We start from the raw sequence: 50,574 nt of genomic DNA on the forward strand, positions 1-50,574 counted from the left end.
GCGACCCGACCGACAAAAAGAACCGGCCGAGCCGATAAAGGCACTGGCTTTTAACACGCTGTTGAGTTCTCAAGAAACGGACACCCACCGCGCCGAACCCCGCTCCCGCAGGCCCCGGCTCCGGGGCGACTCGGTCTTACTTTACCGGATCCGGGCCGAATGTCAATTTCGTGCCCTTTTCCGATAAATACCCTTCCGCTGCCGCTTGCGCGGCGCCTTCCGGGCGGTGAAGCTATTTCATCAGATCCGGCGCGATTGTCAAAATCGACCGTTTCCGACCCACCAGCGAACAGCGGACACGGTAGAACCGCGTCTGCTTGGTCGATGGTGGCTCCCCACGGGCCGGCCGCCTCTCGGCGTCCTGCTCCCCTGTGGGGCGGAGAGAACATTATGCCCCTGTGGACCCGACGTCAAACCGACACTCGCGCTTTTTTCCGGGCCATGTTCCGCGGGACGCGGAAAGATCCGTCAACGTCGCGTCCCACCTGCGGTTATGTGCGTCGCCGTCAGGCCGTCTGGGCTAGGTGGCCGCCTAGAAAGACGACCCCCTCGGCGAAGACCCAGAGGATCGCGGCGGCGGTGAGCATGCCGCTGAGCCGATCCGGATCCCGCCTCGAAGTGAACAACACGAGGGCAACCAGGATGATTCCCACCGCCGGGATCACCGCGGCGAGGGAGACGAGGACGGCATCGTGGACGCCGCCGATGCAGGCCTGGTCTGGGGTGCCGCCCGCACTGCAGAACGCTTGTTCGCCCCAGCCACCGAGGGCGGTGAACGTCCAGAGCGCGGCAAGGGTGAGGTTGGCCACCGCGGGGATCACGGGAGAGATCCGCCACTCCCCGGTACGTCTCGGAGCGACTTGCACGATTCACTACTTACCCCGGTCGTCCTCGCTCGAAAAGGGCCCCGACCCTGTGCGGTCGAGAGAGGTGCGCGTTGTCGCGTGCCGGCAGTCGGCGTTCATGGTGCAGGGCAGGTTCTTGGACGGCGCGGATCGCGAGCTGCGGACGCCGATCACCGTCATCCGCGGTCATCTGACATTGATGGGCGACGATCCGGCCGAGCGGGAGGAGACCCGGCGCTGCTGATGGAGGACCCTCGACCGGACGAACCGGATGGTCAACGACCTGATCATGCTGATCGAGGCAGATCGCCCGGCCGTCCCGACGGTCGAAGTCGTCGCCAAGTCGCGAGGGCTCGGGGACCGTCGCTAACGCGTGGACGTCTACATCCGCTACCTGCGGCGCAAGGCGGGGTTGCGCATCGCGACCGTCCGCGGGCGGCTACCGGCTGCGCCCGTGACCGCGGCCCGACCGGTCAGGTGATCTCCTTGGCCTCGTGGAGGTTCATGTCCATCACGATCGCCGTCATGACCGCCATGCTCCGCAGCGGTTCCGGGACGGGGTCGAAGATCTCGGCCTCGTACTTGTCAGCCGTCGTCAGCAGGTGCGTGGCGATGCCCGCCCACTTCTTGCGCACGTGCGCGACCTTGGTGCCGTCGGTGTCGTGCACGGCGAAGTTGTTGCGCGGCACGTCCACCTCGACCGCGCCGATCAGGGTGCCTTCGCCGTCGTAGAGGACGTAGCGGCGTCCGACCCGCTCGGTGACGAACGAGCCGACCGCGTCCTCTTTGGGGCCGAGGATCTCGGTGTAGTCCCGTCCCTGCTGTTTTTCCACGATGAACAGGGGATTTCCGTCGAGCGTCGTGAGCATGACGGCACGGGCATCAAGGTTCGACTTGCCGGGGACGATGCCCCGCATGGCCTCGGCGCGGCCCTGGCCTTCCGCCGGTGCCGCGATGGCGACGACGGTGCCGTCACCGTCCATCACCTTGTAGCGCGACTTGGCGAACGGTCCCCGGCGAGGCTGCTCAATCCTGAGCATGGAGGAACTGAACGGGTCGCTCATGCATTTCTCCCGGCTTCGTCGTAGGGCACGTCCTGCCGCGCCCTACGGTACGGGAAATCCCCCGGGCGAATGAGCTACCCGATGGGCCAGTCCTTGCCCTCGTACAGCATCAGGTCGATCGCGATGGGGGTGGCGACCACGAGGACGCGGAGCGGGTCGTGGAGAGGCTGGAAGATCTCGACCGAGTATTTGTCGGCGGTGGTCAGCAGTTCGGTGGCGACGCCCTTGAGCTTCTTGTCGACCTGTGCGACATGGTTGCCGTAGCCGTCGATCACCGGGAACTTGTAGCCGTAGCGGCTGCCGTTCAGCCGGCCGACGGGGAGTGCCGCCGAGTCCAGAAGCGTGTACTGGTGCCCGGCCTTCTCACCGACCTTCCGCAGTGCGCCGATCAGAGCGCCGTCGGCGGTGTGCACATGGGCACCACTGGCCGAGACTCCCGCCGTCACGGAGATCAGCGGCACGCCCTGCGTGTTCTCGACATGGACGGTACGGCCGCCGCCACCGCTGCCGAAGGCGGTCCTGCCCGCCCGGCGGAGCCGGGAGACATCACGTTCCCCGGCGGTCGCGAGCAGCGTGCCGTGGCCGTCGAGAATCCGGTACCGGGATTGGGCGCCCGGGGCGCCGCGCGGCTGGTCGACATGCAGTACCGGGGAGCCGAAGAGATCACTCATGCGTCCGCATAATGCCAGTGCCTCCGCCAGCGGGAACATGCCGGAGCTCATTGTGGACGCCGGGCACACAAAAGGGACGGCCCAGGGGCCGCCCCTTTCATGTCGCGTCGTTACGCGTCGCCGATCAGAAGTCCATGCCGCCGGCGTCGGGCATGCCGCCCGCCGGGGCCGGGTTCTTCTCGGGCTTCTCGGCGATGACGGCCTCGGTGGTGAGGAACAGCGCGGCGATCGACGAGGCGTTCTGCAGCGCGGACCGGGTCACCTTGGCCGGGTCGAGAATCCCCGACTCGAACATGTTGACATATTCGCCGGTGGCGGCGTCGAGTCCCTCACCCGGGGTGAGGTTGCGGACCCGCTCCACCACGACGCCGCCCTCGAGGCCGGCGTTGACGGCGATCTGCTTGAGCGGCTCCTCCAGAGCGCGCTTGACGATGTTGGCCCCGGTGGCCTCGTCGCCGGCGAGCTCCAGCTTGTCGAACGCCTTGGTGCCGGCCTGCAGCAGCGCCACGCCACCGCCGGGGACGATGCCCTCCTCGACCGCGGCCTTGGCGTTGCGGACGGCGTCCTCGATGCGGTGCTTGCGCTCCTTGAGCTCCACCTCGGTCGCGGCGCCGGCCTTGATGACCGCCACACCGCCCGCGAGCTTGGCCAGGCGCTCCTGGAGCTTCTCACGGTCGTAGTCGGAGTCGGTGTTGTCGATCTCGGTGCGGATCTGGTTGACCCGGCCCGCGATCTCGTTGGCGTCACCGGCGCCGTCCACGATCGTGGTCTCGTCCTTGGTGATGACGACCTTGCGGGCGCGGCCCAGCATGTCGGTCGTGGTGTTCTCAAGCTTGAGACCCACGTCCTCGCTGATGACCTGGCCGCCGGTCAGCGTGGCGATGTCGCCCAGCATGGCCTTGCGGCGGTCGCCGAAGCCCGGCGCCTTCACGGCCACGGACTTGAAGATCCCGCGGATCTTGTTGACGACCAGGGTGGCCAGGGCCTCGCCCTCGACGTCCTCCGCGATGATGAGCAGCGGCTTGCCGGACTGCATGACGCCCTCGAGGACGGGCAGCAGGTCCTTGTTCGCCGACGCCTTGCCCTGAACGATCAGGATGTACGGGTCCTCGAGGACCGCCTCCATCCGCTCGGGGTCGGTCACGAAGTAGTGCGAGATGTAGCCCTTGTCGAAGCGCATCCCCTCGGTCAGCTCGAGCTCCAGACCGAAGGTCTGGCTCTCCTCGACCGTGATGACGCCTTCCTTGCCCACCTTGTCCATCGCCTCGGCGATCATCTCGCCGATCTGCGGGTCGCCGGCGGAAATGGAGGCGGTGGAGGCGATCTGCTCCTTGGTCTCCACGTCCTTGGCGAGCTTGGACAGCTCCTCGCTGACCCGCTCGACCGCGGACTCGATGCCCCGCTTCAGCGACATCGGGTTCGCGCCGGCCGCCACGTTCCGCAGGCCCTCGCGCACCAGCGCCTGGGCCAGCACGGTGGCGGTGGTGGTCCCGTCACCCGCGACGTCGTCGGTCTTCTTCGCTACTTCCTTGACGAGCTCCGCGCCGATCTTCTCCCACGCGTCCTCGAGCTCGATCTCTTTCGCGATCGACACACCGTCGTTGGTGATCGTGGGGGCGCCCCACTTCTTCTCCAGCACGACGTTGCGGCCCTTGGGACCAAGGGTCACCTTGACGGCGTCGGCGAGCTGGTTCATGCCGCGCTCGAGGCCGCGCCTGGCATCCTCGTCGAACGCGATCATCTTTGCAGCCATAGGCTCCAGTCCTCCCGGAACAAGGTGGCTTAGACGGATCGAGCCGACGCCCGCGACGGACGGCCCCCGCCGACGACTGCCATTCCGTCGCCGGACTGAGGCCTCATCGCCCCGACCCAAACTGTGAAGTTGTCACTCTCCACAGCAGAGTGCCAACCGTTTTTTAGCACTCTACCCTGTCGAGTGCAAGCGCCGCGCACCCTGACCGGGGGAAGGTTCATCTGCGGGACCCGACCCGTTCTCACCTGGGCCGGAGTCCGGTCCGGGAGCTTCCCGGGTGTGTCGCCGTGATCCACCGTGTGGTCGTCCGCCGGTGTTCACGGAACACTGGCCCGATGGTGAGGCACCGGAGGGGCGGTCTGTTCCGCGCCCGGCGGTTGGAGTCTCCCGCGCTGCACCAATGCGCCGGTTCACGTTCTCCGATGCAGTGAGCATACGTGCTCTGAAGCGTGCCCACCGAGTGCCCGGCGCGAGCCGCCGTTGAACAGGTCAGGAATCGAGAAGCGACTACGGCCGGCCCGTGGCTAGCGTCAGCGGGCATGGACATCAAGCTGCAAGTGAGCGCCATCATGCTCGGCGTGAAGGACGTCGCACGCGCCAAGAAGTTCTATGTCGAGGGACTGGGCTGCGAGGTCGTCCAGGACTACGGCGGTTTCGTCAAGTGCGGCCTGGGCGAAGGATCATCGTCGCTGGCACTCTACGAATGGGACGCGGCGGCACAGGACGCCGGCGTCTCCGCCGAGGGGTCCGGGTTCCGCGGCTCCTCGTTCCACTTCATCACCGACTCCAGAGACGCGGTGGACGAGGTCGTGCGCGCCGCGGTGGCCGCCGGCGGCACCGTGGTCAGGGAGGCGGCCGCCACCGAGTGGGGCGGGTACTTCGGCTACTTCAGCGACCTCGACGGCTACCTGTGGAAGGTCACCACCGCCACTTGAGGGCCCGCCGCGCGGTCCTGGCGCACGGTGGTGCGCCAGGACCGAGCCCGGGCTCAGCCGCCGGCGACGGCGGGGATGATCGAGATCTGGGCGCCTTCGGGCGTGGCGGTGTCGAGGCCGTCGGCGAAGCGGACGTCCTCGTCTCCCACATAGACGTTCACGAACCGGCGGATCTTGCCGTTGTCGTCCAGGATGCGGGCGGAGATGCCGGAGTGGCCGGCCTCCAGGTGGGCGATGACGGCGCGCAGGGTGGCGCCCTCGGCCTTCACCTCCGCCTCGCCGCCGGTGTAGGTCCGCAGGATGGTCGGGATACGGACGGACACGCTGCTCATGGTGCTCCTCTCAGGCCAGGCCCGCGGCGCGGAACGCCTCCAGGGACGGGGCGATGTTCGCGGACGGGGCGACGACGGGCGCGACGGCGTCCAGGGTCTTCAGGCCGTCCCCGGAGTTGATGATGACGGTCTCGGCGGACGGGTCGAGGGTGCCGGCCTCGACGAGCTTGCGGAGGGTCGCGACGGTGACGCCGCCCGCGGTCTCGCCGAAGATGCCCTCGGTGCGGGCGAGCAGCCGGATGCCCTCGACGACCTGCTCGTCGGTGACGTCCTCGACGGCGCCGTTGGTGCGACGGGCGACGTCCAGGACGTACGGGCCGTCGGCGGGGTTGCCGATGGCGAGGGACTTGGCGATCGTGTCGGGCTTCACCGGGCGGACGACGTCGTGGCCGGCCTTGAACGCGGCGGCGACCGGGTCGCAGCCGGCGGCCTGGGCGCCGAAGACGCGGTACGGCCTGTCGTCCACGAGGCCGAGCTTGATCAGTTCCTGGAACGCCTTGTCGATCTTGGTGAGCTGGGAGCCGGACGCGACCGGGACGACGATCTGGTCGGGCAGCCGCCAGCCGAGCTGCTCGGCGATCTCGTAGCCGAGGGTCTTGGAGCCCTCGGCGTAGTACGGCCGGACGTTGACGTTCACGAACGCCCAGTCCTCCTGCTCGCCGGCGATCTCGGACGCGAGCCGGTTGACGTCGTCGTAGTTGCCGTCGACCGTCACGAACGTGCCGCCGTACACGGCCGTCGTGATGATCTTCTGGGATTCCAGGTCGGACGGGACGAACACGGCGCTGCGGATCCCGGCGCGGGCGGCGGCCGCGGCGACGGCGTTCGCGAGGTTGCCGGTGGACGGGCAGGCCAGCACCTTGAAGCCCAGTTCGCGGGCGGCGGCGAGGGCCACGGCGACGACGCGGTCCTTGAACGAGTGGGTCGGGTTGCCGCTGTCGTCCTTCACCCACAGGCTCCGCAGGCCGAGGCTCTCGGCGAGGTTGTCGGCGCGGACGAGGCGCGTCAGGCCGGGCTCGGTGTTGGGCGTGTCCGCCACGGCGGACGGGACGGGCAGCAGCCCGCGGTACCGCCAGATGTTGCGGGGCCCGGACTCGATGGCCGCGCGGGTGACGCCCCCGAAGTCGTAGGCGATCTCCAGGGGGCCGAAACACTCGTCGCACGCGTAGAACGGGCCGAGGTCGCGTGTGGAGCCGCATTCGCGGCAGACGAGGCCGGTAGCGGGTCCGAGGTCAGTGGCAGACGTGAGTGCCATGAAGCGAGGCCTTTCCCCCATCTTCCCTGCGCCACCTTGGTCGCAGGCCGGAGTTGGCACCATCTCCCGGCCGGCCTCGCAGGATCGCGAGCGCACCTGAGCCGGGTGGTTGCCGGGGCTTCGCAGGGCCGGTCCCTCCACCCCTCTGGATGAGCAATATTCAGTTGTGAGAACGAGCCGCGTTTTGAGCTCGTATGCGTCGACTTTACATGATCTGACCGGATGCCAGACGGCTGGGTCCACTGGCTGAGACGTTACCCGGATGCGTTCTTGATCACGCCGGTTCTTCGCGGCGGGCGGTGCGCTGGGTGGGGTCGAGGAACACGTGCCGGACGGTCGGCAGCCGCTCCCTGAGCCTGCGGTCGATCTCGCCGGCGACGTCCTCGGCCTGGTCGGCGCTGATGTCGTCGGAGAAGTTGACCTTGGCGGCGACGAGGATCTGCTCGGGACCGAACATCGCCGTGCTGTCCTCGAACAGCGCCGCCTTGAACGTCAGATCGGGTGACCTGCGGACGTGCTCGACGATGCCGCGGCCGTCCGCCCGGGTCTCCATGCGCGCCTGGTAGAGGGCGCGTATCCAGGACGTCCCCTCCAGCACGGCCGCGAGGCCGAGGACGGCGTAGGCCAGCCACACGCTCGTGCCGGTGCCGCCGCGGCCCATCATGGTCAGGATGCCGTAGAAGATGGAGAACCCGGCCCCGGCCACGAAGATCCCGAACGCGGCGAGCAGCGACCAGACGTACCGCTCGTTGCCGTACCCGAACGGATGACGCCGGTCGGGGGGACGTTCGCTGCGACCAAGGGACGCGAGGAGGAAACCCTGGTTGAGGGTGTCCCCCATCGAGTGCGCGCGCTCTCCGCGAGCATCGCGCTGGACCCGGCCAGGACGCCAGCGACCAGTTTCGCCATGGCGAGGATGAGGTTCGCCGCACCGGCGACGAGCACGGTCTTCGTCGTCTCGGCCCTGCTCATCCGGGTCGACTACCCGTCGCGTTTCGCCCTAATCCAGACGGATCCGGCAGTGGCGTGAACCACGTGGGGCACTTTGAAGCGCCCGGGTCCCAACTGAGACCCTGCCGGTATGAGCCAAGTGCTGGTGGCATCGAATCGGGGCCCGGTGTCGTTCTCGTCCTCGCAGGACGGTGCGCTCACCATGCGGCGCGGGGGCGGCGGGCTGGTGTCGGGCCTCGCCGCCGTCACGGGAGCCCCGCGCAACCCCGGGCCGTCCCACCCCACCGGGACGGCGTCCGAGGCGGCGGACGTGCTGTGGGTGTGCGCGAGCCTGGGCGAGGCCGACCGGACGGCCGCGCGCCGTTCACCCGACGGCCGCATCGACCTGGCCGGGTACGAGACCGGCGGCGCGGCCGTGCGGATGCTCGACATCCCGGAGGCCACGTTCCACCGCGCGTACAACGCGGTGGCCAACTCGACGCTGTGGTTCGTCCACCACCTTCTGTACGACACACCGCGCAGCCCGCATTTCGATGCCCGTGCCCGCCGCGACTGGCAGTCCTATGAGGCGTACAACGCGGCGTTCGCCGACGCCCTCGCACGGGACGCCGCGCAGGGCGCGAAGGCGGCGATCCAGGACTACCACCTGTCACTGGCTCCCCGGATGCTCCGCGACCGGCGCCCCGACCTGAAAATCGCCCACTTCTCGCACACGCCCTGGGCGCCGCCGGAGTACTACAGCCTGCTCCCGGACGACATCGGCAGACAGATCCTTCTGGGCATCCTCGGCGCCGACCACGCGGGGTTCCTCACCGAGCGGTGGGCTTCCGCCTTCCTCGACTGCTGCGAACTTCTGCCGGGAGCCCGCGTCGACCGTGTCGCCCGTACCGTCACCTGTTCGGGACATGTGACGCGTGTAGGCGTCCATGGCCTCGGCATCGATGGGACGGCTTTGCGCCGGCGCGCCGCCGAACAGGACGTCGTGGAACGGGCGCGCGCGCTGCGTGAACAGGTGGGCGACCGTCAGCTCATCGTGCGGATCGACCGGACGGAGCTGTCCAAGAACATCGTGCGTGGCCTCGCCGCCTACCGCGAGCTGCTCCTCAACCATCCCGAGTGGCGCGGACGCGTGGTGCACCTCGCGTTCGCCTACCCGTCCCGCTACGACCTCCCCGAGTACCGGGAGTACACCGCGGCCGTCCAGCGGACCGCCGAGCAGATCACCGACGAGTTCGGCACGGCGGACTGGGATCCGCTGATCCTGCAGGTGAACGACGACTATCCGCGTTCCCTCGCCGCCTACGGCATGGCCGACGTCCTCCTCGTCAACCCGATCAGGGACGGGATGAACCTCGTCGCGAAGGAGGGGCCCGTCCTGTCGGAGCGCGGTTGCGCGCTCGTGCTGTCCAGGGAGGCGGGCGCGGCGGCGGAGCTGTCCGAGGACGCGCTGATGGTCAACCCGTACGACGTGTCGCAGACCGCCGAGACCCTCCACAAGGCCCTGCTGATGCCGCGCGCCCAGCGCTCCGAACGCTGCGCCCGCCTCACCGCCGCCGCGACGGCCCTCCCCCCGCAACGCTGGTTCGCCGACCAGCTCGCCGCCCTCGACTGACGGCGCATGACCACCGGTCTCTGAGGCGTGGGCGGGGCGAGCCGGTGATGGCGCAGTGTCCAGGGGAATGGCCGGTGTGCCGCGGTGAGGGGCGGCCGGGCGCCGCCTCCACCCGAGCGGCCCCCGGCCGATGGCTCCCCGGTCACATGGTGGGCGTGACGGTGCTCTGCGCCGCCAAGAGGCACTCGACCGGGTTCGGTTCGTGGTGCTGTTTCCAGCGTTCGCGCAGGGCCGCCTTGCGCTGAGCCATGCGGCGGTGGGTGCTGGTCTTGGTGAACCGGGCGAGCTGGGACGCGGGCGGTTTCGGCAGTCCGCTGGGCTCGTAGCCGTACTCGGCGAGCCGTTCACCGAACGCGGCCTCCGCAAGGCTGATCTCCCAGGAGTCGAGGCGTTCCGCCCAGGACCCGATGCGGCTGGTCGTGACGGAGTCGTGCGTCCGTCCATGCCACTTCTTGCGCGGAGGGACGGTCCGCTTGGCCAGGCCCTCGGGGCGGGCCATCGCCGGGTCGAAGTCCTCGCCGAGGAACCCGCAGAGCCGGGTCAGCTCGTCGGCGGGGTCGGCGACGAGCCGCTCGTACTGCATCTCGTAGTAGGTGTCCGGGCCGAGGCGCTCGGCCAGCCGGCGTCCCCGGTCGATCGCCTCCCGCCACGCGGACACGGCGTGGTGGAGGTCCTTGTCGTACCAGGGCATCTCCATCAGCGAGGCGACACAGTCGCGCCCGTCCCGGACGAGGTGGACGAACTGCGCGTCCGGGAACAGCCGCAGCAGCGTGCCGACGTGCCGGAAGTAGCTCGGCCGCTTGTCGCCCCAGCGCGGCTTGCCGTGCCGGCGGGCGTACGCGCGGAACACGATGCCGATCGCCGAGCCGAGCGTCGGCGGCCCCGCGACGATCTCGTCGACGATCTCGCCGGCGTCCAGGCCGAGCGCGTGGAACTTGGTCGTCTTCCCGGCCGTGATCCACTCCGCCAGCGCGCGTCTGTTCTCCCTCTCCCGGAGGTCACCGAACTCGCACCGCCGCGAATAGGCGGGGATGAGGAACTTCGTCTCCGCCGGGATCGCGATCCGGGAGTGCGAGTGCAGCATCAGCTGCAGCAGCGTCGTCCCCGAGCGGGGACACCCCAGGACGAAGATCGGGCGGTCGTGGCGGGGGTCCGGGCCTGATGACATGCACGGCATGCTGTCCCAGGCACCAGGGTCGCGGCCCTGGTCATGAAGGCACCCTTGCCCGCCGATTACCGACGTTTGACGGTGTCGTCCCACGTGCCCGTGCCCGTGCCCGTGGCCGTGCCCGGTGCCGCCGGGCACCCGTCACGGGCCGCGCCCGGCGACGGTCAGGTGGACGATCAGGTGTAGGACTCGCCCAGCGTCTGCCTGACCTGCTTGCGCGCCTCGTGGATGCGGGACTTGACCGTGCCGAGCGGAAGGCCCAGCTGCTCGGCGATCTCCGCGTACTCCAGCTGGGAGACGTCCCGCAGGACGAGGGCCTGGATGAGGTCGGGCTTGCGGGCCTCCAGGTCCTCCATGGCGTCCAGGATGTCGACCCTGGAGCCCGCGATGACGCTGGTCCGGCGCGGGTCGGGGCGCTGCTGCGGCAGTTCCCCCGCCTGCTCCACCGAGCGCCGCTTCAGCGACCGGTAGGTGGAACGGGCGGAGTTGGAGACGACGACGTGCAGCCAGGTGCTGAACCTCGACCGCCCCTCGAAGCGGTGAATGTTCCGCGCCACCTGCAGCAGTGCGTCCTGGCAGGCCTCCTCGGCGTCCTGCCGGCAGGGCAGGAAGCGGGAACTGTGCCGCAGGACGTCCGGCTCGATCTTGCGGAGAAGCTCGTTGAGGGCGCTCTGGTCGCCCTGCGCGGCCTTGACCGCGAGCTCCTCGGTCTTCTCGTCGAATGCCATGCCGCCTCAATGCTCGTTCGCGCACTCACCCCGTTGTTGGGATGATACGGGAGTGTCTTTCCCACCATCAGTAGGCCGTTACCGGATCGATCGCGTCCTGGGTTCGGGGGCGTTCGCCTCTGTGTGGCTTGGGCAAGACGACGCCCTGGAGTCCCAGGTAGCGATAAAAGTCCTGTCTGGCAGCCTGATCGACGATCTGGACGTGCGCAACCGTTTCCTGGAGGAGGCCCGGATACTGCGCCGCGCCGACTCCGAGCGGCTCGTCCGCGTCCACGACATCGGCGAGCTTCCGGACGGGCGTCCCTACTTCGTCATGTCGTACGCGGACCGGGGAACGCTCGGCGACCGCATGCGCGAACGGCCACTTCCGGTCAGCGATGCGATCGCCCTCGCCGAGGAGATCGCGTACGGGGTCGAGGTGATCAACACGCTGGGCGTGATCCACCGCGACCTCAAGCCGTCCAACGTGCTGTTCCAGTCGACACCGGACGGCGGCGAGAAGCTGCTGATCGCCGACCTCGGGCTGGCCAAGGCCCTCGCGCACGCGTCCGGCGCGTTCACCCTGCCGGTCGGCACGCCGGGGTACATGTCGCCGGAGCAGGCGAGGTTCGGCGGCGGCCTGGACGTCCGCGCCGACGTGTACGGGCTCGGCGCTCTCACCTACCACATGATCACCGGACGGGCGCCCGGCCCTGCGCCGGTCAAGTCGCCGCCCAGCGAGCTGCGCGAGGGGATCACCCCGGCGTTCGACCAGGTGATCCTGCGTGCGCTGGAGGTCGAGCGGGAGAAGCGGTGGCCGACCGCCGAGGCGTTCGCCGAGGCGCTGTCGACGCTGCGCCCGACGTCGGCGCCGGGCGTGCCCACGCCTTCGTACGCGCCGCCTGCCCCGCAGATCAACGCGGACGCGACCGTCCAGGACTTCTACCAGGACGGCACCCAGGCCCGGCCGCCCGGCCCCCGCCCGAGTCCGGGTCCAGGTCCGGGCCCGGGTCAAGTCGTGACCCCGGTCCAGGGTCAGGCGCAGGGCCCTGCCCAGGGCCAAGGGCCGGTTCAGGGGCAGGCGCCCGTCCAAGGGCAACCCCAGGCCCAGGGGCAGCCTCCCGTGCCGGGGCCGCCGCCCGGCCCCGGTCAGGCCTTCCCGTCCGGCGAGCCCGGCCCGCAGGGCGGCGGCCCGCGAGAGATGCGGACGCGGCTCGACCAGTCGGCGGAGGACGACGTCCACACGTCCGAGATGCGCGTCCCGCCCGGGCCGCAGGCCGGCGAGCAGACGATCGTGGACGACCCGAGCGGGCGCGGCACGCCGTTCGGGCAGGGCGAGCCGCCAACGGCCCCCGACAATGACAACGACCGCACGGTGGCGATGCAGTCTCCGCCTCCCCCGCAGCAGCCGGGTGGCGACGACAAGACCGCCGTCTTCCCGACGCAGGCTCCGCAGAACGGCGCCCCGCCGCAGGGCGGCCCCATGCAGCCGATGGGCCCCCCGGGTCCCGGCGGCCCCGGTGGTCCTGGTGGCCCCGGTGGTCCTGGCGGCCCCGGGCCCGGCGGCCCGCAGCCCTACGGCCAGCCCGGCCAACCGGGGCAGCCGCCTCCCACTGGATTCCAGCCGCCGCCCCCCGGACCGGTTCAAGGCCAGGGCCAGGGGCCCGGTGGCGGCAAGGCCGGGCTGCTGAGCAAGCTCAGGGGCGGCGGCGCCGCGGGGCGGCCGGGCGGCGGTGGCGGCGCGGGGAAGAAGTTCGTCACGCCACTGATCATCACCGTGGCCGTGCTGGCGGTCGCGCTGATCGGCGGCCTGACCCTCGGCATGCTGTTCTCCGGCGGCGGCGAGGACGACAAGGACAAGGACGGCAAGGCCGAGATCCCGAAGGACTTCGTCGCGGTGTCCGACAACGCGGGCAAGATCAAGGCCGCGGTGCCGAAGGCGTGGCCCAAGGACCAGAGCGAGCAGACGTGGACGCCGTCCACCGTCCGGCTCGACGACGCCCAGCCGCGTCCGGTGCTGCGCGCGACACCGGACAAGGCCGCGTTCCTCGGCGACGGCAAGGGCCCCGGGGTCTTCATCGGCGTGACCACGGACGTGCGCGACGGCCGGCTGCCCCCGCCGAGCGCGGCCGTCCACTCGCAGTGCACGAAGGCCGAGCCGGAGAACTACACCACTCCGGACAAGGCCCTCAGCGGGACGATCACGCGCTTCACCAACTGCAAGACCGGTACGCCGTCCGTCACCGAGATCGGCCTCAAGGACAAGGCCGGCAAGTTCGGCCTGTGGATCCGGGTCAAGGAGACCGACAACCGCAACGCCGCCAAGGACATCCTGGACAGCCTGAAGGTCACCGGCCCCTGACCCCCCGCATGTCCCCGGCTTTGACCGCCCTTCACTGACGACCCAGTGCGTGGGTCCGATCCGGTCGCGGCCAGGCCCACGGCCGTGAACGCGTAGGCATGGCAGAGCGTGCGCTCGTGCCTCTTCGCACGCCCACGCACTGCCGCGAGGCCCCGTCTGGCGCCCACTGCACGGCGATACGTCCTCCCCGCGGCCCTCTTCTCGACGTGTGCCCGCGTGGCCGGCACACGCAGGTCCAAGGCCGAGTGTTGCATCGCGACCTATTCCGATATATCGTTAAGGCATCGCAACCGATCACAGCTAAAGGAGACTGCGATGCGTGACAACACGACGAGAGGGCGCGGAGGCCCCCGGGGCCCCCGGGAGCGCGGGCGCCGCGGAGACCAGTTCGGCCCGTGGGGGCCCGCCGGTCCGGGATTCGGTCCCGGGCCCGGCCATCGCGGACGCGGTGGACGCGGGCGGCGGACCCGGCGCGGCAACGTCAGGGCGGCGCTGCTCGCCCTGCTCGCCGAGCGGGCGATGCACGGCTACGAGATGATCCAGGAACTGGACGGCCGCACCGGCGGTGTCTGGCGGCCGAGCCCCGGCTCGGTCTACCCGACCCTCCAGATGCTGGAGGACGAGGACCTGGTCAGCAGCGAGGAGCAGGGCGGCAAGCGGCTGTTCTCCCTCACCGACGCGGGCCGCGAGGCCGCGTCGGCGCAGACCACGGCCCCCTGGGACGAGGTCACCGCGGCCGCCGGCGAGAACGCCCTGCGCGGGCGCGAGGCGGTCGGTCAGCTGATGGGCGCCCTCCACCAGGTCATGGCGGTCGGCAGCGAGACACAGAAGGCGCGTGCGCTGGACGTCGTCAACGACGCCCGCCGCCGCCTCTACGGGATCCTCGCCGATGACCCCGAGGCCGAGTGAACCGGCACCCGGTCCACACCACATCAACACGAAACGGCGACCAACCGAAACCGCCGCGGCCGGACGGGCCGCGGCGGTTTCGCGTGCACTCGGGACAGGGCGGCGGTCAGCCGGGGAAGGGAACCTGCCTGGCGCGCTGGTCGGCCATGTACAGCTGCTTCCACACGTACAGGCCCATGTCCCCGCGGGCGACGTCGTTCTGGACGGGGACGTCGACCGTGGCGCGCACCAGGTACGTCCCGCCCGGCGCCATGTACTTGTCGCCGCCCTCACCGGGGATCAGCTCGCCGCCGGCGAACCTCCGCACCACCTCGCTCTTCGTCGGCGGCGTGCACATGTCCTCCGGGACACCGGCCTGCGGCATGCACCGCCCGCGCGCCTCGGGCGTGACGAGCTCACGCTTGACGAAGACGTCGCCGGGGAAGTCGAGCAGCACCTTCTCGTTCGTCGGGTTGGTGAGCAGGTACTCGATGTAGGGGAACGACGTCCCGGACGGCGGCGACGACTGGAACGTCGTCACGGCGCCGTCGCTCACCCCGCTGGTCACCGTGGCGAGTTTGTACTTGGAGCCGTCGGCCGTGCCGACCTCGATGGGCGTCCCGGCGGCGGGCAGGCGGACGTCGGCGCCGCCCGGAGGCTGCGCACCGGCTGCCGGACCCGCATCGCCGTCCCCGGGTCCGCGCGTCAGGACGAGGCCGACCACGACCAGCCCGGCCAGGACGAGCACGCCCGCGGCGACGAGCCCGCTGCGGCGCCCGGCGCGCTGCCGCGCCCGGCGTTCCTGCTCGCGTTCACGCGACCCGAGCCGCACCTGCACGCCGCTCGTCTCCCGGACGCCCATCGGCCCGGTCGTGGACGACGCCTCGTCCCCCGCTTCCGAGTACACGTCCTGCTCGGAGTACGCGTCCTGCGCCTCAGAGACACCGGCCCATGACGCGCCGCCGCGCGGATCCGGCTCCGGCGCCGGTTGTTGCGGGGCCCGGCCGCGGTCCTGGACGTGCGGCTGGACGTGCGGCTGGACGTGCGGCTGGACGTGCGGCTGCGGCGACTCGGGCGGAGGGCCCCAGACCCGCGGCGGCTCCTGCGTACCGGGAGACGCGTGCACGATGGGACGCGTCGGGGCACCGGGCGGAACCGGGGCGCCCGGCGGTGTCCGCACGTCCGCCGGCGGGGACGGCTGCGGGGCCTGGCCAGGATGGACGGGCGTCCCCTGCACGGGCGTGGCCCTGGCCGGAATCCCATGGGGTGGAGTGCCTCTGACCTCGCCTGGACGGCGTGGGACTCCCGGTTCCGTGTTCACCGTCAAGCCTCCCCATGTCATCGTGCGGATCCCCCGTGAACCACACTTACCGCAACCCATCATATTTTGGCGCAATTAGACAGCCGGTCCATATGCGACATCAGAGTCTCGCGAGATCCGACAAACCAGCACACGACTCTTGTCACTCAGCCGACAACCGGCGAGTTCGGTAGCGGTCACATGTCAGTGGCACCTGTCAGGACGAGCTGAAACACGGTCCCGGGGAAGCCGAGCAAACCGCGACCGGCGCGCCTCACTCCGGGAAGGGGACCTGCTTGGCAGGGTTGTCGGCCATGTAGAGCTGCCTCCACACGTACAGCCCCATGTCCGCGCTGGTGATGTCGCGCTTGATGGGCGCCTCGACGGTGACGCGGACCAGGTACGTCGCTCCCGGCGGCATGTACCTGTCGCCGCCCGCGGCGGGGATCAGCTCACCGCCCGCGAGCCGCCGCACGACCTCGCTCTTCGTCGGCGGAGTGCACATGTCATCGGGGACGCCGGTCTTCGGCTCGCACCGGCTCCGCACGCCCGACGTGACGAACTCGCGCCTGAGGAACACGTCGCCCGGGAAGTTGAGCAGCACCTCGTCCTGTGTCGGATTGGTGAGGAGGTAATCGATGTAGGGGAACGACGTGCCGGCCGGCTGCGACGTCGCGGGGTCGGGCGGGCGGCCCCAGGCGCCCGCGGTCTCCGGCGCGCCGGGACGCGCCTGGACGATGGGGCGCGTCGGGGCGCCCGGCGGTATAGGGGCACCCGACGGCGGTGGCCGGGCACCTGGCGGCTCGGGCGTCGCGGGGTGAACCGGCAGCCCTTCCAGGGGGGTCGCCCGGGGCGACGGCTCGCCCTGGGGAGGGGCGTGCCGGGGGTCGCCCGGACGGCGTGGGTGTCCCGGTTCCGTGTCCACCGTCTGGCCTCGCCTTCCTGGCGCGGCCCCCGAGAACCGCACACTTACCGCAATTCGCCACATTTTGCCGTAAGCGGACGCGTCGCCCGCGGGCGGCTCCGGAAACTCGCGGGATCCGATGAAGCCCGGCCCGACTCTTGTCACCCGCCGACAGGCGGTGGCGGCCGGTACAGGTCAGGGAGACGAGTCGAGCAGCGTCCCGAGGAGGCCGACGACTCCGGACGGGCCGTCCACGACCACGTCCGCCCGCTCGGCCAGCGCCGTCACCTCGGTGGACCCGCTGCAGACCAGCACACCCGGCACCCCTTCGGCACGCAGCGAGTCCACGGCATCGAAGGCCGCCAGGTCACCGAGATCGTCTCCCGCGAACAGCACGGCCGACGGGCGCTCCCCGCGGTCGTCGATGAACGACCGCAGCGCCATCCCCTTGTCCATCCCGTGCGGTCGCAGCTCCAGGACGAGACGGCCGGGCTCCACCGTCAGCCCGGTACGTTCGGCGAGCGCGGCGAGAAGGCTCCGCAGCCGCTCAAGCGCGACCTCCGGCTCGGCGCACCGGCGAGTGTGCACCGCCAGCGCCTGCCCCTTGTCCTCGACGAAGGTCTCCGGCGGCGCACCCGCGGCCTCCAGAACGCCGGGCAGCTTGGCACGGGCCTCGGCGACCCCGGGCGGCGGCTCGGGCACGGTCAGAACGCCGGACTCCCAGCGTTCCAGCCCGTACTGCCCGAGCACGACCAGGCCGTCGATGCCGTCGAACCCGCCGTACTCGACGGCCACCGCCGCCGGACGCCCCGTGACGATCACCACGGCGCCCACCAGCGGAGCAAGGCGGGCCAGCGCAGGGGCCGCGCCCGGATGCGCCCGGGCCGAGCCCGGATCGTCGACGATCGGCGCGAGAGTGCCGTCGAAGTCGAAGCCGAGCACGGCCCCGGCCGGGGATTCACGGATCGCGTCGAGGCCGGCGGCACCGGCGGCCGTCACAGAGCGGGGAGAGTTCACCCGGCCAGTCAACCCTCTTCGTCCGGGGTGTCGCCAGGACCCGCGCGGCGCGAGTCCGCGGACGAGGACGGTGCGGCCGGTCAGGGTCCGGGCCGGATACCGAGGCGGCGGGCCGCGCGGCTGCGCTGCCGCTGCGACCGCATCCGGCGCAGGCGCTTGACGAGCATCGGGTCGCACTCGAGCGCCTCGGGTCGGTCGATCAGGATGTTGAGGAGCTGGTAGTACCGCGTCGCCGACATGTCGAACAGCTCGCGGATGGCCTGCTCCTTCGCTCCGGCGTACTTCCACCACTGCCGTTCGAAGGCGAGGATCTGGCGGTCGCGCTCGGAGAGCAGGTCGGCGGGGAAGGCGGCGTCGTCCGCCCCGCCTTCTTCGGTCACGGGTTGCGGAACTGGGCCATCGTCCATGCTTCCGTCCTGTGGGGGGACGTCACCGCGGGGATCACCGGGGGCGTTCGCCGCTCGCATCAGGTCCCCTCTGTGGTTACTGATCCCGGGTCGTCCGGGTTCGGGCGGGAGTCATGTTACGCGTCCGCGCCGACAAGTTCCGGCGGTTCGCGGGGAACGACGGTCGGCGGTTCAGTGCATCACATCCCCGTTCACCAGGGGATCTTCAACGCCGCGTGTCCCACCGGGACCGCCCGTCCCAGCAGCCCCCGAACGTGGGCGAACCGCGTTCGTTAGAGTCGGAAATCCGCAGCGTCCGGCGTGGCGTCCGAGCAGGCAGGCGATGACAGCACGGAACGGAGACCTTTGCATGGCGACGGACACCTCCGCCACGAAACGGCCCGCCGGACGTACCACGGCCGAACACGACCCGGCGGTGCACGACCCGGCCGACCACGACACCTCCGGACACGAACGGGCCACGCCGGAATCGCATGGCGAGCCCGCCCCCGACCCCGTCCTCACCGACATCAGCGTGGCGCTGCTCCAGCTCCGCCGGGCCTGGGCCAAACCCGACCTCATGAAGCGGATCCGCGCGCAGACACCGGCCGAAACCGGCGGGCGGCCGCTGCAGATCTCGAACCTGATGGTCGTGAACGCCGTCGCCGCCCTCACCGCCACCGGGGAGCGGGAGCCCGGTCCCGCGGACGAGCCGTCCTGCGAGGTCACCGTCGGCGCCGTCGCGGAACGGCTGGAGATCGACCCCTCCACCGCGAGCCGCCTCGTCGGGCACGCGATCGACGCGGGGCTGCTGTCGCGGCGCCCGTCCCCCGTCGACGCGCGCCGCGCCAACCTCGGGCTGACCGAGGCCGGACGGCGCGTCAAGCAGGTCGCCGACCGGTTCCGCCGCGCCTACTTCGACGAGCTCATGTCCGGCTGGTCGGCCAGGGAGCGGACCGAGTTCGCCCGGCTCCTCACCCGCTTCGTCGACGCGGCCGCCCGTGCCCCGCGCTACGCGGACGGCATCGACAAGATCTTCGAGGAGGCCCGCGCCGAGTAAGCGCGGACCCCCCTCCCCGGGCGGCGCGGGGTCCGGTCAGTTTCCGTTGCGGAGTGTCGAGCTGCGCATCAGGTACTCGTCCTCGTCGATCTCGCCGCGGGCGAACCGCTCGGCGAGCACCGACTGCGCCCTGGCCATCGGGTCGGCCGCCGCCGTGGCCGCCGTGGCGTCGTTGTTCATCCGGCGGCGGATCAGGTAGAACCCCGTCGCCAGCACGGCCAGCCAGAACAGGCCGAAGGTGATCGGGAAGATCGGCCAGAACGCGGGGGCGTCCCCGCCGTCGTGCCAGTTGCCCGGGCTCATCTGCGTCGCCAACGTCATCAACATGGTTCATCGACCCTTCCTGTTGTTCGGATACGTCGATGCTCGGCGACAGGTACGGGGGCCCACATCGTCTGGCCGGAGACTCTCGCGCTACGCCCGGCGGAGTACCGCGGGCGCGGCGTTCACCACCAGGGCGGCCGGTAGTCCTCGTCGTCGGAGGGCCGTGAGCGACGCGAATGCCGCCCGCGCGGCTCGTCGTCCGCCTGGTTCATCGGGGGGACGGGTCCGCGCGGCGGCTCGCGGTCGGCGGGGTCGGGCGGGATGGGCGGGACGGCGGGCAGCGCGCCGGTCGGCCACTCGTCCATGGGCGGTCCGGAGGATACGGGCGGGGGCGGCGGCTCCGCCGGCGGGTTCGGAGGCACGGCGGGCAGCGGGGCGGTCATGCCGCCGTCCCCGCCGTCCGGTGATCCGTGCTCGTCGAGGGCGTTCCGCCGGAACGCCTCCCAGTCGTCGTCGTCCAAGCCGGACGCGTCGTCTCCGGCCGGACCGCTGACCCCGGAGCCGTTGAGGTCGCCGCCGTCGGCGCCGTTCCCGTTGGCCTGGTGGCCGTTGGCGTGGTGGCCGTTACCGGGATCATGCCCGTTCGCCGGCTTGTGCCCGTTGGCGAGACCCTGCCCGTTGAGGTGGCCCTGCCCGTTCGTGTGGCCCTGCCCGTTGGCGAGGCCCAGCCCGTTGGTGTGGCCCCCGTTCCGGCTGTTCGCCGAGTACTCGCCGGGGACGAACGGACGCAGCTCGCTCGACATGACCGGCGGCAGGGGCGGCGGCGGGGGCGGGGGCTCGTCGAAATCGGGCGATGCCTCCGTGTCCCAGGACGCTCCCCAGGACGAGGTGTCGATGGGCGGCGGCTCCATGGGCGGCTCGTCCGTGGGCCCTCCGTCCCAAGGCGAGGGCTCTCCGCGTGGGACGTGCAAGGGCGGGACGTCCATGGGCGGAACGTTCCCCGGAGGGACGGGCGGCGCGGGCGGCCCCTGGTACACGTCGGTGCTCTGCCAGAGCGGCGCGTTGACCGGCGCGACCATGGGCGCCGCGGCGGAGCCCGGTGGCACGGCCGCCGCTGCCGCGGCGGCGGGCTGGCGCTGCGCGGCGGGCGGGGCGGACGGCAGGCCGTAGTCGGGCACGGCGTCGGTGTCGCCGCTGTCATCCTCCGGGCGGCGCCGCTGCCGCCAGCCGAGCACGACCCCCAGGATGACGAGGAGTCCGCCGCCGGCGAGGACCAGCGGGAGCAGCAGGTCCGAGCCCTCCACGGGGGCCTGCGCCACCGGCTCCGGCGTCGGCGACGGGGGCGGCGTCTCCACCGGGCCGCTGGACGTCTTGTTGATCTTGTGTGCGGCGAAGAGGGTCCGCAGCGCGTCGACCGTCCCGCGGCAGGTGGACGAGCCGGTCGGATTTCCGCGCCGCGCGGGCGACCCCTGGATCAGCGCCTGCCGGACCTCGGCCGGGGTCAGCCTCGGGTAGCGGGACCGGACGAGCGCGGCGACCCCGGCGACCATGGCCGACGAGGCGCTGGTGCCCGTCCCGACGACGTAGCCGTTCCTCGCGTCGGCGCTGACGATGTCCACGCCGGGTGCGCAGACGGCGGCGTGGGAGCGCCGGTTGCTGTCCTTCCAGAGGCGCAGCCGGCGGTCGAGCGCGCCGACGGCGATCACTCCGGGGTAGGCGGCGGGGAAGTTCTTGCGGTTGGCGCCCGAGCCGTCGTTGCCCGCGGAGGCGATCAGGACGACGCCCTTGCCGAGCGCGTACTTGATCGCGCTCTCCTGGGACTTGGTGCCGTTGTAGAACTGGCGTCCGCCGCCGAGGGACATGTTGATGATGTCGGCGCCGTGGTCGACGGCGTAGCGGATGCCCTGGGCGACGGCGTCGCGGTCACCGTTCCCGCCCTGCTGCCCGTTGTCGCGCCGCAGCGGGTCGTCGTTCTCGAGCGTGACGCGGACGGACAGGATGCGGCTCTGCGGCGCGACGCCCATCATTCCCTGCGACAGCCTGGGCCCGTGGCCGTGGCCGGAGATGATGCTCGCCATCGACGTCCCGTGCAGGCCCCAGTAGCGGGTGCCGGGGCGGCGCACTCCACCGGTGAGGTCGGGCCCGGTGATGACCTGCCCGGTGAGGTCGGGGTGGTTCTCGTCGACGCCGGTGTCGAGGACCGCGACCGTGACGCCGCGTCCCTTGGAGTACTTCCACGCCTTCTGGGTGCGGAGTGTTTCCAGGTGCCATTCGCGGGCGCGGATCTGGTCGGTCGGGGCGTTGACGAGCGCCCCGGCCGCGGCGCCGCGCACGGTCCGTTCTCGCCGCGGCGGGTCGCCGGTCGCGACGGCCACCGGTACGGCCACGGCCGCGCCGAGGGTGAGCACGGTGAGGGTCGCGGTCGTCCGGGCGCCGAGCCGGGTCGCCGGTCGGGCACGCACTGGACGGCGTCGACCGGCTTCGGACACGCCGCCGCACCTCCCTCCCGGCAGACCGCCGCGCTCCACGACGGGTTGACATTCTGCCACGCGAACCGGCCCTGGCCCGGGCACTCGGCACATTAGGGCACGTCCGGGACAGCGCGGTTCTTCTTCTCGGCAGCCTGCCCGACCTGCACTCCCATACCAGCCGGTAACAAGGGCGGGCACGAAATGTTAACCCTCCCACACCGGCACGTCACCGCCCGGTTGAACGCCGGCCGTTCGCGGAGGGACGTCAGTGTGAGCCCGCTCCCGTCAGCGCCCTGACCGACAGGTCGTCGTAGCGCTCCGGGTCGGGGTCTTCCCGTCCGAGGAGGGTTCCGGCGACCGCGCACGCGAACCCGATCGGGATCGAGACGATGCCGGGGTTCTCCAGCGGGAACAGGTGGAAGTCGACGCCCGCCGGGAACAGCGACAGGCTCTCGCCCGTCACCGGGTCGACCTTCCCCGACACGACCGGTGAGAACACCACCAGCACCAGCGAGCTGACCAGCCCGCCGTAGATGCCGGCGACCACCCCGACGGAGGTGAACCGCCGCCAGAACAGCGACAGCACGATCGCCGGGAGGTTGGCCGCGGCGGCCATCGCGAACGCCAGCGCCACCAGGAACGCCACGTTAAGGTTCCGGGCGACGACCGCGAGGACGATGGCCAGCGAGCCGACGAGGAACGCCGCGAACCGGGCCACCCCCACCTCCTGGGACTCGCGCGGACGGCCGAGCATCAGCACCTGGCCGAAGTAGTCGTGCGCCAGCGACGTGGACGAGGCCAGCACCACCCCCGACACGACGGCGAGGATCGTCGCGAACGCCACCGCGCCGATGAACGCCAGCATGACGTCACCGCCGAAGTGCCCTCCGACGTGCTCCCCGGCCGCCTGCGCGAGCAGCGGTACCGCCGTGTTTCCGGACGGGTCCTGCGCGACGATCGCCCGCCGCCCGACCAGGGCGGCCGCGCCGAAGCCCAGCGCCAGCGTCATCAGGTAGAAGACGCCGACGAGCCCGATCGCCCACGACACCGACGTGCGGGCGGCGCGCCCGTCCGGGACGGCGAAGAATCGGTTGACGATGTGCGGCAGGCCGGCCGTGCCGAGCACCAGCGCGACGGCGAGGCTGATGAAGTCCAGTTTGTTGACGATCGTGCGGTAGGCGTCGCCGGGGACGTCCTGCCCGTACCGCAGGCCCGGCCGCAGGAACGCCTCGCCCTTCCCGCTCGCGTCGGCGGCGGACCCGAGCATCGCGCTGACGTCGAAACCGAACCTGCCGAGCACCATCACGGCCAGCACGGCGGAGCCGGCCATCAGCAGGACGGACTTGATGATCTGCACCCAGGTGGTGGCCTTCATCCCGCCGAACGCCACGTAGCAGATCATGAGTGCGCCGACCACGACGATCGTCGCCGTCCTGGCGGTGCCCGCGGACATCCCGAGGAACCGTTCCCCGCTGTGGATGCCGAGCAGCAGCGACACGAGCGCCCCCGCCCCGACCATCTGCGCCAGCAGGTAGAACACCGACACGGTGACGGTCGAGACGACCGCCGCCCGGCGCACGGGGGCCTGCCGCCGGACGCGCCGCGACAGCACGTCCGCCATCGTGAACCGGCCCGCGTTGCGCATCATCTCGACCAGCAGCAGCGCGAGCAGCCACGCCACCAGGAAGCCGATCGAGTACAGGAACCCGTCGTATCCGGACAGCGCGATGATCCCCGCGATGCCGAGGAAGGACGCCGCCGACATGTAGTCGCCCGCCAGCGCCACGCCGTTCTGCGCGCCGGAGAACGTCCGCCCGCCCGCGTAGAAGTCGTCCGCGCCGCTGGTGTTCAGCCGCGCCCGGACCGTGATCCCGACAGTGATCAGGATGAACGCGACGAAGAGCACGAACGTCACCGCATGATGTTCGATCACCGCAGGTCACCGGCCAGCGGGTCCAGCCGCCGCCGCGCGTACGCCGCATACGCCCAGGCCAGCGCGAACGTCGAGACGAACTGCAGGACGCCGAGCAGGAGCGCGACGTTGACGTGCCCGGTCACCGGCCGCGCCATGAAGTCCCGGGCGAACGCGGACAGCCCGATATAGACGAAATACCACCCGAGAAACACCGTGCCGACGACCAGCGCGGCCCGCCGGGACCTCCCCCTGAGCAGCCGGAACCGCTCGTAACCCGCGATAGGCGCAAACTGCGCTGAAGGTCCCTGCTCGCTCCCCTGGCGATCCGTGACCTTCGAGCCCCCCACCATCTGGCCTCCCCTGGACCGGACGTGACTCTCCGCATCGATCTGATCGCTCTATGGGATCAAATTTTCACCGTCCGCAACCCCGGTTTGGCGAGATCCTCAACCGATGACGTCGCCGTCCGGGCACGTGACGGCCGCACCGGGGCGCTGCTCGTCGCCTCCGGCGCTCTCGCCCGGCCGGCCTTGACGATCGTGAAACCCGACGGGCGGGCCGCCGGCGGCGTCGATCAGAGGATCCCCGACCCGCAGCAGCGGCGCCACCGGCCCGAAGATCTCCTCGGCGACGGCCTCCTCGTCCGCGGCGACGTCGACGAGGACGGCCGGGGGCACGAAGGCCCCGTCCCGTTTCCCGCCGACCGCGAGGCGGGCGCCGTCCCTCACGGCGGCCTGGACGGCCTCGTCCACGGCGACGGCGGCCGGCTCGGTGATCAGCGGACCGACGTCGGTGGCCTCGTCGAGCTGGTCGCCGACGACCAGCTCGCGGGCCTGGGCCTCCAGGGCCTGCGCGAACGCGTCGTAGACGGCGTCCTCGACGTAGACCCGCTTGACGGCGCAGCAGATCTGGCCGTTGCCCCGGGCGAGCCGCCCGAGCACGACCGCCTCCGCGGCGCGTTCCAGGTCGGCGTCGGCGCACACGATCAGGGCGTCGTTGCCGCCCAGTTCCAGATGGGTCGGCTTCAGCGTCCCGGCGGCGAGCTCGGCCATCGCCCTGCCGGCCGCCGTGCTCCCGGTGAGACTGATCATCTGGACGCCGTCCGCGGACGCCGGGAAGCGCGCCAGCTCGGGGCCTCCCGGCACCACCTGGTGGGCGCCCTCCGGGAACCCGGCCCGTGCGACGATCCCGCCGATCTCCAGGAGCGTCAGCGGGCACTTCTCCGGTGGTTTCACCAGGACCGCGTTGCCCGCGGCCAGCGCCGCAGCGGCCTTGTGCGCGTACAGCTCGACGGGATAGTTGAACGGCACGATCGCGGCGACGACCCCGATCGGCTCGCGGACGGTCACGGCAAGGTGGTCCTCCAGCCCCGGCACCGCGTCCATCGGGATCTGCCGTCCGAAGATCCGGGTCGCCTCGCCCGCGAAGCCGCGGAAGATCCTGATCGCCGCGGCGACCTCCTCCCGGGTCTGCCGGATCGGCTTGCCGTTCTCCTCCGCGAGCCCCCGTGCCAGGTCCCCGGCGCGTTGCCCCAGCTCGTCCGCGACCACGTTCAGCAGCCGGCAGCTACCGCGCGGGCACCCGCATGCTCGCGCTGGCCGAGGAGGTCAAGGCCGAGGGCGCGGCCGGAATCGGCGACGTCCTGACCACCCTGTCCCGCGATGTCGGCCAGACCGTCCACCTGGCTCTGCGCAGCGGCGACCACGCCATCTACGTCCGCAAGGTCGAGGCCGACCAGCCTTACCGCATGGCGTCCCGCGTGGGCATGCGGCTACGCCTGCACTGCACGGCCATCGGCATGTGCGTCCTGTCCCACCTGCCGGAGGACGAACTGGACTCGGTGCTGGCCAGCGCCGGAATGCCCGCGATGACCCCGAACACCATCACGGACGCGGCGCGCCTGGCCGACGAACTGGCCCAGATCCGCGCCCGCGGCTACGCCGTCGACGACGAGGAGAACGAGAAGACCATCCGCTGCATCGGCGCCCCCGTCTTCGACCGCACCGGCGCGGTCCGCGGTGGCGTGAGCATCTCCACGGTGACCTTCCTCGTCCCGCGCGAAGACCTGCTCTCGTTCGTCCCCGCCCTCCAGTCGGCCGCCCGCTCCCTCGGCACGCTCCTCAAGTAAGGACCCGCCTCAAGGGGCAGCCGATTCCAGGCCGACCGGCCTCACGCCGACCCGGCCTCACGCCGACCCGGCCTCACGCCGACCCGGCCTCACGCCGACCCGGCCTCACGCCGACCCGGCCTCACGCCGACCCGGCCTCACGCCGACCCGGCCTCACGCGGGCCCGGCCTCACGCGGAGGGCGGGGCCCGCATCACCGGGCGCCGGTGTCGTGGCGGTGTTTGCGGCGCGCTCTGAGCGCGGCGACGATCGCGACGCCGAGCATGGCCAGGCCGACCTGGAACACCAGCTCGATCCAGTCGATCCCGGCGGTGGTGTCGACGCCGACCGTCTGCGCGATCGCCGTCCCGATGATCGCCGCCACGATGCCGACGAGCACGGTCATGATGACGCCGATCGGCTGCCGGCCCGGCAGGAGCAGCCGCCCCAGCGAGCCGATGATCGCTCCGATGACGATCGCGGTGATGATGCCTGTGATGTTCATGCCCTCCGTGTGCCCACTCTGGCCACGCAGTCACATCGGCGCAGGTCGGGCCGCGGAGGGCTACGGGACGGCGGTGTCCCGCCCGTCACCCATGGACCGCATGTCGGCGAACGTCAGAGCCGGGCCGCCGAGCGCTTCCGCCCGTCCGGCCGCCGCCCGTCCGGCCGCCGTGCGCAGGCCGTCGATGAGCACGTCGAGATGCCGGTGCGCCAGGTCCTCGGCGACCTCCCGGGGAAGCGGGCCGGGAAGCGGACGGGACAGTCGCACGAGCAGCATCCCGATGTCGCCGTGTGTGACGTCCGGGCGCAGGTCGCCCTCCCGCTGGGCTGAGGCGACCAGGCCCTGCATGATGCCGACGCCCTCGTGCCGGACGGCCGCGATCTCCTCGTCCTCGAACGGGATCTCCTCCAGCAGCACGGGGAACACCGCGCCGATCCGGATGTCCAGGACACGGTGCATGTAGTGGACCAGCGCGGCGAAGGCCGTCGGCTCCTCGTCCCGCGCCCGGGCGGCCTCGTCGGTCGTGCGCTGCAGGGCGTCCAGCGCGACCGCCCTGGTCAGCGCCTTGCGGTCGGGGAAACGCCGGTACAGCGTGGCGATCCCGGTGCCGGCCCGCTTGGAGATCTCCTCGAGCGGGGCACCCGGCCCCTGCTCGACGAACACCTCTCCGGCGGCGGCGAGGATCCGGTTGCGGTTGTCGCGCGCGTCCGCCCGCAGCGACCGCTGCCGCTGGGCGGCGTTCGGCTTCTGCCCCACGGCGTCAGCATAGCAATCATGTGGAGGAATCCCCTCCGATTGAGTCTCGCCATTCCCTTTTAGTCACGAATCTTGACTGTCGCTCCGTCGCCCGGCCCGATCGTCGGCGGCCTGATCATCTCGACCGCCGGCTGGCGCTGGATCTTCCTCGTCAACCTCCCGCCGGGCCTGATCGCCATCGTGGCGGCGCTGTTCCTGCTGCCGCGCTCCGCTACGCGTCCGACGCCGCTGGACGTCCGCGGCCTGTTCCTGCTGTGCGCCGGAGTGACGGTGTTCGTCTACGGCACCGCCGAAGCGGGACGTCCCGGCGCCCTGGACTCACCCCGCGTCTGGGCCGTCCTCGGTGCGGCCGCCGTGCCCATCGGCCTCTACGTCCTGCACGCCCGCACCCGCCCCGCCCTGATCGACATCTCCCTCTTCCGTAACCGCGGCTTCACCGCCGCCGTGCTCACCAACGTCGTCGTCGCCATCGCGCTGTTCGGCGTCCTCGTCCTCCTTCCGCTGTACTGGCAGATCGTCCGCGGCCACGGCCCGCTCGCCACCGGCCTCCTCCTCGCCCCCCAGGCGCTGGGTGCCGCGGTCGCCATGCCGCTGGCCGGACGCGTCACCGACCGGGTCGGCGCCGGCGTGGTCGTCCCCACCGGGATCGTCATGGGCCTCGCCGGCACCGCCGCCTACACCCAGATCCACGCCGCCACCTCACCCGTCCTGCTCGCCGCGGCCCTCTTCGTCATCGGCCTCGGCCTCGGCGCGACGATCATGCCCTCCATGGCCGCCGCCTACCAGGCGCTGCCGGGACATCTGATCCCGCAGGCGACCAGTGCGCTGAACACGCTCCAGCGCATGGGCGCCTCCCTCGGGACCACGGCCCTGGCCGTGACCCTGCAACACGAGATCACCGCCCGGTCGCCCGAGCTCGGTCACGCGGCGCTCGCCCCGCTGCCCGACGAGGCCCGCGTCCAGGTTGCGCCGCTCCTGGCCACGGCCTTCGGGCACGCTTTCTGGATCGCGCTGGCCATCGGCGCTCTCGCCCTCGTCCCCGCCTTGATGCTCCCCCGCGGGAAGGCGTGACGCCGCCCGCCGAGGCCCCGGGGCCCGCGACTCCGCGGCCCCGGGCAGGACTGTCACGCGGACCTATCTGCGTGACACCCGCATCGGGACGGGCCCGGCCGGCCGCAACGTGATCTCGGCCCGTCCGCGCACGGGCACCCCGGGGGCCAGGTCGAGCCGGTGAGTGCGGCTGACGGTCGCCAGGACGAGAATCGCCTCCAGCATCGCGAACCCGGCCCCGACACAGATGCGCCTGCCACCCCCGAACGGCAGATACGCGTAGCGGTGACGCTGCTGCTCACCCATGAACCGTTCTGGCTGAAAACCCTCCGGATTGGGCCAGATGTCCGTGTTCCGATGCAGCAGATACGGCGGGACGGCGATCGTCGACCCCGCCGGAACCCGCACCCCCGCGATGTCGTCGCCGTCAACGGCATCGCGCTCGATGGTCCATGCCGGCGGATAGATCCGCATCGCCTCGGAAAGGACGGCCCGCGTCCACGGCAGCCGGTCCACGTCGTCGGCCCGCGGATCCCTCCCGCCGAGCACCTCGTCGACCTCGCCCTCCAACCGCTCACGCGCCGCCGGATACCGGGAGAGCAGCACGAACGTCCACGCCAGCGATGCCGCCGTGGTCTCATGCCCGGCCAGCAGCAGGGTCAGCACCTCGTCGCGCAACTCGGCGTCGGAGAACTCGCCGCCCTCCCTGAGCAGATTCAACAGCTCCCCACCGGACGACCCCCTGATGACCCGCTGCACGAGGCCGTCCAGCTGGCCGATCGCCCCGCCCAACCCGGGCACACGCTGGTACAGCCCCCGTTTCGCGGTCGCCCCTGGCAGGAACGTCCCGATGACCGCGCCCCGCTGGAGGGTCTCCAGGGAGCGTCCCGTCCGTCCGGCCTCCCCCGCGAGTTCGCTGCCGAACAACGCCCGCCCCACCACGTCCAGCGTCAGCCGCCGCAGCTCACCCGCCGCGTCGAGCATCACCCCGTCGGGCCACCGCTCGACGGCCGCGACCGCCGTCTCGACGATCTGCGGCGCGAACCCGACGACGTGCCGCTGCGCGAACACCGGCCCCACCACGCGCCGATGCCGCCGCCATGTGTCTCCCTCGCTGGTCAGCAGCCCTTCCCCGATGACCGCCCGCAGCGGCCGGTACGTGAACGCCTTCACGTAGTTGTCCTGGTTCGCCACCAGCACGTGCTCGGCGTGCTCGGGCCGCGAAAGCACGTAGAGCGCCCGCCCCACACCGAACGGGACCCGCACCGTGTCCCCGTACCGCCGCCCGAGCGCCCCGTAGGTGGCCAGCGGATCCCTCATCATCCGCATCCACCACCGAGCGGCCTCCACAGCACCCGGCCCGGCGACACTTCCTCCCGTGACCAACGCCATGCATCCACCGTAAACCCGTCCCCATCCCGACGCGGGCCACGTCCGGCCAGGAGACCCGAGCCTTCGCCGCCGCGTCCTCCACCGACGAAGTGGTCCACTACGTAATTGACCTAATGGAACGAATATTGCCCACGACCGGCCGGGGGTGCCGCCGCATCTCCTTGCACCGTGACGTTCGAACGAGACGAGGACGCCAGCGCCTCCGTCTTCGATACCCGAATCGAACTGGTGTCGGCCACCAACGATTCCGTCGAACTCAAAGTCGCTGGAACCCCGTTCACCGTGGCCAAGGGTGAAACCGAGAGGCAAGAGGCCAACCTGAACATCACCATCAAGTCGATCACCACCCACAAGGTCGTGCTCAAGGTCGGCGATGTATCAGGTGTCTGACCACCCGAAGCTGCTGTCGGTCAACATCGGTGAGCCGCGCCGCAATCCTTGGAAAACCACCGCTCTCACGGGAATCGACAAGCAGCCGGTGGACGGCCCGGTAACGGTCACCGCTCCAGGCACCGGTGAGGTCGGCCTCGCAGGCGATCGCGTCTACAACACCAAGCACCACGGCGGACCAGACCAGGCCGTATACGCCTATGCCCGTGAGGACTTGGCCGCGTGGGAAGCCGACCTGAACATGCCACTGCGCAACGGCGGCTTCGGGGAGAATCTCACCACCCAGGGCCTGGAAGTCAACGATGCCCTGATCGGTGAACGCTGGCTCGTCGGCCAGAGAGAATGGCCCAAAAGCGACTCCACAAAGAACCGAGACACATCCCCCACAGGTGACGGACCTCGCCGCACTCCGTCACCGTCCAGCACGCAAACGGTCCTCAAGCCCACGCCGCGCGATCCATCGACTTTGCATACCGCTTGCGGAGGTCGGTCACCCTCCCGCACTCCCCACGCCCAATGAGATCACCCGGCATGGACCGACACAGTAAGCGCCGCGACGGCGAGTGCCGAACGCTTTCAACCCGCCCTCGAGACCAGACCGCTCCCAAGCGCCCGTCCGCTCTTCGGCTATAACAACCGCCCCACCTGGCGTGAGTCCGTCCAGGCGGCACGGCGGATGAGGTGTGCCGGTGGTCGGCCGGTTGCCGCCGTCACTCTCGGGAGCGCCGACTTCGGGCCTTCAACCGCCGTACACGCCGCTCGTGCCGTCCGGCTCGGCGTCGCTGGGCACGGTCGATGAGCAACGTCCGCGGATCGGCCGCCAGCTCGTACAACTCGACCTCGAACGGGTCGGCGTCGTACTCAATGAGACGGGCCAAGGCCTCCCGGTCTTGCTCGACGGTGCCTCGCCGGCGCACTCGGTCCCGCCAGACTCGCCCGCTCATCTCCGCCGCGTCCACGTCTCGACGTTAGCTCACGTCGGGCGCGCCAGCCTTATGGCCATCTTCGATCTGCATTCGGCGCAGACGGTTTCGCGGGCTGAAACACTGGAGATGTGAACGGTTCAGCGTGGGACGAGGTTCTTGCCGCCGTCCAGACAGCGCCCTATCCGGTCGAGATGCTCCCCCCTGACGCCGGTCGCGCAGAGGTCTGCTTGGCAGAGTTGGGAATTACGACGAGATCGTGGCTCGGGGCAGTCGTCGCCCATACCGGCGGGATCCGCGTAGATCACGGATGGCTGCGAGTGCTCGGCAGCGGCGGTGGCGACCTGCCCGACGTCATGGACCAGGCCGATCATGCGTCACGTTGGCTCGTGGTCGGTTACGACGTACTGGGCGGTCAGTACGCTTGGGCTCAAGCGCAGCCTGGGGCACCGCCCACAATCCACTACTTCGGTCCGGACGATCTAGGCTGGCTGGATCTGGAGCAGGGGTACGCCGATTGGCTGTACGCCGTGCTCGTCGGCTCGTTGACGCAGTTCTACGACACCTTGCGCTGGCCCGGTTGGAAGACCGAAGTGGCCACGCTCGGGCTGAGCGAAGGCATCCACGCTTGGCCGCCACCGTCGACTGTGGAGGGCAAGGACCTATCCAAGGTTTCACGAAAGGCCGTTCCCATGGCAGAGCTCGTCTCTTTCCACCATGAGCTAGCACGGCAACTGGGTTAGGCCCATCAGCGCCCACCCACGGGCTAAACCGGAGCTGTTTCTACAAGTCTCCCGAACAATATCCACCACCGTCCCCCACCTGCGCTAGCAAGATATCGACCTCGACGGCGCCTCCGTCCAAGTCAAGGCTCCACCTCATTCATTGCCGACAAGCACATCGAGGGCACGGCCAGGAACGGCAGGCCTCGGTCGCGAGCCTCGCCCCGCCTCAAGGTCCGCTGCTCCTGGCAGGCGGCCCCGCCCCCGTGGCGGCCGCCCGGCTCGGCAACCTGACCCGATCATCACGCTGCGGCTGCTATTGGCAAAGAGGCCTTGTCCGGACGCGGAGGGGGTTTGACGTGGGAGCCCGGCGAGGGGACTTGAACCCCTACCTTCCGTTACAGGAAGCCGGCCACCCCAAGATCGCCACCATCACCCCAGGTAAACCGGTGCGCACATAGTCGCCGATGCCAGCCGGCAGTCGTGAGCCTCTGTTGCGGTACTTTCGTGCTGTACTGCACCCGTCTCCTCACGGCCTCCGCTGTCTCTGACGACTTGAACCCGTGAGCGTCGTCGGGCGCGTCCCACACAGCCGGCAGACGGATTTACAGCCCGCCATGGATCTTGGTGCCACTCTCCCGCGGACCTCAAGAGCGGCCCCCCACTGGAACGGGAGGCCGCCTTACCGCTCCGCGCCCTTTCCCGGTGTGGTGTGCGGCCCGCGGTGCAGGCGAGCCGAATCAGGCGATGACCCCGAGCCTGTACCTGCTAGAGCCATTGTCGAAGTACTTGTCGGTGTTCCAATCACCGAGGATCGTGGCGATTCCCATGAAGTCGTCGGGATTGAGGGCGCCATCGTCATCCCAGAGCCTGAGCGTGGTGCCAACCGGAACACACTTGTCCACCTCGACCCGCCGGCCCTCGGCCATCGACACGTAGGGTGCGGTCGTCGGCCAGATCTTCGAGCCGTTCTGGTTCAGGATGTACACCTCGTCACGGTCGCCTTCTTCTAGGACGTCGAGGGCCCTGATACCGTCGAGCCACACCCCGCCACCACAGGCGAGAGGGGCAGCCTGGTCAGGGACCGTGTTCTCTTGGGCGACCGCCGTCGAGGCTCCGGTTACCGCAAGGCTTCCTACCGCCGCGACTACGACCGCGAGCCTCGGCAGTCTTATCCATGTGCGCATGTCGGTTCCTTTCGCCGTTGGGTGTAGCTCTAATAAAGAGTGCGGCCCGCGGTCAGGCCCTGTCTTACGGATGAGTGCACAGGTGTTTAGCCTTCGTGCACTCTCATTGGTGCCGCATTGCTCCCACCAATCGCCGCCAGAGTCCCCTGGGCCCGGTCCACCCCTAGTCTCCGGCGGGCATCTCAGAATGAAATTCGCGGCGAGCGATATCGCTAGTCGATCCACGGCCGGTTCATCTTCTCTTCTGGCCGCGATAGACCTGGGGAGAGAGGAGGTGCCTCAACTCCACCAGGCGTGCCTGATAGAGCCGAGCCACCGCAACCGACGAGCGAGGGCGTTCGGTTCCTACATCGTGCTTGCGACGGGCGATCGCCGCCCGCGCCTACGGGCCCACCAGATCGGCCCGGATCTCCTGAATGCCGGGTTGGCTTCCGAGTCCCGGGTCGCTCGTCCGGGAAACTTCCAGCGCACGTGACGGGCGCCACGGCTTGACCGGCATAGCGAAAAGGGCCCCCTCGTGTGGGCGCAGGACGTCCAACTTCTCTCCCCCGACGTCCGGAAAGATGCCGACCACTCCGAGTACGCCGAGCAAGCCGGTGTCAGCGAAGCGTCGTAGCAGGCGCAGCATGCTCTGAGACTCCTCAGTCGCCCGATCACAGCTGTCGCTTGACTCCGTAGCGACATCGGAGGTCTCATCCGACAGGCGGGTGTCCTGGCTGACCTGCTGTTCTTATCCGGATCGCGCCGACCGCGCAAAGGCGCTAGGCCGCGAGGCGCGCCGGCAGGCGCCTACGCCCTGGCCGCGGGTGCGCGTCACCGGGGTTGCCGCCGACGTTGGCGACGGCGCGGGCGTGCCAGGCGTTGGCAGGGCGGGTCTTGAGGGTGTCGGCTCCAGGGAAGAAGGCGGACAGGTCGAACGGGGGCCGTCGTGGGCGGAGTCGGGCCAAGGTGATGCGGGTTCACCTCACGCGGCACACGTGCGGGAAGCTCCTGGCAGCGTTGGACGTCCATCCGCGCGTGGCGATGCGGATTCTCCGGCACAGCAAGATCAGCCTGACCATGGAGATCTACACCGAGGTTCCGACCGAGCAGACCAGGGCGGGGCTCAAGCGGCTCGGGGATCATCTGCGGCAGGTTGGCGACGACAGTGGAGGGCCGTCCGCGTAGCCGTACTTCGCTGCTGTACCTGTTAGCAAGAAGGCCCTCTCCGGACTCGGAGGGGGCCTTTGAGCTGGGAGCCGGCGAGGGGACTTGAACCCCTAACCTTCTGTTTACAAGACAGATGCTCTGCCAATTGAGCTACGCCGGCGCGGGCTCGTCCCGCATCGTAGTCGACTTGGTGGGGGGCTCGCTCGGGGTGGCTGACGAAGTTTTCGGGTGGCGGTGTCGATGTGGGGGGAGGGCGTTCGTGTAGAGGGTGAGAGGCCGGCGGTGGGTCGGCCGTCGCTCTGGAGGGGAATTCCATGGGGAAGGTCGTTCTGGTCGATCATCTGACGCTTGACGGAGTCATGCAGGCGCCCGGGCGGCCCGAGGAGGATGCGCGGGACGGGTTCGCGCATGGGGGGTGGGCCGTTCCGGGGAACGACGAGGTCATGGGGTCCGTGCTGGCCGAGGGTATGGGGCAGGGCGGGGCGTTGCTGTTCGGGCGGCGGACGTACGAGGACTTCTACGGGTTCTGGCCCCATCAGGGCGGCAACCCGTTCACGGACGTGCTGGACCGGGCGCGCAAGTACGTGGTGTCGAGGACGCTGCGGGAGGCGCCGTGGGCGAACTCGGTTCTGGTGAGGGACGTCGGGGACGTTGAGGGGATCAAGAGGGACGAGGGGCTCACGGTGCTCGGGAGCGGGGTGCTCGCGCGGGAGCTGATGCGGCGGGGGCTCGTCGACGAGTGGCTGCTGATGATCCATCCGCTGGTGCTGGGGACGGGACGGCGGCTGTTCGACGGGGTCGAGGTGGGCATGCGGCTCGTGGATTCGGTGGTGACGACGACGGGGGTCGTGATCGCGACGTATCGGGGCAGGGAGGAAGCATGAAGCTGTACGCGCTGAACATGATCCAGCCGGTGGGGGAGAAGCCGCCGCCGGAGGTGCTGGAGAAGGTGATGGCGGACCTCGGGGAGATCCGGCGTGAGCTGGAGGCGCAGGAGGCCTGGGTGTTCGGGAAGCCGCTGCACGGGCCCGAGGCGAGCACGATGGTGCGGTTGAGGGATGACGAGGTGGTCGCGACGGACGGGCCGTGGACGGAGGGCAAGGAGTTCATCGGCGGGCTCATGATCATCGAGGTGGAGGATCTGGACGCGGCGTTGCAGGTGGCGGCCAGGTATGTGCGGGTGACGGGGCTGCCGATGGAGGTGCGGCCGTTTCAGGGCGAGGTTTGATCGAGCGGGTCTTCCGGGAGGAGCACGGCCGGGCCGTGGCCGTGCTGGTCCGGGTCTTCGGTGATGTCGATGTCGCCGAGGAGGCGGTGCAGGACGCGTTCACGGAGGCGGTGCGGAGGTGGCCGTCGGACGGGCCGCCGCCCAGCCCCGCGGGGTGGATCATCACGACGGCGCGGAACAAGGCGATCGACCGGGTGCGCCGGGAGTCGGCGCGGGAGGGCAAGCAGGCGCAGGCCCTGGTGGTGAGCGAGGTCGAGGCGGTTGAGGAGGGGCCCGTGCGGGACGAGCGGCTCCGGCTCATTTTCACGTGCTGTCATCCGGCGCTGGCGTTGCAGGCCCGGGTGGCTTTGACGTTGCGGCTGCTGGGCGGGCTGACGACGGCGGAGATCGCGCGGGCCTTCCTGGTGCCGGAGAAGACGATGGCGCAGCGGCTGGTGCGGGCGAAGGGGAAGATCCGGGACGCGGGGATTCCGTACCGGGTGCCGGAGGAGGCGGATCTTCCGGCGCGGCTTTCCGGGGTGCTCGCGGTCATCTACCTGGTGTTCAACCAGGGGTACGGCGGCCGGGACGATCTGGCGGCGGAGGCGATAAGGCTCGGGCGGGTTCTGGCGGAGTTGATGCCGGACGAGCCCGAGGTTCTGGGGCTGCTCGCGCTGATGCTGCTGATCGAGTCGCGGAAGCGTGCGCGGATGGTCGGCGGTGGGTTGGTGCTGCTGGCCGATCAGGATCGCGGGTCGTGGGACCGCGCGCTTGTGGAGGAGGGGCAGGCGCTCGTCCGGCGGTGTCTGAGGAGGAACCGGCCGGGGCCGTACCAGATCCAGGCGGCGATCAATGCGGTGCACAGTGACGCGGCACGGGCCGAGGACACGCGCTGGGATCAGATCCTGCGGTTGTACGACCAGTTGATGGCGGTGGCGCCGAGCCCGGTGGTGGCCTTGAACCGGGCCGTGGCGGTGGCCGAGGTCGAAGGCGTCGAGGCGGCGTTGGCGATTGTGGACGGGCTCGACCTCGGCCACTACTACCTGTTCCATGCGATCCGCGCCGATCTGCTGCGGAGGCTCGGAAGGGTGCGGGAGGCCGCGGCGGCTTACGACAGGGCCATCGAGCGGACGGAGAACGAGGCCGAGCTGGCCTTTCTCAAGGCCCGCAGGGTCAGGAGCGGAGGCGGCTGACCTCGTACAGGGCGATTCCGGCGGCGACTCCCGCGTTGAGGGACTCGGCCTTCCCCGGCATCGGGATCGTGACGAGCATGTCGCAGGTGTCGGCGACCAGCCGTCCGAGCCCCTTGCCTTCCGAGCCCACGACCAGCACGAACGGCCCGGACGCGATCTCCAGGTCGGCGACGGTGACGCCGCCGCCCGCGTCCAGCCCGGCGACGAAGCAGCCCGCCTTCTGGTACGCCTTGAGCTGCCGTGTGAGGTTCGTGGCCTGAGCGACGGGGACGGTGGCGAGGGTGCCGGCGGACGCCTTCCAGGCGCCCGCGTTGACCCCGGCGGCCCGGCGTTCCGGTACGACGACGCCGGCGGCGCCGAACGCGGCGGCGGACCGGACGATCGCGCCGAGGTTACGCGGGTCCGTGATCCCGTCCACGGCGACGATCAGCGGCGAGGTCCCGGCGAGCAGGTCGTCGGGATGCGTGTACCGGTACGGCTTCACCTGGAGCGCGATGCCCTGGTGGACGGCGCCGTCCGTCAGCCGGTCGAGTTCGTTCTTCCCGGTCTCCAGCAGCGGGACGCGCCGGTCGGCGGCGAGCTGGATCGACTCGCGGACGCGTTCGTCGGTGCTGGACATCACGTACAGCGCGGTGCCGGGAACGCCCGCGCGGAGCGCTTCGACGACCGGGTTGCGGCCGGTGACCAGCTCGGGGACTTCGCCGTTGGCGCGCCGCGCACCCGCGGGACGCCCCCCGGTACGGTCCCCGGAGTCGGCGGCCTTCGCGCGCGCGCCCGGCCCCAGCGTCTGGGTACCGGTGCGTTTGGCGCTCTTGACGGCGCGTGCCTTCTGGCGTTTGCCGTGCCAGTGCCGGTCCTCGGCCTTGGGAGTGGGTCCCTTGCCCTTGCGCTTGGCCATGTTCTCGGTACGCCCCTCGCGACGGTTGCGGCTCGCCCTCGTGGCTGTCGGGCGGGTCAGATTTCTGTGCGACGGCAGCGAACCCCCGCGAACGTCCAATTCTATCCGCCGTGCACAATGCACAATGCGCGTCCGGCGGTCTCGTGTCAGTCGTGCTTGAGTTCCCAGCGGGGGCCCTGCGGTGTGTCCTCGACGAGGATGCCCGCGTCCGACAGGCTGTCGCGGATGGCGTCGGCGGACGCATAGTCCTTGCGGGCGCGGGCCGCCTGGCGCTGCTCCAGAGCGACGGCGACGAGGGCGTCCACGACGGGACGCAGGTCCTCCTCACCGGCCTGGTTCCACTGGGGGGACAGCGGGTCGATGCCGAGCACGTCCGCCATCGCGCGGACGTCGGCGAGGTGGCCGCGCACCGCGTCGTGATCGCCGGACGCGAGGGCGCTGTTGCCTTCCCGGACGGTCTCGTGCAGAACGGCCAGCCCCTGCGGGACGCCGAGATCGTCGTCCATCGCTGCCGCGAACCCGTCGGGGACGGCGGCGGCGGGCTCGGCGGCGCCCACGACCTCGGAGGCGCGCGTCACGAAGCCTTCGATGCGCTGGTAGGCGGTGACGGCTTCGGCCAGGGAGGCGTCGGTGTAGTCCATCAGCGACCGGTAGTGCGCCGAGACCAGGTAGTACCGCACCTCGGCGGGACGGGCCCTGCCGAGCAGATCGGGCAGCAGCACGACGTTGCCGACGGACTTGCTCATCTTCTCGCCGTCCACCGTGAGCAGCCCGTTGTGCAGCCAGTAGCGGGCGAAGCCGTCACCGGCGGCGCGGGACTGGGCGATCTCGTTCTCGTGGTGCGGGAAGATCAGGTCGACGCCGCCGCCGTGGATGTCGAACGTGGCGCCGAGGTACTTGGTCGCCATGGCCGAGCATTCCAGGTGCCAGCCGGGCCGCCCGGGGCCCCACGGCGTCTCCCATGTGGGCTCGCCCGGCTTGGCGCCCTTCCACAGCGCGAAGTCGCGCGGGTCGCGTTTCACGTCCTCGTTGGGGGTGTCGCCGGCTGAGCGCATGTTGTCCAGCCGCTGGTTCGACAGCGCGCCGTACTCGTCGGCCCACGACTTGACGTCGAAGTACACGTCGCCGCCGGCCGCGTACGCGTGCCCCTTCTCGATGAGCCGGCGCATCAGCACGATCATCTCCGGGACGTGCCCGGTCGCGCGCGGCTCGATCGTCGGGGGCAGGCAGCCGAGCTGGTCGTAGCCCTGCGTGAAGACCCGCTGGTTGCCCTCGGCGATCGCGAACCACGGCACGTCCCGCTCCGCCGACACCGCGATGATCTTGTCGTCGATGTCGGTGACGTTGCGCGCGAACGTGACCTCGTAGCCGGAAGCGCGCAGCCAGCGCAGCAGCACGTCGTAGATGACACCGGAGCGCAGATGCCCGATGTGGGGTGAGGCCTGCGGGGTCGCACCGCACACGTACATCCCCACGCGGCCCTCCTCCAAGGGCTCGAACGTGCGGACGCTACGGGTACCGGTGTCGTAAAAGCGCAGACTCACAGGGCCAGGTTATTGGATCGGCGTACGGCCGCGTGTCCTCTCGGGCGGGAGGGCGGCGTGTCCGTTCAGGACGCCGTGAACGTCCCGTCCAGCCTGGCCGCGAACGCCTCCGCCTCCGCCCCGAAGCCACCGTGGTCGCCGGGGTAGGTCTCGGCCTTGATCCCGAGGCGCCCGGCCAGCGCGTGGGTGGCCCGGTACGGCGGTTCACCTGCGGACATCTCCCCCGCGACCAGGACGATCCGGGCGGACGACGCGCGGAGGGCGTCGAGGTCGGGCAGCCGGCGTCCGAACGCCGGAACCTCGTACCCGACGAAGAAGTCGGTGTTCTTCTCGAAGCGCGCGAACATCTCCAGCATCTCGGGATCGGGTGCGTCCCCGCCCCCGCCCGCGATCAGCGCGCGCACCTGCTCCGGATGCCGCGCCGCCAGCTCCAGCCCGATCTGCGCCCCGGAGCTGTTGCCGAACACTGACGCGGGCCGTCCGCGACCTCGCTGAGCAGGCGGGACGCGTCGTCGGCGTGGACGTCGACGCGCTGCTGCTCCGGCGGCCCGTCGAGGGGGCTGCGCGAGTTGCCGCGCCGGTCGTAGGTCACGACGGTGTACCGGTCGGCGAGCAGCCCGGCGAGCCCGGCGTAGCCGGCCGCGTCGTAGATCCCGCCGCAGATCAGCAGCAGGACGGGCCGGAGCCGCGCACCTCGTAGTGCAGGGTCGCGCCGGGGACGTCAAGGGTTCGCACGGTCGTTTCCATCGTGGCTTCCTTCGCTGGCGGGTCGTGCGTCGTGGAGCCGTGCGGCGCGGGATTCGAGGTAGCGCCGTTCGGGGATGCTGGTCGTGCTGCGGGCGGCCTGCCGGTACATCTCCCGTGCGCCGCCCGCATCGCCCGCCGTCTCCAGCAGATGGGCGCGGACGGCGGCAAGCCGGTGATGTCCGGACATGCGGTCGTCGTCGTCCAAGGAACGCAGGAGTTCGAGGCCCGCCGACGGGCCGTCCACCATCGCCAGGGCGACGGCCTCGTTCAGCGTGACCATCGGGTTCGGCGACACGTGCGACAGCAGCCGGTAGAGCGCGAGGACCTGCGGCCAGTCGGTGTCCTCGGGCCGCGGCGCCTCCGCGTGGACGGCGGCGATCGCGGCCTGGAGCTGGTACGGGCCGGGCGGCGACCAGGTGAGGGCCTCGGTGATCAGCGCCGTGCCCTCCCCGATCGCCTCCCGGTTCCACAGCGTCCGGTCCTGCTCGGTGAGCGGGATCAGCAGGCCGTCCGGTCCGCTCCTGGCCGGCAGGCGGGCATCGGTGAGCAGCATCAGCGCGAGCAGCCCCGCGACCTCGCCGTCGTCCGGCAGCAGCCGGCGCAGCGCCCGGGTGAGCCTGATCGCCTCGGCGGTGAGGTCGGCGCGCTGCAGGTCGGGGCCGCTGGACGCCGTGTACCCCTCGTTGAAGATCAGGTACAGGACGTGCAGGACGGCCCGCAGCCGCTCGTCCCGCTCGTCCGGCGGCGGCATGCCGAACCGCGCCCCCACCGCCTTGATCCGCTGCTTGGCGCGGCTGACCCGCTGCGCCATCGTCGCCTCCGGGACGAGGAACGCGCGGGCGATCTGCGCGGTGGTGAGCCCGCCGACCGCGCGCAGCGTCAGCGCGACCTGCGAGGGCGGCGACAGCGCCGGATGGCAGCACAGGAACAGCAGCGTCAGCGTGTCGTCGTGGTCGCCGGGACGGTCCTCGTCCGGCCCGGCCTCGTCCCGCCCGGACGGCTCCCGGGCGAACACGGCGGCCTCACGGTCGCGGCGGGCCCGCTCGCTGCGCCACTGGTCGGTGAGCCGCCGCGTCGCGACGGTCAGCAGCCACCCGCGCGGATTCTCCGGGACACCGCCCCCGGCGGCATCGTCCGGCGCGGTCTCCGTCCACTGGACGGCGGCGGCGAGCAGGGCCTCCTGGACGGCGTCCTCGCAGGCGTCGAACGCCCCGTGCCCGTGCCGCCGGATGAGCATGCCGAGCACCTGCGGCGCGAGGGTGCGCAGCAGATCCTCGACGTCAGGGGGCACGGGCACGGTCACCGTCACATCTCCGTCCCGGACTGGTCCATGATCGCCCTGACCTCCATGTACCCGCCGAACCGGACGTCCGGCCAGCGCGCGGCGATCTCCACGGCACGCTCGGCCGACTCGCAGTCGACCGTGATGTGCCCGGCGAAGTGCTCCTTGGCCTCCAGGAACGGCCCGTCGGTCACGGCCGGCTGCCCGTCCTTCTGCCGGACGGTCTTGGTCCTGGACGGGTCGGCCAGCGCGTCCCCGCCGACGAGTTCGCCCGACTCGGTCAGCTCCTTCATGATCGCGCCGACCTCGCCGAACAGCTCGTCGCGCTCCTGCTCGGTCAGCTCCTCCGCGAAGCCGGGACGGTTGTAGATCAGCAGCATGTACTTCACGTGTTCACTCCCATCGGCCGGGCGGCCCGGAAGGACCGCCGTCACAGCAGGATCGGAGCGGCGGACGCGTTCTCGACATCCCCCGCGAAAAAATCTTCAGGAAAGTTCTGTCAGGTCCCTGACCCGATGGCACAGCGCGGTGAACGCCAGCGCGTCCGGCATCTGCGCGACGACGGCCATCAGGTCCATCCGGCCGTCGCACGCGTACACGGTCACCATGCCGTTGTCGATCGCGACATCGTCCACGGCTTGCCATGGGAGCCGCTCCCCGTCCTTCTCGACGCCGTCCAGGTCCACGGTGAAAGGCCCGATCCGCACGGCGTCGCCCGCCTCCACCTCGGCCATGTGGCGCGGGACGAGCCGGGCCGTCACCTCCTTGGCGACGGCCACCCCGAGCGTCCGCACGTCCGGGAGATCATCGCCGAGCCGCAGGACGCTGCCGTCGTCGCCGACGATCGTGAAACGCCAGCGGGTGCGTCCGCCCGGACCGGTCCGCACCCCGGACACGGTGACGGAGACCAGCTCGTCCCACGCGTAGCCGGCCTCACCGCCCGCTCCGGTGACCGAGATGCCGCCCGTGTGGAGGCGGGCGACCCGGTTGCGGACGCGCGGACGGCCGCGCCCCACGATCCAGCCGGCGCCGCCCGCATACCCCATGGAGAGCAGCAGCGCCGGGACGCCCACCCACCACACGCGGTCATGCAGCATGAGAACGGCCACCGGTATGAGCGCCAGCGAGGCCAGGCCCAGCAGCAACAGCCAGGCCCACGTGCGGCGGTTGCCGGTCCGGCCGTCGAACGTCCGGACCGGTTCGCCGAGCCGATCCCGGGGAGGCGCCACCGTCGCGCTATCCGGCCGTGAGGGACCGCGTCCCGCCCCCGGCCCTGCCGTCCGGCATCATGCCTCCCCCGGGCTGTCGACGTCCGAAACGCGTTGCCCACCGCGTTGCCCATACCGTACGTCTCCTCCCATATGGCGCGCAGCGAGAAGTGATCATTTGGAATGGGGGAGCCACCGCCGTCCGGGCTGGCTAATCTCGCCTGAGGACCCTAGGCGCCCTTCCCCGGAACGAGAGACATGCCATCTGATCCCACGCGGCCCGGCGGCCCCGGGTACACCCGCGCCCAGCGGCGGCTGCTCACCGCCGTCGCCGGCCTCATCGTCGCCGCGCTGGCGGGCGGCGCCTACGCGCTCACCTACGACGTGCTCCGCGAGCTGGCCCTCGCCGGCCGCGTCGGCCGCCGCTGGGCGCCGCTGTACCCGGCGATGGCGGACACGCTCACCGCGATGACGATCCTGTCCCTCGTGATCACCCGGAACGCCCGCTGGTGGACGCGGCTGCTGCGCTGGGCACTGCTGCTCCTCCTCTTGGCCGGGGGCGCCGCGCTGTCCGTCCAGCACTCGGTCTGGGGCTACTCCTCGCTCCCCGAGGACGCGGTCCGGGCGGGCGTCGCCGTCGCCCCGCACGTCATGCTGGTGATCGCCGTCTGGCTGTGGCTGACGATGTTCAGGCAGATCCGCGTCGCCCGTCCCGCCGCCGAGGAGGTCGCGCCCGCCGAGACGCAGCGCGGCCACGTCAAGGTCCTGGAACCGGCGGCACCGGAACCGCTGGCCCTGGCCGCCCCATCGGAGCCCGAGCCCGAGCCGCGGTCGCCGCTGGCCTTCCTGGACGACCCCGAGCCTGAGCCCGAGCCGCTCATTCCCTTCGCCCCCGCCCCCTCGGAACCCGGCCCGCAAGACCCCATGCCGCCCGGCGAAACTCCGGAACCCGACCTGGCGGCGCAGGAGACGGCCTCACACGAGCTCACCCTGGACGAGCCCATCGTCTACGAACCGGAAGCGCCCGAACACGAGCCGCTCCCGCGCGAACCGGCCGCGCACGAACCGGCCGCGTTCGAGGCCGCCGGGGACGAGACCGCAACGGACGAGGCCGCCCCGCAAGAGCCCGCGGCGTACGCGGGGTTCGTGATCGAACAGAGCCTGTCGTCGGAGCCGGCGCCGCCGCTGGACGCGCTGCCGGAACCGAGGCCGCCCCTGGACGCGCTGCCCGAGCCGGCGGTCGCCCCGCCCGCGCTTCTCCCCACGGACGTCGAGCTGGTCAGGAGCCGTGATCGTGACGAACCGGACGATCGTCCGGTCGCGTCGACGACGCGTCCCGACATCGTGATGCCCGCGGCCTACGGCACGGAGGAGGACGACCACGACACGGCGCCCTCCGATCGCGCCGAGGACCCGGACGCCGGGGAGCACCCGGACGGCGAAGACCACGAGCCGGTCAAGGACCTGAACCCGCCGCCGTCGGGCAGTTTCCGCAGCGGCCCCACCCCACCCGCCGACTAAATCGGACGAAGTCGCCACAAAACGCGAAGTCACCACAAATCGGCGTGAGGCGGGGCGCCCCGGGGGTACTGAACCGGGCATGAGCGCCCTCCTCGCTCGGCTCATCGACGACGCCGCGCTCTTCCCACCGGAACGCGTCCCGATGGACGAGGCCCTGTCCGGTCACCGCGCCGCCTCCAGCGGGACCTCGCACCGGGCCGGCCACGATCCGCTTACCGGCCGGTTCCTGTGCCCCGCGTCGCGGTTCGCCGAACTGCGGACCCACCTCGTCCCCGAGGACCTTCTCGACCTCGGCGTCATCGCCGACACCGGTGTCGAGGAACTCCCGAAGACACTGGACGCGGTCCGCGCCGAGCCCCGTGTCCGGCCGTCGTCCGTGGAGATCGCGCTGCCCCGGGACGCGGACCAGGCCCGGGCCGCGGCCGTGACGATCGCCCGGCTCCCCTCCGACATACCGGCGCGCATCGAGGTGCGGCGTTCAGCGGGGTGGCTGCACGTGCTCGATCGCATCGCCGCGGCCCGGGACTCCGCGGCCCATTGCGGGGGTGCGGGCGGCGGAGCCGCGGACCGCGGTACCGCGCTCGGGGCGAAGTACCGCATGGGCGGCCCGGTGACCGATGCGGTTCCCGGCACGGACGAGCTCGCGGCCTTCATCGGGGCCTGCGCTGAACGCGAGCTGGCGTTCACGTGCGCGGCCGGGCCGGACCACGCCGTCAGGGGCCCGTCCCGCCATGGCTTCCTGAACGTGCTGCTGGCCACGGCTCACGCGGCGGCCGGCGAGCGCGAGCGCGACGTCCGCCGGACGCTGGAACGCGCCGACGCCGCGGGCCTCGCACGCGAGCTGCGGACGCTGACCGAGGACGAGGCGCGGGCGGCGCGCCGGCTGCTGATCGCGTTCGGTACGTCCGACGTCCGCCGGGCCCGGACGGATCTGATCACCGCGGGCCTGATCAGAACGCCGGACACTGGGGAAGATATGTCTCCATGACGTCCGTTTCGTGGGTTGAGGACAATGAGAACGGCGGCTTCGGCGTCGAGAACCTGCCCTACGGTGTCTTCTCACGGCCGGGCGAGCTTCCTCGTGTCGGTGTGGCCATCGGCGATCATGTCCTCGACATGGCGGAGATGTCCACCGCGGGCCTGGTGGAGGATCGCCGCTACTTCGCGTCGGGCTCGCTGAACGCCTTCATGGTCGCCGGACGCACCGCCTGGGAGGCCAACCGCGCCCGCCTCGTCGAGCTGCTCACCGACGAGGCGTACCGCGAGCGGGTGGAGCCGCACCTGATCCCCGTCTCGGACGTGGAACTGCTGCGGCCCTTCGAGGTCGCCGACTTCGTCGACTTCTTCTCCTCCGAGCACCACGCCACGAACACGGGACGGATCTTCCGCCCGCAGGGCGAGCCGCTGACGCCCAACTGGAAACGGCTGCCGGTCGGCTACCACGGGCGGGCCGGGACGGTGTACCCGTCCGGGACGCCGATCATCCGGCCGTCCGGGCAGCGCAGGACTCCGGGCGACCCCGAACCGTCGTACGGGCCGTCGCTGCGGCTCGACTTCGAGGCGGAGGTCGGGTTCGTCGCGGGTGTCCCGTCCGTCGCCGGAAACCGCGTCTCTGCCGACGCGTTCCGCGACCACGTGTTCGGGTTCGTCCTGGTGAACGACTGGAGCGCCCGCGACCTGCAGGCATGGGAGTCGCAGCCGCTCGGCCCGTTCCTCGGCAAGTCGTTCGCGACGTCGATCTCGACGTGGGTCGTGCCGGTCGCGGCACTGGAACCCGCCCGCGTGTCCCCGCCCGTGCAGGACCCGGTTCCGCTCCCCTATCTGCGGTCGGAGGAGCCGTGGGGCCTGGACCTCCACCTGGAGGTGCTGATCAACGGCCAGGTCGCCGCGCGGCCGCGGTTCGCGTCGATGTACTGGACGCCGCCGCAGCAGCTCGCGCACGCCACGGTCAACGGCGCTCCGCTGCGCACCGGGGACCTGTTCGCCTCGGGAACGGTCTCGGGCCCGGAACGCGACCAGCGCGGCTGCATGCTGGAACTCAGCTGGAACGGACAGGAGCCCCTGGAACTGGACGACGGGACAAAGCGCACTTTCCTGGAGGACGGCGACACGGTCACCCTCCGCGCCCAGGCACCGGGGGCGTCCGGGTCGCGCATCACGCTGGGCGAGGTGACCGGCACCGTCCACCCCGCCCGCCCATGACCGCGTTGACCTGCGGGGAGGGTCAGGCGGGGGTTACCAGGGCGTTGGCTATGGCGGCAAGGCCTTCGCCTCTGCCCGTGAGTCCAAGGCCGTCGGTCGTCGTGGCCGAGATGGTGACCGGGGCGCCGCCGAGGGCCTCGGAAAGGATCTTCTGGGCCTCCGCCCGGCGTTTGCCGATCTTGGGCCGGTTGCCGATGACCTGGACGGCGACGTTGCCGATGGTGAAGCCGGCCTCGTGCACGAGGCGGGCGACCTCCCGGAGGAGGGTGACGCCGGAGGCGCCGGACCAGCGCGGGTCGGCGGTGCCGAAGACGGCGCCGAGATCCCCGAGGCCGCAGGCCGACAGCAGCGCGTCGCAGGCGGCGTGCGCGGCGACGTCGCCGTCTGAGTGCCCGGCGAGCCCGTGGCCTTCGCCGGGCCATTCGAGCCCGGCCACCCACAGCGGCCGCGGTGCGGACGAGAACGGGTGGACGTCGGTACCGACGCCCACCCGTGGAAGCCCCGCGCTCAACTCGGCCGGCCGATCAGCTGGCCAGAACCTCGTCGAGCAATGCCTCCGCCTTGTCCTCGTTGGTCTTCTCCGCGAGCGCGAGCTCGCTGACCAGAATCTGGCGTGCCTTGGCGAGCATGCGCTTCTCACCCGCCGACAGGCCACGCTCCTTGTCGCGCCGCCACAGGTCGCGGACGACCTCGGCGACCTTGTTCACATCGCCGGAGGCGAGCTTCTCAAGGTTCGCCTTGTACCGGCGGGACCAGTTGGTGGGTTCCTCGGTGTAAGGGGCGCGAAGCACCTCGAACACCTTCTCCAGACCCTCCTGGCCGACGACGTCACGGACACCCACGTCCTCAACGTTTTCGACCGGGACCTGCACTGTCAGGTCGCCCTTGTCGACCTTCAAGACCAGATAGGTCTTTTCCTCACCTTTGATGGTGCGAGTCTCGATGGCCTCGATCCGAGCAGCCCCATGGTGGGGGTAGACGACGGTGTCGCCGACCTGGAAAGTCATGTGACAAGTACCCCTTCCGCTAGAACCAGGGTACCACGGAAACCAGCGTGGCCGAACCGACGTTCTAGACATAAGCGCAGGTCAAGCAGCATATTGGGGTATTGACAAAGCCCTTTAATGGTGCATCGTCGTCCAGTTCCCCGTACTCAGGGTAGCCGAAGGACCACCGTGATCCGGCCGATCGGCCCTTACCGGTCCAGGGCCTCGGTTACAAGCATCCCTCCTGCCGGCCGCGCGGATGCGGCTCATACTGGAGGTGAGCAAGCCGGGCGCTGCGGGTACGAAGCGGCCGGAAAGACTCGAATGGGACGGCAACCCATGGGAACCACCCCTTAGCGGGACGACGCCCGCCGGAACGGCGGCTGTCCGGAACGGCGGCTGTCGGGAACGGCGGCCCACGGCGGACGCCGACCCGCGGAGGCGACGCTCCGGCCGGACACGGCCCGGCGGGACTGCGGCCCGCGGACGGCGGCCCGAGGGCCCGAGAGGCGGCGGCCGATCGAATCGGCGGCCCGGCGGGACGGACCGCCGGTCCGGTGGGACGGTGGGACGGTGGTCCGAGAGGACCGCGGCCCGGGAGGACGGGCCGTGGCGTGCGTCGGCGGAGCCGGATGGGAGGTGCGGCGTGAGACCGGACGGCGGCGACCCCGAGCCCGACGACTACGGGCTTCCCCGCATTGACGTCGTCGTGCCCGATGACGCCCGCGAACTCGAGCGCGAGATGCTCGCCTACCGCCGTGAGGAACGCCGCCGGCGGCGCAGGGCGAGGGCACACCGCCTCACCCGTCCGCTGACCCGGTTCGGCGTCGCCATCCCGATCATCGCGGGGGCTCTGCTGGTCGCGTTGCTCAGCGGCGCCCTGATGACCGCGTTCGGGCCGAAGCCCACGCCGCGTCCGACGAGCGCCCAGCTGGCACCGCGCCCGTCCGCGAGCCCCGGCGACGTCGGCGGGCTCCTGCCGGACCACAACGTCGACCAGGTGACCGGGGAGCGCACGGCCACGCCGCTGCGCGACCTGCGCCCGGGCGTCATCGGCATCGTCCCTCCCGCGTACGAATGCGAGAGCGTGGTCGCGGAACTCGCGGGCCGGACGCAGGAGAACGTACTGAACTTCTGGCTGGTCGCCGACCCGCGTCCGGCGGGCGACAAGAAGGGGACGTCGCTGAAGGAACTGAGGGCCTGCGCGGGCACCGCCCATTACGGAACACCGCTGATCCTCGAAGACCGCGAGGGCGTCCTCGCGGAGGCGTACGCGTCGGCGCCCGGCTCGCCGGGCGCGGCGGCTTCCGGCATCACCGCCGTGTTCGTGCAGCCGGACGGCGTGGTCAACGAGGTCGTCCAGGCGCCCAGGGCCGGACCGGAACTCACCGAGAAGATCCAGGCGCTGAGGTCGGGCTGACGGTTCCGGGTGGTGTTCCGCCCGGGACGTGAGCGTGTCGGCGACCCCGGGGCGGGACTCGCGGCCAAGCCTCGCTACGCTTCCCCTGGCGTATCTCACGCCACTTTCACCGCCAGCCTTTGCTGACCGACACTTCGCGAGGAGACCGACGCCGTGATCCGAAACAGCCGACGAATGGTCACGCTCGCCGTCGCGGGCGCCGTCGCCATCGCGCCGGTGATCACCGGCTGCGGCGCCGGCACGGAGGCTCAGTCCGCCGCCCCGACCCGACTGACCGAGGGCGTCAACGTGTCGGTGCCCAAGGGCGTGCCCCACGAGCAGATCAGCCTGCGCAACATGTTCCTGCTGGGACCGAAGCCCGGTGAACCGGTTCCCCCGGGCACGTCGCTGCCGCTCTACGGCGTGCTGATCAACCAGGTCGTGGGCAGGCAGGACCGGCTCGTCTCCGTCTCCTCGCCGCTCTTCGGCTCGGCGAGGATCGACGGCGGCGGGATCGTGCTGCCGCCCGCCGCGCCGGACGGGACGGGCAGCGTGACCAAGCTGCTCGGCGAGGCGTCGGCGACCCCGGGTCCCACGGCTCCCGGGCGGAACGGGCGGCCGGGAACCGGGCAGCCGGAGAGCACGCCGACCGGAGCGGCGACGCCGGAGCCCACCGGCCCCGGCGCCACACCGGACACGACCTCCAGCCCGACGTCGGGCGACACCGTCGGCCCGGCGCAGAGCGGCCCCCCGGTCATCTCGGGTGAGGGGCAGCCGCTGGTGGTGCTGAACGGCCTCAACAAGCAGCTGCTCGCCGGGGCCCCGGTCACGGTGCGGTTGCAGTTCGAGAAGGCCGGTGCCGTGGAGTTCCAGGTACCGCTGGTCTCGCAGCAGGGCGACTTCAACACCTACCCGCTGCCCACGCCCGCCGGCCGGACACCGGCTTCGCCGGGCGCCCCGGGCGGCCCGCAGCCGTCCCCGGGCACCGAGCCGGCCCAGCCGGGGGCGTCCGCGTCCCCGGGCGGCGGCGCGCAGTCCCCGGGCGCGGCCGGCCACTGATCCAGGCCCAGCACCGCGAGGACGGCGCGGCGCCGGACAGAGCAAGCAGAGCGGCCCGCAAGGCGAGAGCGCCTTACGGGCCGTTCTCCGTGGTCATCAGGGCTCGAACTTGTAGTTCTCGCGGTCAGAACTGACCAGGGACGATAGCCGCGATCATGGCTTTGACCAGCGGCGAGACCTCGCGCGATCTCTCATCGTTTCGCGACTGATCACACACCCATGTGCCCTCGATGTGCCCTACGCGCCATCGAGGGCTTTGGGCTGCCCCAGCCAGAGCAACCCCCTGCCCGATCTTCCCCAACCATCAACGACCGTGACCGTGCGGGCTGAGCTTCCCAGAGTCAGAGGCCCCCGCCGGAGGCACGTAGGAACCTCGTCAACCTGCGACCGGCATTCGAGCGGCGGCGCGGCCCCCGTGACCGCCTGCGGCTGGCGGGCGGGGCGGAGTGCTCGCGATGCGCGGCCCGGCGCGGCCGTCCGGTGACCGGCGCCCACGCCGCACGCTCCGGGCGGCCTGGCGCGGGGCCGCGCAGCGGCCTGAGCGCCGCCGCCCCTTGATCTATAACAGCCCAATTCGGCAATGATCACTGGTTGTGGCCCGTCTCGGCGTACGTGGATTGTCAGCGGTGGCCGAGTAGGCGGGCGTGGCCTACGGGGTGCCAGTCCCAGAGGCGTTCTGCTCCGCGTTGGACGACCAGGGTCACGGTGTCGATGGTGACGTGGCGGGTCGGAAGTTCTCGGCCGAGTGCGCTGATGAGTGGTCCGGCTGGCTGGTCCGTCTCGCTGTAGGCGATCGTCATGTGCGGAGTCCAGGGATCAGGCCCCTCGGTGCTTCCTTCGCTGCCGGTCACTTTGAGGGTGGTCTCTTGGATGGCTTCGCGGATCCTGACCAACGGGTCTGTGGGCTGGACTGCGACGGCGATCGCCTCGGGGTGGTACAGGATTCGGCCAAGGGTCACGTTGACGGGTGGGATCCTGGTGAGGAGCACCTGTGCCATGGCGAGCATGTCTTGCTGCTGGGTGTTGGTGATCTCGTCGGTGGATCCGGCGACATGAGTAGTGATGTGCAGCCATTCGGCGGGCGTCATGTGCAGGCCGGGGATGTCGGCGAGTCTCTCGTGGGCGGTCTGGGAGAGTTCCCGCGCTTCGGGGTGGTCGCCCATGAGGGGCCGCGCGTTTTCCGGACAGCGTCCTGATGGGTGATCTGCGGGTAGATCTACGCCGCTTGCTGTCGCTCCAGGTACTCGATGTGGACCTCAAGTGGGGTCCGGTACCCGTTCGCGGAATG

General features: G+C 70.9%; 54 protein-coding genes, 1 tRNA gene and 1 riboswitch. Of the genes, 22 read left to right on the top strand and 33 right to left on the bottom strand.

Annotation, left to right across the window (positions count from 1 at the left end):
• Positions 1 to 506: 506 nt before the first annotated feature.
• Complete coding sequence (locus ACTWPP_RS42500; protein ID WP_443110152.1) at positions 507 to 809, bottom strand: hypothetical protein; 303 nt, start codon at positions 807 to 809, stop codon at positions 507 to 509.
• A gap of 121 nt (positions 810 to 930) precedes the next feature.
• Here ACTWPP_RS42500 and ACTWPP_RS42505 point away from each other — a divergent pair, with 121 nt between their 5' ends.
• Positions 931 to 1,089: a hypothetical protein gene (locus ACTWPP_RS42505; RefSeq protein ID WP_443110153.1), complete on the top strand. Its 159-nt coding sequence runs from the start codon at positions 931 to 933 to the stop codon at positions 1,087 to 1,089.
• A gap of 229 nt (positions 1,090 to 1,318) precedes the next feature.
• Here ACTWPP_RS42505 and ACTWPP_RS42510 read toward each other — a convergent pair whose 3' ends face one another.
• The 3 genes from ACTWPP_RS42510 to groL all read right to left on the bottom strand — a co-directional run bounded on the left by ACTWPP_RS42510 (position 1,319) and on the right by groL (position 4,333).
• The gene (locus tag ACTWPP_RS42510) at positions 1,319 to 1,909 is read right to left on the bottom strand and encodes a phospholipid scramblase-related protein (protein WP_443110154.1); all 591 of its coding nucleotides are present in this window, start codon (positions 1,907 to 1,909) and stop codon (positions 1,319 to 1,321) included.
• Positions 1,910 to 1,983: 74 nt separating this feature from the next.
• Positions 1,984 to 2,580: a phospholipid scramblase-related protein gene (locus ACTWPP_RS42515; protein ID WP_443110155.1), complete on the bottom strand. Its 597-nt coding sequence runs from the start codon at positions 2,578 to 2,580 to the stop codon at positions 1,984 to 1,986.
• A 124-nt stretch (positions 2,581 to 2,704) separates the two neighbouring features.
• Positions 2,705 to 4,333, bottom strand: coding sequence for a chaperonin GroEL (groL, locus tag ACTWPP_RS42520; RefSeq protein WP_443110156.1), 1,629 nt, complete (start codon positions 4,331 to 4,333; stop codon positions 2,705 to 2,707).
• Positions 4,334 to 4,872: 539 nt separating this feature from the next.
• Between groL and ACTWPP_RS42525 the strand changes: the two genes are divergently transcribed.
• Positions 4,873 to 5,268 carry a VOC family protein gene (locus ACTWPP_RS42525; RefSeq protein WP_443110157.1) on the top strand — a complete coding sequence of 132 codons (396 nt, stop codon included), beginning with the start codon at positions 4,873 to 4,875 and terminating at the stop codon, positions 5,266 to 5,268.
• A 53-nt stretch (positions 5,269 to 5,321) separates the two neighbouring features.
• On the opposite strand, the gene ACTWPP_RS42530 is transcribed toward ACTWPP_RS42525, so the two are convergent.
• From ACTWPP_RS42530 to ACTWPP_RS42540, 3 genes are all read right to left on the bottom strand, one after another.
• A complete protein-coding gene (locus ACTWPP_RS42530; RefSeq protein WP_443110158.1) occupies positions 5,322 to 5,600 on the bottom strand; it encodes a MoaD/ThiS family protein in 279 nt (92 codons plus the stop codon).
• Positions 5,601 to 5,610: 10 nt separating this feature from the next.
• The gene (gene thrC / locus ACTWPP_RS42535) at positions 5,611 to 6,855 is read right to left on the bottom strand and encodes a threonine synthase (protein WP_443110159.1); all 1,245 of its coding nucleotides are present in this window, start codon (positions 6,853 to 6,855) and stop codon (positions 5,611 to 5,613) included.
• Between the two features lie 14 nt (positions 6,856 to 6,869).
• A riboswitch (SAM riboswitch) is annotated at positions 6,870 to 7,011 on the bottom strand.
• A 118-nt stretch (positions 7,012 to 7,129) separates the two neighbouring features.
• Positions 7,130 to 7,696 carry a cation diffusion facilitator family transporter gene (locus ACTWPP_RS42540; RefSeq protein WP_443110160.1) on the bottom strand — a complete coding sequence of 189 codons (567 nt, stop codon included), beginning with the start codon at positions 7,694 to 7,696 and terminating at the stop codon, positions 7,130 to 7,132.
• Between the two features lie 3 nt (positions 7,697 to 7,699).
• Here ACTWPP_RS42540 and ACTWPP_RS42545 point away from each other — a divergent pair, with 3 nt between their 5' ends.
• Positions 7,700 to 7,885, top strand: a complete 186-nt coding sequence (locus ACTWPP_RS42545; protein WP_443110161.1) for a hypothetical protein — start codon at positions 7,700 to 7,702, stop codon at positions 7,883 to 7,885.
• Between the two features lie 51 nt (positions 7,886 to 7,936).
• Positions 7,937 to 9,418: an alpha,alpha-trehalose-phosphate synthase (UDP-forming) gene (locus ACTWPP_RS42550; RefSeq protein ID WP_443110162.1), complete on the top strand. Its 1,482-nt coding sequence runs from the start codon at positions 7,937 to 7,939 to the stop codon at positions 9,416 to 9,418.
• Positions 9,419 to 9,560: 142 nt separating this feature from the next.
• On the opposite strand, the gene ACTWPP_RS42555 is transcribed toward ACTWPP_RS42550, so the two are convergent.
• The gene (locus ACTWPP_RS42555) at positions 9,561 to 10,586 is read right to left on the bottom strand and encodes a sulfotransferase family protein (protein WP_443110163.1); all 1,026 of its coding nucleotides are present in this window, start codon (positions 10,584 to 10,586) and stop codon (positions 9,561 to 9,563) included.
• A 176-nt stretch (positions 10,587 to 10,762) separates the two neighbouring features.
• Entirely contained in the window at positions 10,763 to 11,314 is a 552-nt protein-coding gene (locus ACTWPP_RS42560) for an RNA polymerase sigma factor (RefSeq protein ID WP_443110164.1), read from the bottom strand.
• On the opposite strand from ACTWPP_RS42560, the gene ACTWPP_RS42565 reads away from it, so the two are divergent.
• Entirely contained in the window at positions 11,313 to 13,655 is a 2,343-nt protein-coding gene (locus tag ACTWPP_RS42565) for a serine/threonine-protein kinase (RefSeq protein ID WP_443110203.1), read from the top strand. The two genes, ACTWPP_RS42560 and ACTWPP_RS42565, sit on opposite strands and share 2 nt — an antisense overlap.
• A 315-nt stretch (positions 13,656 to 13,970) precedes the next feature.
• Positions 13,971 to 14,564 (top strand): PadR family transcriptional regulator, encoded by a 594-nt coding sequence (locus ACTWPP_RS42570; RefSeq protein ID WP_443110165.1) that lies wholly within the window; start codon positions 13,971 to 13,973, stop codon positions 14,562 to 14,564.
• Between the two features lie 106 nt (positions 14,565 to 14,670).
• Here ACTWPP_RS42570 and ACTWPP_RS42575 read toward each other — a convergent pair whose 3' ends face one another.
• The 4 genes from ACTWPP_RS42575 to ACTWPP_RS42590 all read right to left on the bottom strand — a co-directional run bounded on the left by ACTWPP_RS42575 (position 14,671) and on the right by ACTWPP_RS42590 (position 18,171).
• Positions 14,671 to 15,669: a hypothetical protein gene (locus ACTWPP_RS42575; RefSeq protein WP_443110166.1), complete on the bottom strand. Its 999-nt coding sequence runs from the start codon at positions 15,667 to 15,669 to the stop codon at positions 14,671 to 14,673.
• A 448-nt stretch (positions 15,670 to 16,117) separates the two neighbouring features.
• Positions 16,118 to 16,768, bottom strand: a complete 651-nt coding sequence (locus tag ACTWPP_RS42580) for a hypothetical protein (protein WP_443110167.1) — start codon at positions 16,766 to 16,768, stop codon at positions 16,118 to 16,120.
• 174 nt (positions 16,769 to 16,942) lie between these two features.
• Positions 16,943 to 17,764, bottom strand: coding sequence for a trehalose-phosphatase (gene otsB, locus ACTWPP_RS42585; protein ID WP_443110168.1), 822 nt, complete (start codon positions 17,762 to 17,764; stop codon positions 16,943 to 16,945).
• Positions 17,765 to 17,844: 80 nt separating this feature from the next.
• On the bottom strand, positions 17,845 to 18,171 hold the full coding sequence (locus ACTWPP_RS42590; RefSeq protein ID WP_443110169.1) for a DUF3263 domain-containing protein: 327 nt from the start codon (positions 18,169 to 18,171) through the stop codon (positions 17,845 to 17,847).
• 349 nt (positions 18,172 to 18,520) lie between these two features.
• Here ACTWPP_RS42590 and ACTWPP_RS42595 point away from each other — a divergent pair, with 349 nt between their 5' ends.
• Positions 18,521 to 19,210: a MarR family winged helix-turn-helix transcriptional regulator gene (locus ACTWPP_RS42595; RefSeq protein WP_443110170.1), complete on the top strand. Its 690-nt coding sequence runs from the start codon at positions 18,521 to 18,523 to the stop codon at positions 19,208 to 19,210.
• Positions 19,211 to 19,246: 36 nt separating this feature from the next.
• Here ACTWPP_RS42595 and ACTWPP_RS42600 read toward each other — a convergent pair whose 3' ends face one another.
• The 5 genes from ACTWPP_RS42600 to ACTWPP_RS42620 form a co-directional block, all read right to left on the bottom strand.
• Positions 19,247 to 19,531 (bottom strand): SHOCT domain-containing protein, encoded by a 285-nt coding sequence (locus ACTWPP_RS42600; RefSeq protein ID WP_443110171.1) that lies wholly within the window; start codon positions 19,529 to 19,531, stop codon positions 19,247 to 19,249.
• Positions 19,532 to 19,656: 125 nt separating this feature from the next.
• Positions 19,657 to 21,936 carry a S8 family serine peptidase gene (locus tag ACTWPP_RS42605; RefSeq protein WP_443110172.1) on the bottom strand — a complete coding sequence of 760 codons (2,280 nt, stop codon included), beginning with the start codon at positions 21,934 to 21,936 and terminating at the stop codon, positions 19,657 to 19,659.
• A gap of 274 nt (positions 21,937 to 22,210) precedes the next feature.
• Positions 22,211 to 23,860 carry a solute symporter family protein gene (locus tag ACTWPP_RS42610; protein WP_443110173.1) on the bottom strand — a complete coding sequence of 550 codons (1,650 nt, stop codon included), beginning with the start codon at positions 23,858 to 23,860 and terminating at the stop codon, positions 22,211 to 22,213.
• 14 nt (positions 23,861 to 23,874) lie between these two features.
• On the bottom strand, positions 23,875 to 24,210 hold the full coding sequence (locus ACTWPP_RS42615) for a DUF485 domain-containing protein (RefSeq protein ID WP_443110174.1): 336 nt from the start codon (positions 24,208 to 24,210) through the stop codon (positions 23,875 to 23,877).
• Between the two features lie 96 nt (positions 24,211 to 24,306).
• A complete protein-coding gene (locus tag ACTWPP_RS42620) occupies positions 24,307 to 25,419 on the bottom strand; it encodes an aldehyde dehydrogenase family protein (protein WP_443110204.1) in 1,113 nt (370 codons plus the stop codon).
• A 26-nt stretch (positions 25,420 to 25,445) separates the two neighbouring features.
• Between ACTWPP_RS42620 and ACTWPP_RS42625 the strand changes: the two genes are divergently transcribed.
• Positions 25,446 to 25,988 carry an IclR family transcriptional regulator gene (locus ACTWPP_RS42625; RefSeq protein ID WP_443110175.1) on the top strand — a complete coding sequence of 181 codons (543 nt, stop codon included), beginning with the start codon at positions 25,446 to 25,448 and terminating at the stop codon, positions 25,986 to 25,988.
• 192 nt (positions 25,989 to 26,180) lie between these two features.
• Here the strand turns inward: ACTWPP_RS42625 and ACTWPP_RS42630 are convergent, their stop codons facing one another.
• On the bottom strand, positions 26,181 to 26,471 hold the full coding sequence (locus ACTWPP_RS42630) for a GlsB/YeaQ/YmgE family stress response membrane protein (protein WP_443110176.1): 291 nt from the start codon (positions 26,469 to 26,471) through the stop codon (positions 26,181 to 26,183).
• Between the two features lie 60 nt (positions 26,472 to 26,531).
• Positions 26,532 to 27,227 carry a TetR/AcrR family transcriptional regulator gene (locus ACTWPP_RS42635; protein ID WP_443110177.1) on the bottom strand — a complete coding sequence of 232 codons (696 nt, stop codon included), beginning with the start codon at positions 27,225 to 27,227 and terminating at the stop codon, positions 26,532 to 26,534.
• A 72-nt stretch (positions 27,228 to 27,299) separates the two neighbouring features.
• On the opposite strand from ACTWPP_RS42635, the gene ACTWPP_RS42640 reads away from it, so the two are divergent.
• Positions 27,300 to 28,298, top strand: a complete 999-nt coding sequence (locus ACTWPP_RS42640) for an MFS transporter (protein WP_443110178.1) — start codon at positions 27,300 to 27,302, stop codon at positions 28,296 to 28,298.
• Positions 28,299 to 28,361: 63 nt separating this feature from the next.
• On the opposite strand, the gene ACTWPP_RS42645 is transcribed toward ACTWPP_RS42640, so the two are convergent.
• Positions 28,362 to 29,669 (bottom strand): cytochrome P450, encoded by a 1,308-nt coding sequence (locus ACTWPP_RS42645; protein WP_443110179.1) that lies wholly within the window; start codon positions 29,667 to 29,669, stop codon positions 28,362 to 28,364.
• 168 nt (positions 29,670 to 29,837) lie between these two features.
• Between ACTWPP_RS42645 and ACTWPP_RS42650 the strand changes: the two genes are divergently transcribed.
• From ACTWPP_RS42650 to ACTWPP_RS42665, 4 genes are all read left to right on the top strand, one after another.
• Complete coding sequence (locus ACTWPP_RS42650) at positions 29,838 to 30,059, top strand: hypothetical protein (protein WP_443110180.1); 222 nt, start codon at positions 29,838 to 29,840, stop codon at positions 30,057 to 30,059.
• A complete protein-coding gene (locus ACTWPP_RS42655; protein ID WP_443110181.1) occupies positions 30,043 to 30,579 on the top strand; it encodes an MOSC domain-containing protein in 537 nt (178 codons plus the stop codon). Before ACTWPP_RS42650 ends, ACTWPP_RS42655 begins: the two co-directional genes overlap by 17 nt.
• Positions 30,580 to 30,742: 163 nt before the next feature.
• Positions 30,743 to 31,117: a hypothetical protein gene (locus ACTWPP_RS42660; RefSeq protein ID WP_443110183.1), complete on the top strand. Its 375-nt coding sequence runs from the start codon at positions 30,743 to 30,745 to the stop codon at positions 31,115 to 31,117.
• Complete coding sequence (locus ACTWPP_RS42665) at positions 31,114 to 31,725, top strand: DUF2625 family protein (protein WP_443110184.1); 612 nt, start codon at positions 31,114 to 31,116, stop codon at positions 31,723 to 31,725. Before ACTWPP_RS42660 ends, ACTWPP_RS42665 begins: the two co-directional genes overlap by 4 nt.
• A gap of 719 nt (positions 31,726 to 32,444) precedes the next feature.
• On the opposite strand, the gene ACTWPP_RS42670 is transcribed toward ACTWPP_RS42665, so the two are convergent.
• The gene (locus ACTWPP_RS42670) at positions 32,445 to 32,891 is read right to left on the bottom strand and encodes a hypothetical protein (protein ID WP_443110185.1); all 447 of its coding nucleotides are present in this window, start codon (positions 32,889 to 32,891) and stop codon (positions 32,445 to 32,447) included.
• Between the two features lie 382 nt (positions 32,892 to 33,273).
• Positions 33,274 to 33,519, bottom strand: a complete 246-nt coding sequence (locus ACTWPP_RS42675) for a hypothetical protein (protein WP_443110186.1) — start codon at positions 33,517 to 33,519, stop codon at positions 33,274 to 33,276.
• A 323-nt stretch (positions 33,520 to 33,842) separates the two neighbouring features.
• On the opposite strand from ACTWPP_RS42675, the gene ACTWPP_RS42680 reads away from it, so the two are divergent.
• Positions 33,843 to 34,058 (top strand): hypothetical protein, encoded by a 216-nt coding sequence (locus ACTWPP_RS42680; RefSeq protein ID WP_443110187.1) that lies wholly within the window; start codon positions 33,843 to 33,845, stop codon positions 34,056 to 34,058.
• Between the two features lie 69 nt (positions 34,059 to 34,127).
• Here ACTWPP_RS42680 and ACTWPP_RS42685 read toward each other — a convergent pair.
• Positions 34,128 to 34,200, bottom strand: a tRNA-Thr gene (locus ACTWPP_RS42685).
• Between the two features lie 154 nt (positions 34,201 to 34,354).
• Between ACTWPP_RS42685 and ACTWPP_RS42690 the strand changes: the two genes are divergently transcribed.
• The 3 genes from ACTWPP_RS42690 to ACTWPP_RS42700 are packed head-to-tail and all read left to right on the top strand — an operon-like array spanning position 34,355 to position 36,440.
• Positions 34,355 to 34,924 carry a dihydrofolate reductase family protein gene (locus tag ACTWPP_RS42690; RefSeq protein ID WP_443110188.1) on the top strand — a complete coding sequence of 190 codons (570 nt, stop codon included), beginning with the start codon at positions 34,355 to 34,357 and terminating at the stop codon, positions 34,922 to 34,924.
• Positions 34,921 to 35,268: a YciI family protein gene (locus ACTWPP_RS42695; RefSeq protein WP_443110189.1), complete on the top strand. Its 348-nt coding sequence runs from the start codon at positions 34,921 to 34,923 to the stop codon at positions 35,266 to 35,268. The genes ACTWPP_RS42690 and ACTWPP_RS42695 overlap by 4 nt, the downstream gene beginning before the upstream one ends.
• On the top strand, positions 35,265 to 36,440 hold the full coding sequence (locus tag ACTWPP_RS42700; protein WP_443110190.1) for an RNA polymerase sigma factor: 1,176 nt from the start codon (positions 35,265 to 35,267) through the stop codon (positions 36,438 to 36,440). The genes ACTWPP_RS42695 and ACTWPP_RS42700 overlap by 4 nt, the downstream gene beginning before the upstream one ends.
• Here the strand turns inward: ACTWPP_RS42700 and rlmB are convergent.
• The 6 genes from rlmB to ACTWPP_RS42730 all read right to left on the bottom strand — a co-directional run bounded on the left by rlmB (position 36,421) and on the right by ACTWPP_RS42730 (position 42,140).
• Complete coding sequence (rlmB, locus tag ACTWPP_RS42705) at positions 36,421 to 37,338, bottom strand: 23S rRNA (guanosine(2251)-2'-O)-methyltransferase RlmB (RefSeq protein WP_443110191.1); 918 nt, start codon at positions 37,336 to 37,338, stop codon at positions 36,421 to 36,423. The genes ACTWPP_RS42700 and rlmB overlap by 20 nt on opposite strands.
• A gap of 146 nt (positions 37,339 to 37,484) precedes the next feature.
• Entirely contained in the window at positions 37,485 to 38,882 is a 1,398-nt protein-coding gene (cysS, locus tag ACTWPP_RS42710) for a cysteine--tRNA ligase (protein ID WP_443110192.1), read from the bottom strand.
• 65 nt (positions 38,883 to 38,947) lie between these two features.
• Entirely contained in the window at positions 38,948 to 39,349 is a 402-nt protein-coding gene (locus ACTWPP_RS42715) for an alpha/beta fold hydrolase (protein WP_443110193.1), read from the bottom strand.
• Positions 39,350 to 39,603: 254 nt separating this feature from the next.
• Positions 39,604 to 40,932, bottom strand: a complete 1,329-nt coding sequence (locus tag ACTWPP_RS42720) for an RNA polymerase sigma factor (protein WP_443110194.1) — start codon at positions 40,930 to 40,932, stop codon at positions 39,604 to 39,606.
• Between the two features lie 2 nt (positions 40,933 to 40,934).
• A complete protein-coding gene (locus tag ACTWPP_RS42725; protein ID WP_443110205.1) occupies positions 40,935 to 41,291 on the bottom strand; it encodes a YciI family protein in 357 nt (118 codons plus the stop codon).
• Between the two features lie 105 nt (positions 41,292 to 41,396).
• Positions 41,397 to 42,140, bottom strand: coding sequence for a DUF6585 family protein (locus tag ACTWPP_RS42730; RefSeq protein WP_443110195.1), 744 nt, complete (start codon positions 42,138 to 42,140; stop codon positions 41,397 to 41,399).
• A gap of 237 nt (positions 42,141 to 42,377) precedes the next feature.
• Between ACTWPP_RS42730 and ACTWPP_RS42735 the strand changes: the two genes are divergently transcribed.
• From ACTWPP_RS42735 to fahA, 3 genes are all read left to right on the top strand, one after another.
• Positions 42,378 to 43,640, top strand: coding sequence for a hypothetical protein (locus ACTWPP_RS42735; protein WP_443110196.1), 1,263 nt, complete (start codon positions 42,378 to 42,380; stop codon positions 43,638 to 43,640).
• 79 nt (positions 43,641 to 43,719) lie between these two features.
• Positions 43,720 to 44,628 carry a hypothetical protein gene (locus ACTWPP_RS42740; RefSeq protein ID WP_443110197.1) on the top strand — a complete coding sequence of 303 codons (909 nt, stop codon included), beginning with the start codon at positions 43,720 to 43,722 and terminating at the stop codon, positions 44,626 to 44,628.
• On the top strand, positions 44,625 to 45,842 hold the full coding sequence (fahA, locus tag ACTWPP_RS42745) for a fumarylacetoacetase (RefSeq protein WP_443110198.1): 1,218 nt from the start codon (positions 44,625 to 44,627) through the stop codon (positions 45,840 to 45,842). Before ACTWPP_RS42740 ends, fahA begins: the two co-directional genes overlap by 4 nt.
• 22 nt (positions 45,843 to 45,864) lie before the next feature.
• Here the strand turns inward: fahA and ispF are convergent, their stop codons facing one another.
• On the bottom strand, positions 45,865 to 46,332 hold the full coding sequence (gene ispF, locus ACTWPP_RS42750) for a 2-C-methyl-D-erythritol 2,4-cyclodiphosphate synthase (protein ID WP_443110199.1): 468 nt from the start codon (positions 46,330 to 46,332) through the stop codon (positions 45,865 to 45,867).
• A gap of 34 nt (positions 46,333 to 46,366) precedes the next feature.
• Entirely contained in the window at positions 46,367 to 46,849 is a 483-nt protein-coding gene (locus tag ACTWPP_RS42755) for a CarD family transcriptional regulator (protein ID WP_067459337.1), read from the bottom strand.
• A gap of 625 nt (positions 46,850 to 47,474) precedes the next feature.
• On the opposite strand from ACTWPP_RS42755, the gene ACTWPP_RS42760 reads away from it, so the two are divergent.
• Positions 47,475 to 48,248 carry a hypothetical protein gene (locus ACTWPP_RS42760; RefSeq protein ID WP_443110200.1) on the top strand — a complete coding sequence of 258 codons (774 nt, stop codon included), beginning with the start codon at positions 47,475 to 47,477 and terminating at the stop codon, positions 48,246 to 48,248.
• A gap of 153 nt (positions 48,249 to 48,401) precedes the next feature.
• Positions 48,402 to 49,286, top strand: a complete 885-nt coding sequence (locus tag ACTWPP_RS42765) for a hypothetical protein (protein WP_443110201.1) — start codon at positions 48,402 to 48,404, stop codon at positions 49,284 to 49,286.
• Between the two features lie 620 nt (positions 49,287 to 49,906).
• Here ACTWPP_RS42765 and ACTWPP_RS42770 read toward each other — a convergent pair.
• A complete protein-coding gene (locus ACTWPP_RS42770; protein ID WP_443110202.1) occupies positions 49,907 to 50,449 on the bottom strand; it encodes a 2'-5' RNA ligase family protein in 543 nt (180 codons plus the stop codon).
• Positions 50,450 to 50,574 lie beyond the last annotated feature (125 nt).

It is taken from the genome of Actinomadura sp. 3N407 (assembly GCF_052245875.1).
Lineage (GTDB): Bacteria > Actinomycetota > Actinomycetes > Streptosporangiales > Streptosporangiaceae > Spirillospora.

Bases quoted from the DNA above. Each gene is read 5' to 3' on its own strand.
- ACTWPP_RS42510 (WP_443110154.1), bottom strand. From the start codon at position 1,909: ATGAGCGACCCGTTCAGTTCCTCCATGCTCAGGATTGAGCAGCCTCGC.
- ACTWPP_RS42515 (WP_443110155.1), bottom strand. From the start codon at position 2,580: ATGAGTGATCTCTTCGGCTCCCCGGTACTGCATGTCGACCAGCCGCGC.
- groL (WP_443110156.1), bottom strand. From the start codon at position 4,333: ATGGCTGCAAAGATGATCGCGTTCGACGAGGATGCCAGGCGCGGCCTC.
- ACTWPP_RS42525 (WP_443110157.1), top strand. From the start codon at position 4,873: ATGGACATCAAGCTGCAAGTGAGCGCCATCATGCTCGGCGTGAAGGAC.
- ACTWPP_RS42530 (WP_443110158.1), bottom strand. From the start codon at position 5,600: ATGAGCAGCGTGTCCGTCCGTATCCCGACCATCCTGCGGACCTACACC.
- thrC (WP_443110159.1), bottom strand. From the start codon at position 6,855: ATGGCACTCACGTCTGCCACTGACCTCGGACCCGCTACCGGCCTCGTC.
- ACTWPP_RS42540 (WP_443110160.1), bottom strand. From the start codon at position 7,696: ATGGGGGACACCCTCAACCAGGGTTTCCTCCTCGCGTCCCTTGGTCGC.
- ACTWPP_RS42550 (WP_443110162.1), top strand. From the start codon at position 7,937: ATGAGCCAAGTGCTGGTGGCATCGAATCGGGGCCCGGTGTCGTTCTCG.
- ACTWPP_RS42555 (WP_443110163.1), bottom strand. From the start codon at position 10,586: ATGTCATCAGGCCCGGACCCCCGCCACGACCGCCCGATCTTCGTCCTG.
- ACTWPP_RS42565 (WP_443110203.1), top strand. From the start codon at position 11,313: ATGCCGCCTCAATGCTCGTTCGCGCACTCACCCCGTTGTTGGGATGAT.
- ACTWPP_RS42560 (WP_443110164.1), bottom strand. From the start codon at position 11,314: ATGGCATTCGACGAGAAGACCGAGGAGCTCGCGGTCAAGGCCGCGCAG.
- ACTWPP_RS42570 (WP_443110165.1), top strand. From the start codon at position 13,971: ATGCGTGACAACACGACGAGAGGGCGCGGAGGCCCCCGGGGCCCCCGG.
- ACTWPP_RS42590 (WP_443110169.1), bottom strand. From the start codon at position 18,171: ATGGACGATGGCCCAGTTCCGCAACCCGTGACCGAAGAAGGCGGGGCG.
- ACTWPP_RS42595 (WP_443110170.1), top strand. From the start codon at position 18,521: ATGGCGACGGACACCTCCGCCACGAAACGGCCCGCCGGACGTACCACG.
- ACTWPP_RS42600 (WP_443110171.1), bottom strand. From the start codon at position 19,531: ATGACGTTGGCGACGCAGATGAGCCCGGGCAACTGGCACGACGGCGGG.
- ACTWPP_RS42615 (WP_443110174.1), bottom strand. From the start codon at position 24,210: ATGGTGGGGGGCTCGAAGGTCACGGATCGCCAGGGGAGCGAGCAGGGA.
- ACTWPP_RS42625 (WP_443110175.1), top strand. From the start codon at position 25,446: ATGCTCGCGCTGGCCGAGGAGGTCAAGGCCGAGGGCGCGGCCGGAATC.
- ACTWPP_RS42630 (WP_443110176.1), bottom strand. From the start codon at position 26,471: ATGAACATCACAGGCATCATCACCGCGATCGTCATCGGAGCGATCATC.
- ACTWPP_RS42645 (WP_443110179.1), bottom strand. From the start codon at position 29,669: ATGGCGTTGGTCACGGGAGGAAGTGTCGCCGGGCCGGGTGCTGTGGAG.
- ACTWPP_RS42655 (WP_443110181.1), top strand. From the start codon at position 30,043: ATGTATCAGGTGTCTGACCACCCGAAGCTGCTGTCGGTCAACATCGGT.
- ACTWPP_RS42670 (WP_443110185.1), bottom strand. From the start codon at position 32,891: ATGCGCACATGGATAAGACTGCCGAGGCTCGCGGTCGTAGTCGCGGCG.
- ACTWPP_RS42675 (WP_443110186.1), bottom strand. From the start codon at position 33,519: ATGCTGCGCCTGCTACGACGCTTCGCTGACACCGGCTTGCTCGGCGTA.
- ACTWPP_RS42680 (WP_443110187.1), top strand. From the start codon at position 33,843: ATGCGGGTTCACCTCACGCGGCACACGTGCGGGAAGCTCCTGGCAGCG.
- ACTWPP_RS42690 (WP_443110188.1), top strand. From the start codon at position 34,355: ATGGGGAAGGTCGTTCTGGTCGATCATCTGACGCTTGACGGAGTCATG.
- ACTWPP_RS42695 (WP_443110189.1), top strand. From the start codon at position 34,921: ATGAAGCTGTACGCGCTGAACATGATCCAGCCGGTGGGGGAGAAGCCG.
- rlmB (WP_443110191.1), bottom strand. From the start codon at position 37,338: ATGGCCAAGCGCAAGGGCAAGGGACCCACTCCCAAGGCCGAGGACCGG.
- ACTWPP_RS42725 (WP_443110205.1), bottom strand. From the start codon at position 41,291: ATGCTGCTGATCTACAACCGTCCCGGCTTCGCGGAGGAGCTGACCGAG.
- ACTWPP_RS42735 (WP_443110196.1), top strand. From the start codon at position 42,378: ATGCCATCTGATCCCACGCGGCCCGGCGGCCCCGGGTACACCCGCGCC.
- ACTWPP_RS42740 (WP_443110197.1), top strand. From the start codon at position 43,720: ATGAGCGCCCTCCTCGCTCGGCTCATCGACGACGCCGCGCTCTTCCCA.
- fahA (WP_443110198.1), top strand. From the start codon at position 44,625: ATGACGTCCGTTTCGTGGGTTGAGGACAATGAGAACGGCGGCTTCGGC.
- ACTWPP_RS42755 (WP_067459337.1), bottom strand. From the start codon at position 46,849: ATGACTTTCCAGGTCGGCGACACCGTCGTCTACCCCCACCATGGGGCT.
- ACTWPP_RS42770 (WP_443110202.1), bottom strand. From the start codon at position 50,449: ATGGGCGACCACCCCGAAGCGCGGGAACTCTCCCAGACCGCCCACGAG.